This is a genomic window from Cupriavidus sp. WGlv3 (assembly GCF_023952475.1).
Classification (GTDB): Bacteria; Pseudomonadota; Gammaproteobacteria; order Burkholderiales; family Burkholderiaceae; genus Cupriavidus; species Cupriavidus phytorum.
Genome location: NZ_JALHRX010000023.1, coordinates 1 through 55,441, shown reverse-complemented (window position 1 = coordinate 55,441; position 55,441 = coordinate 1). Strand labels below are relative to the sequence as shown.

Below are 55,441 nucleotides of genomic sequence, written 5' to 3'. Positions count from 1 at the left end.
CCGGCTCGAAGGGCTCGGCCGCGCCGCCGGCTGGCTGCTGGCGACGCTGGTGTTGCAACTGGCCACCGGGCTGTCCAATATCGTGTTCGACTGGCCGCTGGTAGCGGCGGTCGCGCATAACGGCGGCGCCGCGGTGCTGCTGCTGCTGTTGGTCCGTCTCCACTACAATATCGGGCTGACGACCCGGGCCGCCGGCGCCCCCGCTGCCGTGCCGAACGCCGCCCGCGCCACATGAAAGACAAGACTCCTTCCGTGGTTACCGCTACCCATCCCCATTCCCTGGGCAAGTTGAGCCGCATGCGGCACCTGGCCCGGCAATATGCCGCCCTGACCAAGCCGCGCGTGACGCAGCTGGCCGTGTTCTGCGCCATCATCGGCATGTTCCTCGCCACCCCCGGCATGGTGCCGTGGCCAGTGCTGATCGGCGGCGCCGCCGGCATCTGGCTGCTGGCCGGCGCGGCCTTCGCCATCAATTGCCTGGTCGAGCAGAAGATCGATGCGCTGATGCGCCGCACCGCCTGGCGCCCGTCCGCCACCGGCGAGATCACCACGCGCCAGACGCTGGTGTTCTCCGCCATCCTGGGCGGCGCGGGCATGTGGCTGCTGCACGTCTACGCCAACGACCTGACCATGTGGCTGACCTTTGCCACCTTCCTGGGCTACGCGGTGGTCTACACCATCCTGCTCAAGCCGGCCACGCCGCAGAACATCGTCATCGGCGGCCTGTCCGGCGCGATGCCGCCAGCGCTCGGCTGGGCCGCGGTCGCGGGCGAGGTGCCGGCCGAGGCGTGGTTCCTGGTGCTGATCATCTTCACCTGGACCCCGCCGCACTTCTGGGCGCTGGCGCTGTACCGCCGCGCCGATTACGCCAAGTCCGGGCTGCCGATGCTGCCGGTCACGCACGGCGAGCGCTACACGCTGCTGCATATCCTGCTGTACACGCTGGTGATGATCGCGGCGACGCTGCTGCCCTTCGTCTACGGCATGAGCGGCTACATCTACCTGGCCGCCGCGCTGGCGCTGGGCGCGGGCTTCCTGGCCTATGCCTGGAAGCTGTACCGCAACTATTCGGACGAACTGGCGCAGCGCACCTTCCGCTTCTCGATCCTGTACCTGTCGCTGCTGTTTGCCGCGCTGCTGATCGACCACTACTTCAAGTTCGTGCCGCAGGTCTGACCTGCGCCGGGGCATGCCCCGGCCCCGGCTGCGGCATCTTGCCGCGCCGGCGCGAGCCCGGCAGCATGATCGGCGATACTGCATGCTGTTTCCTTCTCATCCCTGACCCGTCCCCCGCATGCCACGCCTCAGCTCCGCTTCCGGCCTGTTCGCCGCCTTCCGCCGCTTTTCCCTGCTGGCCGCGCTGGCCCTGGCCGTTGCCGCCTGCGGACAGCAGAAGGCGTCGTTCCGCAATGTCGATATCACCGGCGCCGCCGACTTCGGCAAGGACTTCTCGCTGACCGACCACACCGGCAAGGTGCGCACCCTGGCCGACTACAAGGGCAAGGCGGTGGTGATGTTCTTCGGCTACACCCACTGCCCGGACGTCTGCCCCACCACCATGGCCGAACTGAAGGCGGTCGTGGAGCAGCTGGGGCCGGATGCGGACCGCGTGCAGGTGCTGTTCGTCACGGTCGACCCGGAACGCGATACGCAGGCGCTGCTGGCGCAGTACGTGCCCGCCTTCGATTCGCGCTTCGTGGGGCTGCGCCCGGCCGACGAGGCCGCGCTGCAGAAGCTGGCCAAGGACTTCAAGGTGTTCTACGCCAAGGTGCCGGGCAGCTCACCCAACAACTACACCGTGGACCACTCGGCCGGCAGCTATGTGTTCGACCCGCAGGGCAAGCTGCGGCTGTTCATTCGCCACGGCCAGGGTCCGGAACCCATCGCCCACGACCTGAAACAGCTGTTGTCCTGACGCAAGCGGGGTCCAAGGGTGCGGCATAACGTCGCACCAACGCTGCGCGCAACAAAAAAAGGCCGGTCCATGGACCGGCCTTTTGCATGGTTGCGGTGGGATCAGGCAAAGGCCTGCAGCGCGCCCTTCATCTTCTTCATCGCCGCCGCCTCGATCTGGCGGATGCGCTCGGCCGACACGCCGAACTCGTCGGCCAGCTCATGCAGCGTGGCGCCGCCCGAGCCGTCGTCCTCGACGTTGAGCCAGCGCGCCTCGATGATGCGGCGGCTGCGTTCGTCGAGCTTGCCCAGCGCTTCTTCCAGCCCCTCGACCTGCATGCGGTCGTGGCGCTTGGCTTCCATCACGCGGGTCGGCTCGTTGTGGTTGTCGGCCAGGTAGGCGATGGGGGCGAATTCCTCTTCGCCGTCGTCGACCTGCCCTTCGAGCGCCAGGTCGCCGCCCGACAGGCGGGTTTCCATCTCCATCACTTCTTCCGGCTTGACGTTCAGCTCGCGCGCGACGGCCTCGACCTGTTCCGGCGTGAAGGTGTGGCCGCCCTGCTTGTGGCTGCGCAGGTTGAAGAACAGCTTGCGCTGGGCCTTGGTGGTGGCCACCTTGACCATGCGCCAGTTCTTCAGCACGTATTCATGGATTTCCGCCTTGATCCAGTGCATCGCGTACGACACCAGGCGCACGCCCTGGTCCGGGTCAAAACGCTTCACCGCCTTCATCAGGCCGATATTGCCCTCCTGGATCAGGTCGGCGTGGGGCAGGCCGTAGCCGAGGTACTGGCGGGCGATCGACACCACCAGCCGCAGGTGCGACATCACCAGGCGGCGCGCTGCGTCGACGGAATCGTGGTCGCGCAGTTCGCGCGCAAGGCGTTGCTCTTCCTCTGCGGTCAGCAGCGGAATCCGGTGGACAGCCTGGATATAGCTGTCGAGGTTGCCCACGGTCGCCGGAAAGGTCAGCGCAAAGCTGCCCGTGTTCCGGGGCACCGTCGGCAGACGGTTGTTCGTCAGGGTTTGGTCGGCAGACAAGACTGCGTTCACTCAATGGCTCCTTTCGCGTCCGGCGGTTCGGTTGCCGGTGCGCCGCGGCCCTTGGGGGATCGGCGGCACTGCAACACATCTTAGCACTCTGGCCGGGTGAGTGCTAATTGGAGTTCCGATGACCACGATAGTTCCCGGGTATCGCTTTGCCTGTTTGGATAGGCAGGAGGATGATAAAGAGACGGCAACGATACCGCTGCCATCGCGCACTGGTAGTTAGAGCCCAGCGGGGCAAAGGGGTTCTGCCCGGCGCTGCAATGCACTGTTCCAGCACCGGCTACACTCGACCGGCGGGCGGCGCACTGGCATGCTTGCGAGCCTCTCTTATCGATCGGAGGAGTTATGTCTGCTATCGAACACTTGCTTAAGCCGCATGTGCGCGACCTGGGCGATTTCACCGTGCGCCGGCTGCTGCCGGCCGCGGCAACCCAGACCGTCGGGCCGTTTATTTTCTTCGACCATATGGGGCCGGTGCAGCTGCCGCCGGGCCAGGGCGCCGATGTGCGTCCGCATCCCCATATCGGCCTGGCCACGGTCACCTATCTCTTCGAGGGCGAGATCATCCATCGCGACAGCCTGGGCAGCGACCAGGCGATCCGCCCCGGCGACGTCAACTGGATGACCGCCGGTCACGGCATCGTGCACTCGGAGCGTTCACCCGAGCATGTTCGCCCAGAGGGCGCACGCCTGCATGGCATCCAGACCTGGGTGGCGCTGCCGCAGCAGCATGAGGGCGCCGAGCCGTCGTTCTTCCACCATCCCGCCGCGACCCTGCCGCGCATCGAGCGGCCCGGCCTGCGCATGGTGGTGATTGCCGGCGATGGGTTCGGCCAGACCTCGCCGGTCAAGGTCTTCAGCCGTACCCTGTACGTCGCGATCGAACTGGACGCAGGGGCCAGCGTGGAGATTCCCGCCGACCACGCCGAGCGCGGCATCTATCCGGTCGACGGGGCGGTCTCGCTCGACGGCGAGCCGCTGCCGGCGGAGCACATGGTGGTGCTCACGCCGGGCCAGCCGGCGACGCTGACGGCCACGGCGCCGTCGCGGGTGATGCTGCTCGGCGGCGACCCGACCGACGGGCACCGCTTTATCTACTGGAACTTCGTCGCCAGCAGCAAGGTGGCGATCGAGGCCGCGGCCCAGCGCTGGGAGGACGACCAGTTCCCGCACGTGCCGGGCGAGACCGAGCGCATTCCGCTGCCCCCGCGCAAGCCGTGACGGTTGTCGCCGGGCCGCTCAGACCGGGCTGGCCCAGGTCACGCGCGTGCCCTGGCGCAGGCATTCGCGGATGGCCTCGATCTGGATGGTGATGGGCGCGGGCACCGGCACCGCGCCGTCCAGCACGCGCCGGATCCAGGCCACGGTCAGGCCGGCATCGCTGCCCGGCGGCAGTTCCGGCACGTCGCCGATCGAGCCTCCGGCCTGGCCCACCAGCGTCTGCTGATGGCCTTCATGCAGCCAGTCGATGCGGCCGGTGCGCCGGGCATCGGCCACCACCTCGCCCTCGGTGCCGCGCGCCAGCAGCACGTTGGCGGGTTCGTGCGAGAAGTAGTCGGTCAGCGTCTCGCGGTATTCGGGGTGGGTGTAGCTGTACAGCCGCAGGCCTTCGGCGGGCGTGTGCTCGCCCACCGGCTGCAGCATCTTGGCCACCGTATGCGACGAATTGCGCAGGCCGATCACGGTGCGCCGCTCCAGCAGGCGCGACAACCCGGGCGACAGCACATCCACCGGCAGCACCGCCAGCGGGCCATTGCCGTCGCCATCCCGCAGCTTTGCCGACGCTTCGTCGGTGCTCGCGCACAGGGGCACGCCCAGCGCCTCGAACAGCGCCATGCTGGTCACGCGGCCCTCGAACTCGCGCGTGCCGTGCACCAGGACGGGGATGCCTTCGCGGGCCAGCAGCAGTGCCAGCAGCGGCACCAGGTTGGGCTGCTTGCGCGCGCCGTTGTAGCTGGGAATCACCACCACCTGCCGGTCCGGCGGCGCCGGCAGCGGCTGGCAGTGCGCATGGGCGGCCTCCAGCATGCCGGCCAGCTCGTGCGGCGCCTCGCCCTTGATGCGATACGCCATCAGGATGGCGCCGAGTTCCAGGTCGGACACGCGCCCGGCCAGCATGGCGTCGAACAGGGCCTGCGCGTCCTCGCGCGGCAGCGCGCGCGCGCCGTTGACGCCGCGGCCGATCTCCTTGATATAGCGGGCGGCGGGAAATGGGGCGACGGTGGTGGTCATGGCGGCGTGGGGTAGTGTGTTCTGGGTTCATGATAGCGGAGCACGGCGGCCGCGCCCATGGCCGCCTGGCGCGCCGCTACACCGCTACGCCGCTTCCTGCAGCGCCGGATTGCGCTGCTTGCGGTAGAGGAAGTCCAGCACCGCGGTGCGGCAGCCGTGGTAGGCCGGATCGTCCGCCAGCGCCACGCGCTCGCGCGGGCGCGGCAGGTCCACCGCGAGGATTTCGCCGATGGTGGCGGCCGGGCCGTTGGTCATCATCACGATGCGGTCGGCCAGCAGCACGGCCTCGTCGACGTCGTGCGTCACCATCACCACCGTGCTGCGCGTGCGCGCCACGATCTTGATCAGCTCGTCCTGCAGGTGCGCCCGCGTGAGCGCATCGAGCGCGCCGAAGGGCTCGTCCATCAGCAGCACCTTGGGCGCCATCGCCAGCGCGCGGGCAATGCCGACGCGCTGCTTCATGCCGCCGGAAATCTCGTGCGGATATTTGCCTTCGGCGTGGCTCAGGCCCACCAGCGCCAGCGTGTCGTGCGTGCGCGCCCTGAGCTGCGCCTTGTCCTCGCTGGCCGCGAACACACGCTCGACGCCGAGGTAGACGTTCTCGAAACAGGTCAGCCACGGCAGCAGCGAATGGTTCTGGAATACCACCGCGCGCTCCGGTCCGGGCCCGGCGATTTCGCGCCCGGCGCAGATCAGCGCGCCCGTGGTGGGCGTGGCCAGTCCCGCCAGCAGGTTCAACAGCGTGGACTTGCCGCAGCCGGAGTGGCCGATCAGCGTGATGAACTCGCCCTCGGCGATGTGCAGGTCGATGTCGCGCAGCGCGACGAACGGGCCCTTGCGGGTCTTGAAGGTCTGGCCGACGTTTTCGATGCTGACGAACTTGTCCATGGCGTTTCTCCCGGTCGGATCAATGGGTGCCGTAGCTGAAGCGCCGGGCCAGCGCCAGCAGCGAATGTTCCAGCAGCAGGCCGATCAGGCCGATGACGAAGATGGCGATCACGATGTGCTCGACCTTCAGGTTGTTCCACTCGTCCCACAGCCAGAAGCCGATGCCGGTGCCGCCGGTGAGCATCTCGGCCGCGACGATCACCAGCCAGGCCGTGCCGATTGACAGCCGCACGCCGGTCAGCATGTAAGGCAGTACCGCTGGCAGCAGCACGCGCGTGAACACTTTCCACTCGGACAGGTCGAGCACGCGCGCCACGTTCAGGTAGTCCTGCGGCACGCGCGTGACGCCCACCGCGGTGTTGATCACCATCGGCCAGATCGAGCAGATGAAGATTGCCCAGATCGCGGCGGGGTTGGCGGCCTTGAACAGCAGCAGCCCGATCGGCAGCCATGCCAGCGGCGATACCGGGCGCAGCAGGCTTATCACCGGCGCGGTCATCGCGTTCAGGAAGGCGAAGCGCCCGATCACGAAGCCGGCCGGGATGCCGACCAGCGCGGCCAGGCCGAAGCCCGCCGCCACGCGCGCCAGCGACGCCAGCACATTCCAGCCGATGCCCTGGTCATTGGGCCCGTTGCGGTAGAACGGGTCGGCAAACAGCGGCACCGCGGCGTTCCATGTCGCGCCAGGGGTGGGAATGGCCGGGATCATGGTGGCGATGCCGTGCCAGGCCAGCACGAACAGGGCGAAGCCCAGCAGCGGCGGCACCGCCTTGAGCACCAGCGCGGCGGCGGCCTCGCGGCGTGCCGCGCGCCGTGCCTGCGCGGAGATTTCCTGTTCGCGCCGGCGTGTCCGTTCCTTGGTGTCGGGGTCGGCTGCGGCTGCGGCTTCGGGTGTGGTGTGGGCAATGGCATTCACGTCGGGCTCCTTTGGTCAGGGGCACTGCGGATCAGGCGGCAAGCGCGCTGCCGGCCTTGATCTTGAAACCGTCGGCGTAGGCTTTCGGGTCCTTGCCGTCCCAGACCACGCCGTCGATCAGCTTCGAGCTGCGCATGTCGCTCCTGGGCAGCGGCACCTGCGCGGCGGTGGCGGCCTGCTTGTAGATGTCGATGCGGTTGACCTGCCTGGCCACGGCGAGGTAATCCGGGTGGGCCTTGAGCAGGCCCCAGCGCTTGTGCTGCGTCAGGAACCACATGCCGTCGGACAGGAACGGGAAGTTCGCGTTGCCGTCCTGGTAGAACTTCATCGCGTCGGGATCATCCCAGGTCTTGCCGAGCCCGTTGGTGTAGCGGCCCAGCATGCGGTCGAGGATGATGTCCATGTCGGTGTTGACATAGGACTTGGCGGCGATGGTCTCGGCGGTCTTGCGGCGGTTGGAGGCCGATGCATCGATGAACTTCGACGCCTCCAGCACCGCGGCCACCATCGCGCGCGCCGTGTTGGGATACTTCTGCACGAACTCGGCCGTGGTGCCCAGCGTCTTTTCCGGATGGTTTTTCCAGATCGCCTGCGTGGTCTCGGCAGTAAAGCCGATCTTGTCGGCAATCGCGCGCGCGCCCCACGGCTCGCCCACGCAGAAGCCGTCCATATTGCCCACGCGCATGTTGGCCACCATCTGCGGCGGCGGCACCGTGATGGCCTTGGCGTCCTGCATCGGGTTGATGCCGTTGGCAGCCAGCCAGTAATACAGCCACATCGCGTGCGTGCCGGTCGGGAAGGTCTGGGCGAAGGTGTAGTCGCGCTTTTCCTTCATCATCAGCGCCTTCAGGCTGGCGCCGTCGCGGACGCCTTTCTCGGCCAGCTTGGACGACAGCGTGATGGCTTGGCCATTGTGGTTCAGGCTCATCAGCACGGCCATGTCTTTCTTCGGCCCGCCGATGCCGAGCTGCACGCCATAGACCAGGCCGTAGAGCACATGGGCCGCGTCCAGCTCGCCGTTGACCAGCTTGTCGCGCACGCCCGCCCACGAGGCTTCCTTGGTCGGCGTGATCTTGATGCCGTACTTCTTGTCGAGCCCCAGCGTGGCCGCCATCACCACCGAGGCGCAGTCGGTCAGCGGGATAAAGCCGATGCGCACCTCGGTCTTCTCCGGCGCGTCGGAGCCCGCGGCCCAGGCGCCGGCGCGCACCAGCGGATCGACCAGCGTCATCACGCTGGCACCGGCGATGGTGGCCAGCGCACGGCGCCGGCCGCTGCTGGCCGGTACCGCGTCGGCAGCGGCGTCGGAGTTCTGGACGGCTGCGTGCAGCGGCCTGGCATGGCTGAGGCGAGAGGGCATTGCATGGCTCCAAGAAAAAAACGTCCCCTGGCGCGGCCGGCTTCGCCAGAAGACCGGTGCGCTGCGGGGACGCCGTTGTCCGTGACGTGACGCGGCCTGCGTTGGCCGTGTCCGCCTGAATTGTCGATCGGCCGCCGTTGGCCGATGCCTGCATGACGCAAGGCGTATGCCAGCACTGTGCGGTGCAGCATTTCGGGGAGTGTTGTACCGGAACGGGGCGGAATGGACGAGGTCGGTGCGTACGTGACGCGGTCTGGACACGTTCACCGCAGTCCCGCGGCAATGGATCAGCGAAGCGGGAATGCGGCGTGGTGCCACGAACGTGCAGCGCACCAGCCGCGTGCGGCGTTGCACCGCAACGGCCGGCGCCGGGCGTTCAGCCCCGACGTGCAGCCCCCGACGTTCAGCCCATCACGTCGATCACGCGCTGGGCGGCATCGACCAGCTTCAGCCCGCGTTCCATCGCCATGCTGCGCAGGCGCTTGTAGGCGTCTTCCTCGCTGAGCCCGCGCGCCTGCATCAGCAGGCCCTTGGCGCGCTCCACCACCTTGCGCTCGGCCAGCTTCAGCCGCGTGGCGTCGAGTTCGGCGCGCAGCTGCTGGTCCAGCTCGAAGCGTGCATAGGCGACGTCGAGCACGGTCTTGACCCGGTCCGCGCGCAGGCCGTCGACGATATAGGCGGTAATGCCCGCGCTCAGCGCGGCCTTGATGCGCTGGCTGTCGTCGTTGTCGGTGAACAGCACGATCGGGCGCGGTGCATGCTGGGTCGAGACGCATACGTGCTCGATGGTGTCGCGCGCGGCGGACTCGGACGCGATGATCAGCATGTCGGGCTGGCTGGCGGTGATCACGTCGGGCAGCCGCAGGTCGGCGTCGACGATCTGGATCTCGGTGAAGCCCGCGTTCACCAGCCCGCTGCGGATGGTTTCGACGTTCAGGGGATCGGCGTCGAGCGGGTCGCGCACGAGCAGGATGCGCAGCACCCGGCTGGTGGGGGCCGCGGCTGCCGGGGTGGTCGTGGGGGGCGGATGGCGTCGTGTCATGGCTGGCTCTGTTGCAGTGCGCCATGCAAGATTCGCGCCGGCAGCGCCAGGGATGGCGCCCCAGTCCGGTGCGGCGGCGCTGCGAGCGTGCCTGGATTCATTGTATGCGGCCGTACGCAGGCCCCGGCCCGCGGTGTATCCTGTTGCCCTGCTGCGCCCGGCACCGGGCCCTGTCGCAGCCCCGATCAGAACTATCTGGAGAGATGCATGACCGAATTCGTGTTCGCCCCGCCCGCGCCCGTCGGCGTGCCTGTGCGCGGCAGCCACGCCAGCTTTCCGGTCCGGCGCGTGTACTGCGTCGGCCGCAACTATGCCGCCCATGCCCGGGAAATGGGTTCGGACCCCGACCGCGAGCCGCCGTTCTTCTTCTGCAAGCCGTCCGATGCGGTCAGCTACGTCGCCGACGGCGCCGAAGGCGCCTTCCCGTACCCGCCGGGCACCAGCAACTGCCACTATGAAGTGGAGCTGGTGGTGGCGATCGGCAAGGGCGGCCGCGACATCCCGGTCGAGCAGGCTGCCGGCCACGTGTTCGGCTATGCCGTGGGCCTGGACATGACCCGCCGCGACCTGCAGAACGAATCGAAGAAGACCGGGCGCCCGTGGGAGACCGGCAAGGCCTTCGACCGCTCCGCGCCGATCGGCCCGATCGTGCCGGTCGCGGCCATCGGCCATCCGGAGAAGGGCGAGGTCGCGCTGTCGGTCAACGGCGTCGAAAAGCAGCGCGGCGATCTCTCGGACCTGATCTGGTCGGTGCCGGAGATGGTGTCGTACCTGTCGAAACTGTTCGAGCTGCAGCCCGGCGACCTGATCTTCAGCGGCACGCCCGAGGGCGTGGGGCCGGTGGTCAAGGGCGATGTCATGCAGTGCCACGTCGGCGGCGTGGGCGATCTCACCATCAAGGTAGTCTGAACCGATGCTCAAGCTTTACAGCTATTTCCGCAGTTCGGCCTCGTTCCGCGTGCGTATCGCGCTGGAACTGAAGGGCCTGTCCTATGACTACGTGCCGGTGCACCTGCTCAAGGAAGGCGGCCAGCAGCTCAAGCCGGAGTTCCGCGCGGTGAACCCCGACGGCCTGGTGCCGGCGCTGGTCGATGGCGAGCACGTGCTGCAGCAATCGCTGGCCATCGTCGAGTACCTGGACGAGGTCCATCCCGAGCCGAAGCTGCTGCCCGGCACGGCGCTGGACCGCGCCTATGTGCGCGGCCTGGCGCAGGAGATCGCCTGCGAGATCCATCCGCTGAACAACCTGCGCGTGCTGAAGTACCTGAAGCACACGGTGGGCGTGACCGACGAGGTCAAGGATGCCTGGTACCGCCACTGGATCGAGCTCGGCTTCGCCTCGCTGCAAGCCAACCTGGAGCGCAGCGGCAAGGCCGGGCGTTTCTGCTTTGGCGACACGCCCACGCTGGCCGACCTGTGCCTGGTGCCGCAGGTGTTCAACGCGCAGCGCTTCCATATCGACGTGGCGCGCTATCCGTTGATCGCGAAGATCTATGAAGCGTGCATGGCGCTGCCGGCATTCCAGAAGGCGGAGCCGAAGTCGCAGCCCGACGCGGAATAGTATTTCGCGCCCTGCAAGCAAAAACGCCCCGGAACTGCCGGGGCGTTTTGTCTTGCAGGAGGCGGGATTTAACCCAGCAGTGCCTCGGCGAACTCCTCCGCCTTGAACGGCTGCAGGTCTTCCACCTTCTCGCCGACGCCGATGAAGTAGACCGGCACCGGGCGCTGGCGCGCGATCGCCGCCAGGATGCCGCCCTTGGCGGTGCCGTCGAGCTTGGTCACGATCAGCCCGGTAAGGCCCAGCGCGTCGTCGAAGGCGCGGGTTTGCTGCAGGGCGTTCTGGCCGGTATTGGCGTCGATCACCAGCAGCACCTCGTGCGGCGCGCTCGGCATGGCCTTGCTGATCACGCGCTTGACCTTCTTCAGCTCTTCCATCAGGTGCAGCTGCGTCGGCAGACGCCCGGCGGTGTCGGCCATGACGATGTCGATGCCGCGCGCCTTGGCGGCGTTGACGGCGTCGAAGATCACCGCCGCGGGGTCGCCGCTTTCCTGCGCCACCACGGTGACGTTGTTGCGTTCGCCCCAGATCGCCAGCTGCTCGCGCGCGGCGGCGCGGAAGGTGTCGCCGGCGGCCAGCAGCACCTTCTGGTCATAGCGCTGGAAGTGCTTGCACAGCTTGCCGATGCTGGTGGTCTTGCCGGCGCCGTTGACGCCCGCGATCATCATCACCAGCGGCTGCTCGCGGCCCAGCGCCATGGTCTTTTCGAGCGGGCGCAGCAGCTGCGTCAGCAGCTCGCGCAGCGCCGCCTTGACGCCCTCGGCGGTTTCGATGCGCTCGGACCTGACGCGCTTGCGCAGCTCGCCCAGCAGGTATTCGGTGGCCTCGACGCCGGCGTCGGCCATCAGCAGCGCGGTTTCCAGTTCCTCGAACAGGTCCTCGTCGACCTTGACGCCGACGAACAGCGTGCCGAGGTTGCGGCTGGTCTTGGACAGGCCGGTGCGCAGGCGCTGCATCCAGCCCTGCCTGGCTTCCGCGCTGGGGGCGGGCGGCGGCACCAGTTCCAGCGCCTCGGCTGCCACCGGCGCCGGCGCGGGCGGAGGCACTTGTGCCGGCACAGGGACGGGCACGGGAACCGGCACGGGCGCAGGGGCGGGCGAGGGCGTCGGCGTCGGGGACGGGGACGGGGACGGGGACGGTGCCGGGGCAGGCGCGGGCACCTCGGGCGCGGGGGCCGGGGCTGGCGCGGGCGCCTCGACGGGGGCCTCTACTGGCGCCTCCACTGGCGCCTCGACGGGCGCCGGCTCGGCCTTGCGCTTCTTCCAGAAACTAAACATTGGGGAACGGGGTCAATACCGGGGCCGAAACCCTGGCGGCAGCCACTGCCGCAAGCAACCGGTGATTAATCAATGGGTTACGCAGGCCTCGCGATGGCTGGGGAGAAACCGTTGTGGTCCCGGCCGGCGATTGCGTATAGTTCGCTACATGAGTTCACTACATGGCAGATTCGCGCGCAGCGTCGCGCACGCGAATCGATCGGCAAAATTTTAGCAGACGGGGTCGCATGAACCATTGCGCTGTCATGACCGCAACGGGCGCACCGGGCGCACCGGGCCGCAACGCCACCGCCCAAACGCGCAGCCAACGCCACGCACCGCCCTTGCAGGCGCCATCCGCCCGCGCCGCGCGACTGGCGCGGCGTGTCATTCCCACGCTGCTGCTGGCGCTGCTGCCGTGGTCGCTGCCCGCGGCGGCGCAGGGCGTGGTGGCCTCGCCGATGCCGGGTGCGCAGACCGCCCCCGCTGGCGCTACCGCCCACGGCACGACCGAATACCGCCTGTCCAACGGCCTGCGGCTGATCGTCAAGGAAGACCACCGCGCCCCGACGGTGGCGCACCAGGTCTGGTACCGCGTGGGCGGCATCGACGAGGTCAGCGGCACCACCGGCGTGGCCCACATGCTGGAACACATGATGTTCAAGGGCACGCCCAAGGTCGGCGTGGGCGAGTTCTCGAAGCAGGTGGCGGCCCTGGGCGGGCGCGAGAACGCCATGACCAACCGCGACTTCACCATGTACTACCAGCAGATCGGCAAGCAATACCTGCCGAAGATGATGGAGCTGGAAGCCGACCGCATGTCCAATCTCGTCATCACCAAGGACGAGTTCGAGCGCGAGATGAAGGTGGTGATGGAAGAACGCCGCCTGCGCACCGACGACTCCGCGCGCGGCACGGTCTATGAGCAGCTGCTGGCCACGGTCTACACCGCTGCCGCCTACCGCCACCCGGTGATCGGCTGGATGGACGACCTGGTCAACATGCGCGTCGACGACGTCAAGGACTGGTATCGCCACTGGTATGTGCCGAACAACGCCACGGTGATCGTCACCGGCGACGTCAGGGCCGACGAAGTGCGCGCGCTGGCCGAACGCTACTACGGCAAGCTCAAGCCGCGCGCGCTGCCGGCGCGCAAGGACCAGGAAGAGCCGGCGCAGAAGGGCATCAAGCGCATCTGGGTCAAGGCGCCCGCCGAGAACCAGTACATGGTGATGGCCTACAAGGTGCCGCGCCTGCGCGACGTCGAGAAAGACGTCGACCCCTATGCGCTCGAGGTGCTGGCGGCCGTGCTCAACGGCTACGACAACGCGCGCCTGACCCGCGAACTGGTGCGCGAGCAGCGCCTGGCCGACGACGTCAATGTCGGCTATGACAGCATCAACCGCGGCGAGTCGCTGTTCGTGCTCGACGGCACGCCGGCGGCGGGCCACAACACCGACGAGATCGAGCGCGCCCTGCGCACGGAGATCCAGCGCATCGCCCGCGAAGGCGTGTCGCCGGAAGAGCTCAAGCGCGTCAAGGCGCAGGTGGTGGCCGGCCAGATCTACAAGCGCGATTCGGTATTCGGGCAGGGCATGGAGATCGGCGTGTCCGAGATCTCGGAGATTTCCTGGCGCCAGATCGACCGCATGCTCGACAAGATCAAGGCTGTCACGCCGGCGCAGGTACAGGCTGTCGCCGCGAAGTATTTCAACGACGACAACCTGACCGTGGCCACCCTGGTGCCGCAGCCAATCGATCCTAACAAGCCCAAGTCCCAGGCCCCGTCGGGCCTGCGCCACTGAGAACAAGGCGATGACCCAGTCCGTCACTTCCGCGCCGCGCCCGCTGCGCAAACTGGCCGGCGCCGCGTTGGGCGCCGTGGTGCTGCTGGCCGCGCAGCTGGCGCAGGCGGCGATCCCGATCGAACACTGGACCGCGTCCACCGGCGCCCGCGTGTTCTTCGTGCACAGCCCGTCGATCCCGATGCTCGATATCAATATCGACTTCGATGCCGGCAGCCGCTATGACCCGCAAGGCAAGGCCGGGCTGGCCACGCTGACCGCGGCCCTGCTCGACAAGGGCGCCGCCGCGCAGGACGGCCAGCCGGCGCGCGACGAGGCCAGGATTGCCGATGCCTTTGCCGATACCGGGGCCGCCTTCGGCGGCGCGGCCGGCGGCGACCGCGGCGGCATCGGGCTGCGTACCCTGACCGCGCAGCCGGAGCTGGACCAGTCGGTCGCGCTGGCGGCGCAGCTGATCAAGGCGCCGACCTATCCCGATGCCGTGGTCGGGCGCGAGAAGCAGCGCCTGATCACCGCCATCCGCGAAGCCGACACCAAGCCGGGCGTGATCGCCGACAAGGCGCTGGCCCGGGCCATGTATCCCGACCATCCCTACGGCGTCGCCGCGACCCCCGAGAGCGTGGCGTCGATCACGCGCGACGACATCGTCGGTTTCTGGCGCGACAACTACGGCGCGCAGCGCGCGGTGGTGACGCTGATCGGCGCGGTCGACCGCAAGCAGGCCGAGGCCATCGCCGAGCAGTTGACGCGCGGGCTGCCGCCCGGCCGCGCCGCCCCGGCGCTGCCGCAGGTGAAACTGAAGATCGCGCCCAGCGAGCAGCGCCTGCCGCACCCGGCGCAGCAGTCCAGCGTGGCGCTGGGCCAGCCGGCGATCGCGCGCGGTGACCCTGACTATTTCGCGCTGCTGGTGGGCAACTACGTGCTCGGTGGCGGCGGCTTCAGCTCGCGCCTGACCGACGAAGTGCGCGAGAAGCGCGGCCTGACCTACGGCGTGGACAGCTATTTCGCGCCGTCCAAGCAGCCGGGGCCGTTCGGCATCAGCCTGCAGACCAAGAAGGCGCAGACCGACGAGGCGCTGGCGCTGGTGCGCCAGGTGCTGACGCGCTTTGTCGCCGAAGGCCCGAGCGAGAAGGAACTGCGCGCGGCCAAGGACAACCTGGTCAACGGCTTCCCGCTGCGCATCGACAACAACCGCAAGCTGCTGACCAACGTGGCCAATATCGGCTGGTACGGGCTGCCGCTCGATTACCTCGATACCTGGACCGCGCAGATCGGCAAGGTCACGCGCGAACAGGTACGGGCGGCGTTCCAGCGCCATGTGCACCCGGACAATATGGCCACGGTGATCGTTGGCGGGCCGGTGGGCGCCGCGCCCACGGCTTCGCGGCAGTGATGCTGGCGGTTACGGTGAGGGTGACGGCGGCATCGCCCGCGGCGGAGCCCGCCGCAGGCTCTACAATCACGGCATGAATTCGCGTTCCCGCTTGCCCTCGCCCGCGCCTCGCGGGCGATCTCCCGTCTCTCCCGTGCCGCGCCAGGCACCCGCGCAGGTCCGCATCATCGGCGGACGCTGGAAGCGCACGCTGCTGCCGGTGCCTGACGCCCAGGGCCTGCGGCCCACCCCCGACCGCGTGCGCGAGACCCTCTTCAACTGGCTGGGCCAGGACCTGTCCGGGCTGGAATGCCTGGACCTGTTCGCCGGCTCCGGCGCGCTCGGCTTCGAGGCCGCCTCGCGCGGCGCGGCCGTGGTGACGCTGATCGAGTCCAATGCGCGCGTGGCCAGGCAATTGCGCGACAACGTGACCCGGCTCGATGCCGGACAGGTGCGCGTGCTGCAAGGCGACGCCTTCGCCATTGCCGCGCAGCTGCCGGATGCCAGCTTCGACGTGGTGTTCCTGGATCCGCCGTTCGCGGAAGACTGGATCGGCCCGTCGCTGGCGCACGCGGCGCGGCTGTCGCGGCCGGGCGGGGCGGTCTATGTCGAGACCGACCACCCGCTGACCGGCGCCGATGCGCCGGTGCCGGCCTCGCTCGAGATCGTGCGGCATGCGCGCGCCGGAGCGGTGCATTTCCACCTGCTGCAGCACCGCGTGCCGGGCAACGGCGCCGGCTGATCCGCAGATCGGTGGCGCGGCGGTTCCGGAACGGGGAAGGGCCCCTTCCTGATTGCCGAACCGGTTCTTGGGTGCACTGCCGCAAAACGGTGCCTCCGGCGACTTCCAAGCGGGGCATTTAGGGTTACACTACGCCGCTGTCACAACGCTCGCGACGCAGCACCCACGCCGGCCCGGCCGGCGCAAGAGGCGGCCCTTCCACGGCCGGCAGCGGGCAGATCAAGGAGGAAGTATGGTCAGCGCGGTCTATCCCGGCACCTTCGATCCAATGACCCGGGGACACGAGGATCTAGTCCGCCGTGCGTCGAATATCTTCGACGAACTGGTGGTCGGCGTGGCGCACAGCCCCAACAAGCGCCCGTTCTTTTCGCTCGAAGAGCGCATCAGCATTGCCCGCGAAGTGCTCGGGCACTATCCCAACGTGCGGGTCGAGGGCTTTTCCGGACTGCTCAAGGATTTCGTGCGCAAGAACAATGCACGCGTGATCGTGCGTGGTCTGCGCGCGGTGTCCGACTTCGAGTACGAGTTCCAGATGGCCGGCATGAACCGCTACCTGCTGCCCGACGTGGAGACCATGTTCCTGACCCCGTCCGATCAGTACCAGTTCATCTCGGGCACCTTCGTGCGCGAGATCGCGGTGCTGGGCGGCGACGTCAGCAAGTTCGTGTTCCCGTCGGTGGAACGCTGGCTGCAAGAGAAAATCGCCAAACCGGAATAAAATACGGCTTCAGACACGTCAGACCGCGGCCAGTCGGGCGCGGGCGTGTCCGCAGGAAGGAAACACCATGGCGCTGATGATCACCGACGACTGCATCAACTGCGACGTTTGTGAACCCGAGTGCCCGAACGAAGCCATTTCGATGGGGCCCGAGATCTATGAAATCGACCCCAACAAGTGCACCGAGTGCGTCGGGCACTTCGACGAGCCGCAATGCCAGCAGGTCTGCCCCGTCGCATGCATTCCCAAGGACCCCAACCGCGTCGAGACCCATGAGGTCTTGCTGCAGCGGTACCGGCTGCTGACGGCGGCCCGGCACGCGGCCTGACACCGGCCAGGCCTGGCCAAAGCTCGTTATCCCGGCTTCTGCCGCGCAAAAAAAGCCCCCGACACCGCAAGGTGACGGGGGCTTAACCTTTCCCCAATTACTACGGTTACTGCCTACTGCACTGGTCAGGCACCGATCGGCTTGCCGTCGGCACGGCGCACCACGATGGTCGACGAGCGCGGCGGCTTGGCCGCGTCCGGCCACTTGCCATTCGGGTGCTGGATGTTGATGAAGCAGGTGGTCAGGTCCGGCGTGTAGGCGATGCCGGTGATCTCGCAACCGGTCGGGCCCGCCAGGAAGCGCTTCGACTGGCCCGTCGGCGAGATGTAGTACATGCTGTTGTTGCCGAAGGTGCCGGTGTAGGTGGCGCTGGTGCTCGAATCGGTCTGCACCCACAGGCGGCCCTTGGGATCGACGCGCAGGCCGTCCGGGCTGGAGAAGGTGTCGCCGTTGATGTTGCCCTTCAGGTTGTCCGTGGCCAGCGACGGGTCGCCGGCCTGCAGCAGGATGCTCCAGGTGAAGGTCGTGGCCAGCGGCGAATTGCCGGCTTCATTCCACTTGACGATATGGCCGTGCAGGTTGTTCTTGCGCGGGTTGGCGGCGTCGGTCTGCTGGCGGCCGCTGTTGTTCGTCAGCGTGCAGTAGAGCGTGTTGTCCAGTGCCGCGGTGATCCACTCGGGGCGGTCCATCAGCGTGCCGCCAGCCACGCGCGCGGCCGACTTGGTGTTGATCAGCACGTCTGCCTGGGTGGCGAAGTCGACCGTGGTCGGTGCCGGCGTTACCGCCGACTGGGTCCAGTTGCCCGGGTCCGAGGCACCGACGGTCAGGCCGTTCTTGCCCTGCGACAGTTCGATCCACTGGCCGCTGCCGTCGGCGTTAAACTTCGCCACGTACAGCGTGCCGGTGTCCAGCAGGTTGGCGTTGGCGGCGCGGTTGTTCGGATCGAACGCCTTGCTCGGCACGAACTTGTAGATGCAGCCCGGGGTGCCGTCGTCGCCCATGTAGAAGGCCACGTTGTTGTTGGCGTCGGTGATGTAGGCGACGTTCTCGTGGTCGAAGCGGCCCATCGCGGTGCGCTTGGCCGGCGCGCCCAGCGTGCCGTACGGGTCGATCTCCACCACCCAGCCGTAGCCGTTGTCGGCCTGGGTCGGGTCGATGTAGTTGTCGGTGCTTTCCTCGCAGGTCAGGTAGGTGCCCCACGGAGTGTGGCCGCTCGAGCAGTTGTTGAGCATGCCGACCACGGTTGCGCCGACCACCGGCGCGGCGGGGCCGCCGACGCGGTACAGCGTGTTGCCGGTGTAGCGCTTGTTGTAGATCGAGTCGCGCTTGACCTGCCACTTGCCGCTGGCGGCCAGTTCCACTTCGATCACGGAAATACCGACCGCCGACAGGGCGATGCGTTTCTGCTCCGGGCTCGCGGTGGCGGCATCGTAGGCGGTCGGGAACAGGATGCTGTAGTCCGGCAGCTCGTGGTTGATCGCCAGCAGGCCGCCCTTGAGCGGATCGACGCCCGGCAGCGCGAAGTAGTGCATGCCGTCGTGGTTGCCGCCGGCCTGGCGCTCGGTCTCGGCCGACGACTGGAAAGCGCCGGCATAGCCGGTGGCGCCGGCTTCGACCGGGTCGCCGGCGGAGAACAGCACGTCGACGCTGTAGCCGCTGGGCACCACCACGGTGTCGGCGGTGGACTTGGCGATCGGCTCGAAGGTGACCTCGTAGCTCGGCGTGGCCGGTGCCGGGGCCGGAGCGGGTGCCGGGGCAGGGGCCGGTGCGGGCGCCGGAGCCGGAGCGGGATCGTCATCGCCGCCGCAGGCGGCCAGCAGGCCGCTGCCGAATGCCGACACCAGCGACAGGCCCAGGCCGCCGCGCAGCACCCGGCGGCGGGCCGGGTTGGCGGCGACGATGTCCTCGAGCATCTGGCCGGGCACGTCAACGTCGGGCTTGGCGGCGCGGCTTGCGGCGCGCGCTTCGTCGGTCAGGTACGACATGGGCTTTCCTCCTGTGGGATGTCATGCGCATCGGCAACCATGCGATACCGACGCGATTGGAAACCCCGCAATGTAGGTGGTGCCCATGGCACTTTGATGACACTATGTCTGCAACTGCAGACCGGTGCGGCCAAACGACGACGGGCCGCGATTGGGGCCCGTTTTCATGCTGCTGTCGCAGAAATATGCTGGCTGGGGTGCGGCGCTCAGCGCGCGGTATGCAGCTGCGCCATGGCGCGCTCGGCATCGCCGCGCGCCAGCAGGCCGAGCGGCTCGATGCAGCGGTCGATCGCGCCATCGATGGCTTCCTGCTCCTCGCGCCGCGGTGGCTTGAGCACGAAGTTGACCACGTCCTCGCGGCCCGCGCCGGCACCGCCGGGCGCATTGCGCGGATGGCCCACGCCCAGGCGCAGGCGCCAGTAGTCCTGCGTGCCCAGATGGGCCGAGATGTCCTTCAGGCCGTTGTGGCCGCCCGCGCCGCCGCCGCGCTTGAGCTTGGCGGCACCGGCGGGCAGGTCCATCTCGTCATGCACGACCACGATCTCGCCGGGCAGGATCTTGTAGAAGCGCGCCAGCGACACCACCGCCAGGCCGGAGCGGTTCATGAAGGTCGACGGCTTGAGCAGCCAGACCTCCTGGTCCCAGAGCCGTGCGCGCGCGGCCAGCCCATGGAAGCGGCCCTCCACGCGCAGCGTGGCGCCGCCCATGCGGGCCAGCTGGTCCACCAGCCAGAAGCCGGCGTTGTGTCGGGTGGCCTCGTACTCCGCACCGGGATTGCCGAGGCCGACGATAAGCTTGATCATGCGTGTGACTGTGTCGTTGGCGCGCGGGACTGCGCCACAGGCGCCAAGGATACCGAAAAACCGGCAGTCCGCTGCCGGGCGAAAAAAAACCGCCGCAAGAGCGGCGGTTTCTTCGTGGCGCGGCCCGCGGGCCGCCACCGGTGCGGCAGCTCAGGCAGCCGCTCAGGCAGCCGGGGTTTCGCCAGCGGCTTCGCCGCCTTCGGCTGCTTCCGACACGGCACCAGCCGGTTGCGAGATGCTGGCAATGGCCGGGTTGTCGTCACCGTGGGTGATCACGGTCAAGCCCTTCGGCAGCTTCAGGTCGGACAGGTGCAGGGTCTGGCCCAGTTCCATCGCGCCGACGTCCACTTCGATGAACTCGGGCAGGTCGGCCGGCAGGCACGACACTTCCAGGTCGTTGACGATGTGGTTGACCAGGCCGTGGCCCAGCTTCACGCCAGGAGCGGTTTCCTGGTTCATGAAGTGCAGCGGCACCTTGACGTGGATCTTGTCGTTGGCCGACACGCGCTGGAAATCGACGTGCAGCACCAGCGGCTTGAACGGGTGCATCTGGAATGCGCGCAGCAGCGCCTTTTCCGACTTGCCAGCGACTTCCAGGTCGAGGATCGACGAGTGGAACGCTTCCTTCTTCAGGGCGTGCCACAGGGCGTTGTGATCCAGTTCGATCATCTTCGGCTCGGCGGCGCCGCCGTAGATGATGCCGGGGGTCTTGCCCGAATTGCGCAGGCGGCGGCTCGCACCCGTTCCCTGTACGCTACGCTCGAAAGCGACAACTTTCATGATGACTCCAAAAGTAAGAAGGCTGTCCGCGACCAGACAGCCTCGTTGCGGCGCAAAGGCAAAAATATGCGCCGATCAAATCACGTTGATCACCAGACAACGATGATCAACGCAGTAAAGCCTTAAATTCTATCAGGAACCCGCGAACAGCGACATGATCGAGTCGCCCTTGACGATGCGGGTGAAGGTCTCGGCCAGCAGCGGGGCGGTCGAGAGCTGACGGATCTTGGTGCACTTGGCCGCTTCTTCGGACAGCGGGATGGTGTCGCACACCACCACTTCGTCCAGCGCCGAATCCGCGATGCGGGCCGCCGCGCCGCCCGACAGCACGGGGTGCGTGCAGTAGGCGAAGACCTTCAGCGCGCCGCGCTCCTTCAGCACCTGGGCGGCCTTGCACAGCGTGCCGCCGGTGTCGATCATGTCGTCCATGATGACGCAGTTGCGCCCTTCGACTTCACCGATGATGTTCATCACCTCGGCCACGTTGGCCTTGGGACGACGCTTGTCGATGATGGCCAGGTCGCAGTTCAGTTCCTTGGCCAGCGCGCGGGCACGGACCACGCCGCCAACGTCCGGCGAGACCACCAGCAGGTCGCCGTAGTTCTTCTCGCGCAGGTCGCCCAGCAGTACCGGCGAAGCGTAGATGTTGTCGACCGGGATATCGAAGAAGCCCTGGATCTGGTCGGCGTGCAGGTCCATCGTCAGCACGCGCTCGACGCCGGCGACTTCCAGCATGTTGGCCACGACCTTGGCCGAGATGGCCACGCGCGCCGAACGCGGGCGGCGGTCCTGGCGGGCATAGCCGAAATAGGGCATGGCGGCGGTGATGCTGCGTGCCGAGGCGCGCTTGAGCGCGTCGACCATCACCATCAGTTCCATCAGGTTGTCGTTGGTCGGCGCGCAGGTGGACTGCAGCACGATGACGTGCTTGCCGCGAACGTTTTCCTGGATCTCGACCTGGACTTCACCGTCGGAGAAACGGCCAACCTGGGCCTTGCCCAGCGGAATGCCGAGGTGCTGTACGACAGCCTCCGCGAGTTTGGGGTTGGCGTTGCCGGTAAATACCATCAAGCCTTCGCTGCTCATTCGGGGCACCTGTCTTGCTGCTGGGGGAGCTTGGTGTCACCGGCGAAGCCGGTGACTTGGAGATATCGTGTTCCGTTAGGACACTATAGGAAGTAATGGCAGGGGAAGAAGGATTCGAACCTTCGAATGCCGGAATCAAAATCCGGTGCCTTGACCAACTTGGCGACTCCCCTACACAACCGGGCCGTTCTCGTGGTACCAACCTGCCGTACCGCGCCGAACGAAAACTTGCTATGCGAACGTCGCGAGCGGGTGATGTGCCAGACTTCTCACACACCTGCCATCCCATTCGGGTGGCAACCGTTCCAACACCTGCTGTGCTGTCGTCGCGTCGGGAAAACGCGCAAACACGCAGGCTCCGGAGCCGGTCATCCGGGCATGCTGATTGTGTTGCTTCAGCCATGCCAGGGCTCGGGCGACTTCGCCGAACTTCGCTGTTGCTATCGGCTCCAGGTCGTTGCGACCGAAATCGAATTTGTTTGTGCGAGCAGCGAAGACCGCAATTATGGAGATCGGTGTATTCCTTGTCAAGCACGCGTCCGAAAAAATTTCAGCGGTGGGCACGTGCTGCTTGGGGTGGATGATGACGAACCAGCTGTCGGGCAATTCGACCGGCGTGAGCTCCTCGCCGATGCCCTGCGCAAAGGCGTTTTGCCCGAGCACGAACACCGGCACATCGGCGCCCAGCGTCAACCCGATCCGCATCAGCTCGGCGCGCGTCAGTCCCAGGCCCCACAGGTGGTTCAGCGCCAGCAGCGTGGTGGCGGCGTCGGAAGAGCCGCCGCCGATGCCGCCGCCCATCGGCAGCACCTTGTCGATGGCGATGTCGGCGCCGAAGGGGGTGCCGGTGGCGGCCTGGAGCGCGCGCGCGGCGCGCACCACCAGGTCGGTATCGGCCGGCACGCCGGGCACCTCGGTGACGCGCGCGACCACGCCGTCGTCGCGGCGGCGGAAATGCAGCGTGTCGCACCAGTCGACCAGCTGGAACACGGTCTGCAGCATGTGGTAGCCGTCGTCGCGGCGGCCGGTCACGTGCAGGAACAGGTTCAGCTTGGCCGGCGCGGGGCAGTCGCGCAGTTCGGGCGGGGGCAGGGGATGGCTGCGTGGCATGGTGCGGTGAAGGGGGCCGTGGTTGCGGCGGTTATGGCGTCCGTTATGGCGTCCGTTATGGTGTCTGGGGATCGATCACGAGCCGCACCGAGAGCGGATTGCTGTCGGTGTCGCGGGCCAGGTCGATGCGACGTGGCACCTGGGTGGCGGCGGTTCCGGCGGCGGGCGTCTCCTGCCAGGCGACATAGCGCACGGTCCAGCCGTTCTGCGCCAGCGTCGCCAGCCGGCCCTGCTCGTCGCGCGTGGCGCGCGCCGGGGTGCCCCGGGAGGGACGCCCGTGCAGCCAGTCGCGCATGCCGGCCACCGGCAGCGCGAAGCCCAGCGCCTCCTCCATCAGGGTATCGACCTCGGGTGCGTTGCGCGGCGGCTGGTTGGGCAGGTCGAGCGTGGCGCCCGACGGCGTGGCGGTGACCACGGCCAGGGTCTGGCCCAGCGGCGAGACCAGGTCGAGCCGTACGTTGCGGCCCTGCTCCTCCCAGCGGAAGCTGCCCTGCACGCCCTCGTCGCGGCCATAGCGCACGTAGTTGGCGGAAAAGCGGCCGGTGTACTGCTGGCTGGCGACGTCCTGGTCGACATCAAAGCTGCGCGACGGCGCCACGCTGGCGCACGCCTGCAGCAGCAGGGGCGCGCCAAGCCAAAGCAGCGCCAGGCGTCGGGATCGGTTCATGGGCATGGTCGTGAGGACGGCGGCGCGGCAGCCGCCGGGCTGACGGGAATCCGTCGCCGCGGACCGGCGTGCCGGCCACGGCGCGCGGGCTTACCTGGACGGCTGCACGTCGACCTTGTAGCGGCGCAGCGTGTCGATCAGGGTCTCGTTCTCGGGGTCGATGCGCACGGCCTCGGTCCACGTCTTGCGGGCTTCGTCGTGCTCGCCGAGCTGCCACAGCACCTCGCCGAGGTGCGCGCCGATTTCCGCCTCGGGGGCCTTGGCATACGCGTTGCGCAGCAGCGCGGCCGCGGGTTGCAGGTCGCCCATGCGGAATTTGACCCAGGCCAGGCTGTCCATGATGTACGGATCGTCCGGCCCCAGCTCGGAGGCACGCTCCAGCAGCTTGAGCGCCTCGGGCAGGCGCTCGTTGCGGTCCGCCAGCGAATAGCCGAGGGCGTTGTAGCCCTGCTTCTGCTGCGGCTGCAGCGCAATCACGCGGCGCAGGCCGGTTTCCATGCTGGCGTAGCGCTTCTGGCGCTCGTCGAGCATGGCCAGCTCGTAGATCCAGTCGGCGTTGTCGGGCTCCGCCGCGATGCGGTCGTTCAGCGCCTTGCGGGCACGGTCGTAGGCCTTGCTCTCCATCAGCGTGGCCACTTCGGCCTGGCGGATGGCGGTCACGCGCTGCGAGCGCTGGCCGGGGTCGGGGATGTCCTCGGCGTCGCTGAGCATCTCGCCGAACAGCGCCTGGGCGTCGTCGAGCTTGCCCATGCGCGCCAGCAGCTGGGCGCGCTTGGCAGTGGCCGCCGGTGCCAGGCGGATGTCCTCGATGCGATCGAGCCAGCGGATCGCGCCCGCGTAGTCCTTGCGTTCCTCGGCGATCTGCGCCAGGTACTGGTAGGCGATATCGGGATTCGCGCTGGGCTGTTTTTCGACCAGTTGCAGGTATTCCTGCAGGTACTGCTCGGCCTCGCCGAAGTTCTTCGCCTGCAGGCTGGTCAGGCCCAGCGCCAGCGGCACGCGCGGGTCGGCGGGAGCCACCTTGCGCAGCGTCTCGAATTCCTGTCGGGCCGCCGGCATGTCGTTCTTCAGCAGGTACAGCCGCGCCAGCGTGATATGGCCGTTGACCGATTCGGGCGATTTTTCCAGGAAGCGCTTGAGCACCGCCACGGCTTCGTCGGGCTGCTTCTCGGCGCGCAGCTCGGCCGACATCAGCGCGGCCGCTTCATAGTTGGGCCGCAGCCGCAGGGCCTGGTCGAGCGCGGCCAGTGCGCCCGGCTCGTCGCCGGCGACTTCGCGCGCGCGCGCCAGCGCCAGCTGGGTTTCGGGCAGCTTGGTTTCGTTGCGGGTCAGCTCCTGCAGCAGCGTGGCCGCGCCGGCCGGATCGCTGGTGCGCGACAGCTGCTGCTGCAGCTGCAGGATGGCATCGCCGCGCTGGCTGGCCGGCACCGCAGCCAGTTGCTGCTGCAGCAGCGGGCGGGCGTCGTCCCAGCGGCCGTTGAGCACCAGCAGCGTCGACAGCACTTGGCTGGCCGCGGGCGAGGTCGGGGTGATTTCCTTCCACAGGCGCGCGGCGTCAAGCGCCTGCTGCGGGATGCGCGCGTTGAAGGCGATCTCGGTGGCGCGCTGGGCGAAGCGCGGGTCGCGGGTCTGGCGCGCCAGTTCCACGTAGGTGCGGTAGGCCGGGCCCACCAGGCCGCGCTGGATGGAAATCTCGGCGGCCAGCACCATATAGACGATATCGTCGGTCAGCTCCAGCGACGGCAGTGCCGGCCGCGCCGGCCTGGCCGCCGCCGGGGCATCCGCCGCGGCCAGTTGCAGCATGGGCAGGGAACCTGCGCCGACCGGCGGCGCGGCGTGACTGGCGCCCGCCGCCGCTGCCAGCAGCGCGCTGGCGGCCAGTGCGCGCACATGGCGCCGCGGCGCCTGCCACCAGCGGGCCAGGGTGCCGGCACGGCGCGCCGTGCGCGAGCTGAGGCCCGGTGATGTGGTCAGGCCGCCGCCCGCGGTGGCTTGCAACGTGGAGTCCGGCATCAGGTCCGGCATCAGGTCCGACATGTATTGAGTACTCCGGCGCGCGCTGGCGAAGGATGGGGGAGATTGCGCATTGATAAGGGCATTGTAGCCTGCCGCTACAATGCGCTGCTTGGTGCCGCAGGCCGGCGCCAGCAGGCGTTGCAGGAGTTTTGAGCGGTAACCAACGGAGAGGTTCGATGCCTGAATTGCCCGAGGTCGAGGTGACCCGGCGCGGCTTGCTGCCGCATGTGGTGGGGCGGCGCATCGCCGCGGTCACGGTGCGCCACCGGGGCCTGCGCTGGCCGGTCGACCCCGAACTCGAGGCGCGCCTGGCCCAGCGCCTGGTGCGCCGCATCGAGCGCCGCGGCAAATACCTGATGCTGGAATGCGTCAGCGCTGACGCGGCGCAACCGGTTGGCTGGCTGCTGGTGCATCTCGGCATGACGGGCACGCTGAGGGTGCTGCCCGAGGCACCGCCGCCGGGCGTGCACGACCACTTCGACCTGGTGCTCGACGCCGGGCCCGGCGCAGTGTCGGCAGCAACTCCAGGCCAGCAGCCAAGCACCATCGTGCTGCGCTTCCGCGATCCGCGCCGCTTCGGCGCCATCCTCTGGACCACGCTGCCGGAGGCCGAACTGCCGTCGCATCCGTTGCTGAGCACCCTCGGCATCGAGCCGTTCGATCCCGCCTTCGATGGCGCCTGGCTGCACCGCCATACGCGCGGTCGCAGTGCCGCGATCAAGACCGTGCTGCTGTCCGGCGCGATCGTGGTCGGGGTGGGCAACATCTACGCGTCCGAGAGCCTGTTCCGTGCCGGCATCCACCCGACTACCCCGGCAGGGCGCCTGAGCCGCGCGCGTTGCGACCGGCTGGCGCAGGCGGTGCGGGACACCCTGGCGCAGGCGATCGAGCGCGGTGGCAGCACGCTGCGCGACTTCGTCGGCAGCGACGGCGCCAGCGGCTACTTCCAGCTCGATTGCTTTGTCTACGACCGCGCCGGCCTGCCATGCAAGGTGTGCGCCAAGCCGGTGCGCCAGATCGTGCAGGGCCAGCGTTCCACGTTCTATTGCACCAACTGCCAGCACTGACCGCCCGGCGGAGTGCTCAAGGGACCGCCCGCTGCCCGCGGGTCGATGGTTCGGCGCAACACTGGCGGGGTCACCGCGATCCAAGGGACGCGAATTCCACAAAAGCGCCGTGGAAACCTGTATCGTGTGCGCAGTCATAAAAAGTTACAAAATGGCCGGCCGCGTGTGAACGGCAGGGGTGCGGACCGGCATTGCGTGAACACGGGCATGCCGCGCACAGGGTGGCGGGCCCCGAGGCAAAACCAAGTCAGCGCAACAGGTTCATGACAACGCTCGCCCACCAATTCGAACAATACGGCGCCTGGAGAACCGGGGTCCTCCAGTCACTGGCCGAATTCCAGTCCTGGCTGCAGCAGCACGACCTGTACGATGCGCAGGCCGACGACCGCGTGCAGCGCATCCAGAGCGTGCTGCGCAGCGACCGCCTCAAGGTCGCCTTCATCGCCGAGTTCTCCCGCGGCAAGAGCGAGCTGATCAACGCCATCTTCTTTGCGGACTACGGGCGCCGCATCCTGCCGTCGTCGGCGGGGCGCACCACCATGTGCCCGACCGAGCTGCGCTACGACGAGGCCGAGCCGCCCAGCATCCGCCTGCTGCCGATCGAAACGCGCCTGCAGGACGCCTCCACCGCCGACTTTATCGAGGCCGGCACTTCGGCATCGCACTGGCATTCGGTGCCGCTGGACCCGTCGTCACCCGACGGCATGCTGGAGGCGTTCCAGCACGTGGTGCAGACCATGCGCGTGCCGCCCGAGCAGGCCGAGGCGCTGGGGCTGTACCACGAGAACGACCCCGATGCCGCCTATGCGGTCGATGCCGAGGGCATGGTCGAGATCTCGCGCTGGCGCCACGCCGTCATCAATTTCCCGCATCCGCTGCTGCGCCAGGGCCTGGTGATCCTCGACACGCCGGGCCTGAACGCGATCGGCACCGAGCCCGAGCTGACGCTGCGGCTGATCCCGGATGCGCACGTGGTGGTGTTCGTACTGGCCGCCGACGCAGGCGTGACCAAGAGCGACCTCGAGCTGTGGCGCAGCCATGTCGGCGCCGGGCACCGGCGCGGCTGCCTGGCGGTGCTCAACAAGATCGACGGGCTGTGGGATCCGCTGCGCCAGCCCGGCGAGATCGCGCAGGAAATCGCGCGGCAGGTGTCGACCACCGCGCAGGTGCTTGGCATCGAGCAATCGCGCGTGTATCCGGTGTCGGCGCAGAAGGGGCTGGTGGCCAAGGTCACGCACGACGACACCCTGCTGGCGCGCAGCGGCCTGCCGGAGTTCGAGCACGTGCTGTCGGACCAGTTGATTCCGCGCCGGCGCGAGATCGTCTCGGACCAGGTCTACCGGCTGGTGCAGGACATGGCGCGCGCCGCGCAGCAGCTGCTGCAGAGCCGCCGCCGCGATATCGTCGAGCAGCTGTTCGAGCTGCGCGGCCTGCGCGGCAAGAACCATGCGATGGTCAAGCACATGCTGATGCGGGTGCAAGGCGAGAAGGAAGAGTTCGAGCAGAGCATCAGCAAGTTCCAGGCGTTGCGCCTGGTCTTCGGCCGGCACAGCGCCGACATCATCAAGAGCCTGCAATTGCGCGACGTGCGCCGCACCATGCGCAGCGCGCGCGAGCAGATGAAGGAGCGCTACTTCTCGCGCGGCCTGCGCGAGGACATGGACGCATTGTTCGCGCAGCTGAGCGGACTGGTCAGCGATGCCGACAACAAGATCGGCCAGTTGCACCAGCTGATCGAAAGCATGTACCGGCGCTTCAACGCCGAGCACGGCTTCACGCTGCCCGCGCCGATGCAGTTCACCGCCGAGCGCTACCTGGCCGAGCTGCAGGAAACGCTGCGGCTGGTGCAGGCGCATTTCGGCACGGTCAACATGCTGACGCGGTCGCGCCCGCAACTGGTGCAAAGCGCGTTCAACACCATGGCCAGCCGCGTGCTGGACAATTTCCGCGGCCTCAACCGCGATATCGAGGTCTGGCTCAAGTCGGTGATGACGCCGCTGGAAGCGCAGGTGCGCGAACATCAGAAGCAGCTGCGCCGGCGTGTCGATTCGATCGAGCGCATCCATGAGGCCACCGACACGCTGGAAAGCCGCATCGCGCAGCTGGAGGAAGTGCTGAACGGGCTGGACGAACGCAGCGGACGGATCGAAGGGTTTGCCCAGCGGCTGATGCGGCCGGCGGCGGATGCGGACAGTGCCAGCCTTGCGGTAGCGTAGCCGGGCCGCTCTTGCCGACCGGTATATCATGTGGCGCCGCGCCTTGCGGCGCCTTTTTCTTTGGCGCGCCGACACGCCGTATCCGCGCGCCACGCCGTTGCCACACCGATGCCCCGCAAACCAGCCCCCCGCACCGCTTCCGCCCTGCCCGACGACCTCTGTGTGCCGCCCGACTTCGGCGCGCGCGTGGTCGACTGGCAGCGCCGGCACGGCCGGCACGACCTGCCGTGGCAGAACACCCGCGATCCGTACCGGATCTGGCTGTCCGAGATCATGCTGCAGCAGACCCAGGTCAGCGCGGTGATCGACTATTTCCAGCGCTTCGTGGCGCAGTTGCCCACCGTGCAGGACCTGGCGGCTGCGCCTGCCGACCAGGTGATGGCGCTGTGGGCCGGCCTGGGCTATTACTCGCGCGCGCGCAACCTGCACCGCTGCGCCATGCAAGTGGTCAGCGAGCACGGCGGGCGCTTCCCCACCGACCCCGCGGTGCTGGTCACATTGCCGGGCATCGGCCGCTCCACCGCGGCGGCCATTGCCGCGTTCAGCGCGGGCGTGCGTTCGCCGATCCTGGACGGCAACGTCAAGCGTGTGTTTGCGCGCTGCTTCGGCATCCATGGCCATCCGGGCGAGCGCGCGGTGGAAACGCGCATGTGGCAACTGGCGGAACTGGCCTTGCCGGCGCCCGGCCCGCGCCAGGCCGACGACATGGTGGCCTATACCCAAGGGCTGATGGACCTGGGCGCGACCGTGTGCTCGCGCGGCAAACCCGCCTGCCTGGCCGATGGAGGAGCGTGTCCGCTGTCCGCCGATTGCGTCGCGCGCCGCGACGGCCTGACCGCCGTGCTGCCCGCGCCCAAGCCGCGCGCGGCGATCCCCGAGCGCAGCACGGTGATGCTGCTGCTGCGGCGCGAACGTGAGGTGCTGCTGCGCCTGCGCCCGGACAGCGGCATATGGGGCGGCCTGTGGAGCCTGCCGGAGATGCCGGTCGACACCGTGCCCTTCGACGCGGAAGACGCCGAGGCCCGCGCGCTCGACTACGCGCGCGCTTTCGGCACCCCCGCGCGCGCCGTGCTGGCCGGCGAGCTGACCCATGTGTTCACGCACTTCCGCCTGCTGATCCGCGCCATCCGGGTCGACCTCGGTGTGGATGCGAACCTGCTGCGGCAGGACAGCGAGGCGCCGGCCGGGCAGCGCTGGCTTTCGCTCGACGATCTCGATGCGCTGGGCACGCCTGCGCCGGTGCGCAGGCTGCTGGAGGATCAGGCGCGGGTGGGCTTGTTCTGAAGCTGGGGCAGGGCCGGAGGGCGGGGCGAACGAGCGCCTACAACATGTGGTTCTGCCGCATGTAGCGGTGCACGATTTCGATGCGCATGCCTGCGTCGGGCAAGGCCATCAGCATCTGCTTGGCCTTCAGCGGCACCGGCAGCAGTTCGCATAGCCGGTTGGCCACCCAGCTTGGGTCGTCCCACAGGTAGGGCTCGTCGAACGGCATGCGGTCGGGCTGCTCGGCGTGCAAGCGCGTGACGATGCGGCGCAGCGCGTCCAGGCATTCGCCCAGCAGTTCCAGCTTGCAGTCGATGATGTCGGGAGGGAGCACCTCGGCGCGCGCCACCAGCAGGCCATCGTCGCGGGTTTCGTGGCTGATGATATGGAAGCGCTCGCGGCCGCGCGTGCGGATCAGCAGCACGCCCAGCTGCTCCATATTGCAGTCGACGATTTCCGCCAGGCAGCCGACCAGTTCGGGCACGGTGGGCTGGTTGGGCCGGGCCACCTCCTCGCCGCTGGAGATCAGGCAGACGCCGAACGGCGTGCTATCGCGCAGGCAGTTGCGCACCATGTCGACATAGCGCGCCTCGAACACGCGCAAAGGCAGCCGTCCACCGGGAAACAGCACCGTGTGCAACGGGAACAGCGGCAGGTTGTCGAGCGTCCGTGGCGGGTCTTCGGATCCTGTGGGACGGTAGAGGTCGGTCGAGGACATGCGGTGCAGGCTTGGGTCGCGCAGCATTGGGCCGCCAGGCCGACGCCGCGCTCAGAGGCCCCGTGCAGCCCGGGGAGGCCATGCCGCATGCGTCAGCCCGCCGGTGCGAGCTCTCGGTGTCTGACCAGCACATTACCATGTGCCCGGAAATAGTTGGCGAGCCTTTCGGCAATATAGACCGAGCGATGCTGGCCGCCGGTGCAGCCGATCGCCACGGTCAGGTAGCTGCGGTTGTCTGCAATGAAGCTTGGCAGCCACTTTTCCACGTAGGCGCGGATATCCTCGGCCATCGCCAGCACCATCGGCTGCGCCTGCAGGAAGTCGATTACCGGCGTGTCGCGGCCGGTCAGCGGCCGCAGCGCCAGGTCGTAGTACGGGTTGGGCAGCGAGCGCACGTCGAACACCATATCGGCATCGCTGGGCACGCCATGCTTGAAGCCGAACGACTCGAACAGCAGCGTCAGGCGCTGGCTGTCGTCGCGGATCAGCTCCTTGATCCAGCTGCGCAGCGTATTGGTGCGCACATTGCTGGTGTCGATCCGGTGCGCGGCCTCGGCTAGCGGGCTCAGCAGCGCGCGCTCCATCTCGATCGCTTCCATCAGCGCCGTGTCGTTGAAGGCGCCGCCGTCGCCGGCTGCGCCGTCGGTGCGGGCCGACAGCGGATGGCGGCGCCGCGTCTCGGAGTAGCGCTGCACCAGGGCATCGGTGCTGGCGGTCAGGAAAATAACCTCGACCTGGTGCTCGGCGGCCAGCGCGCGCACGGTGTCGGGCAACTGGTCGAGCGACTCGCGGCTGCGGATGTCGGTAGCCACGCCCAGGTGCGTGTAGCCCTGAGCGTCGAGGTAACGGGTCAGTTCAGGGATGAACTGCGCCGGCAGGTTGTCCACGCAGTAATAGCCTGCATCTTCGAGGACGTTCAGTGCGACGGACTTGCCGGAACCGGATATGCCGGTGATGAGGATGATGCGCATAGCAACTGAAGCATAGCATCAGGTGCCGGCTGCGTCATGACAGCGCGTTGACACCAGCAAAAATGGCGAACCTCACGGTTCGCCATCTTGTTCGCCATTGCGCCAGTGGTGGCGCTCAGGCTGCCTTCGACAGGCATTCCTTCATGTAGGCCTTGTATTCGTCGCCCTTCTTGCCTTTGCCCGACTTGCTGCAGGCAGCCATCTTGTCCTGCTGGGTCTTGGGCGCGCCGGACTTCGACAGGCACTCCTTCATGAACGCCTTGCGTTCGTCGCCTTTCTTGCCGGAGGCCCGCGCGTTGCAGGCCTTCATCTTGTCCTGCTGGGTGTTGGCCGCGGGCTTGTCCGGATTGGCGGGGGTAGCAGGCGTGGCCGGCACGGCGGGAGTTGCGGGAGCCGCGGCCGACGGCTTGGCCGGCGTAGCAGGGGTGGCCGGCGTGGCCGGCGTGGCGGTCTGCGCAAAGGCGCTGGCTGCGAACAGCGGAGTCACCAGCGCGCACACTGCAATCAGGGTCTTCATGCTTGCTCTCCTCGGGGGTGGACAACCTTGTCGCCGCGCGCCGGGGTCGGCGTTGCAGCTTCCGTAACGGGCGTGATGCCCATTACAGCACAAAACGGAGCATGCCTGAGAAACGTTGACGAGCGGTTGTCACGTCGTTGTAAGCAATTGAAAACCGCAGCGGACGGGGGCTTACAGCAGCCGCCCCTGCCCGCGCGAGACGGCATCGGCCTGCATCGCGGCGCGCTGGCGGTCCATGAAGTCACGCAGCGTGTCGATGCCGCGCAGGCGCAGGATGGTGTTGCGCACGGCGGCCTCGACCAGCACGGCCAGGTTGCGGCCGGCCGCCACCTGGATCTTGACCATGTGGATGGGAAGCCCGAGCACGTCCAGGTACTGCGAATCCAGCGGCAGCCGCTCGAATTCGCCGTCGTTGCGCCGCACCAGCTGCACCACCAGCTTGATCTTCATCTTCCGCCGCACCGCGGTCTCGCCGAAGATGGTCTTGATGTCGAGCAGCCCCAGGCCGCGCACTTCGAGCAGGTTCTGCAGCAGCGGCGGGCAGCGGCCCTCGATGAAGTCCGGCCCCAGCCGGACGAAATCGACAGCGTCGTCGGCCACCAGCCCGTGGCCACGCGAAATCAGTTCCAGGCCCAGTTCGCTCTTGCCCAGGCCCGATTCGCCCATGATCAGCACGCCCATTCCCAGGATGTCGAGGAACACGCCATGCATGGTCACGCGCGGCGCCGAGATGCGCGACAGGTACAGGCGCAGATGGTCGATCACCGCGGCGGACGACACCGGCGTGGTGAACAGCGGCGTCGACGAGCGCGTGCAGCGCAGTTCAAGGTCCGGCGGCGGCTCCATGCCGTCGGCGATCACCAGGAACGGCGGCTCCAGCAAGATCAGCTCGCCCATCTGGCGCTTGCGGGTCTCGTCGTCGAGCCGCTGGTAGTACGTGATTTCGGGCTTGCCGAGGACCTGGATCCGGTTCGGGTGGATCAGGTTGAGGTGGCCCACCAGGTCTGCGGCGGAGGTCGCTTCGCGGGCGAATTCCACGTCAAAGGCGCGGTCCGCACCCTCCAGGCCCGCGATCCACGAGAGTTTGAGGTCGGCTGCGTTGTCGTCGAAGATCGACTGGGAGGTGACGCCGGTGAGTTCCATGCGGTATGGCTGGTAAGGCGGTGTTCGAAGCGCGTGGCGCCTGCCCGGTCTGGTGCCGGCCCGCTGCGGGGGAATCAGTGGATCAGGGATGCCATGCGATCAGCAGTTCGTGCACGGCATCGGGCGTGGGCAGCGTCGCCAGGCCCTCGCGCATGTCGCGATCCGACAGCAGTTGCGCGATCTCGGACAGAATTTCCAGGTGCTGCTGCGTGGCCTGTTCCGGCACCAGCAGGAAGATCAGCAGCGACACCGGCTTGCCGTCCGGTGATTCGAACGGGATCGGCTCGGCCAGGCGCATGAACGCGGCCAGGGGTTGCTTCAGGCCCTTGATGCGCCCGTGCGGAATCGCCACGCCGGCGCCCAGTCCGGTCGAGCCCAGCGACTCGCGCGCGAACAGGTTGTCGGTGACGATGGCGCGCGCCACGCCATGGTTGTTCTCGAAGAGGAGCCCGGCCTGCTCGAACACACGCTTCTTGCTGGTGACGCTGACGTCGAGGGTGATGTTGCCGGGTGGCAGCAATTTGGCCAAACGATTCATGGGCGATGCGCAGGATGTCAGTTAGCGGGCGGATCGTTCCGCCGGGCAGCGGCTGGCTCCCCGGACCGCTGCCGGCGCGGGGAAGACGTCCGGCCCATTATAGAGCAGCGGCTACCCTTGCATTGTGCGGTGCAGCGCGAGCAGGCGCGGCCACGATTTCTCTCTCTTTGTATGGCGCAGCATACACCTTGGCGCTGCGCTTGCGAACACTTCGGTCTTCCATGCGTGGCAAGGTTTGCTCCGCTGCCACAGCCGGCACGGCGCCAGGGCGCAAAAAAGCCGCGCTTCGCGGCGCGGCTTGCCTGTGGAATCCTGGTTCAGCAGCCCTCTGCGGGGCTGCCGGGCACGGGTTTATTGCTGCATTTGCGCTGCGGCCATCTGGTACTTGACCGCTTCGCGGTCGTGGCCTTGCACGCGATCCTTGTAGCGAATCACCTGACGGTCCAGCTTGTCGACGAGTGCGTCGATCGCCGCATACAGGTCTTCGTGATGCGCCTCGACAAAGATGTCCTTGCCCTTTAGATGCAGATTGATTTCCGCGTACTGACGCCGGTCCTTTTCCTTGTGATTGTCGACAGAGAGCAGCACGCTAACGCCAATGACTTGATCGAAATGCCTGACGATTCGCTCCAGCTTCGTTTCCACGTACTCACGCAGAGGGGGCGTGATGTCCAGGTGGTGTCCACTGATCTTGAAGTTCATAGCGCTTCTCCTTCTGAAAGAGCCTCACCAGGCAGGCGGTGGGCTCGGCTACAAAGACTTGCGGAGATTGACTGCGGGGATTTTCAAGGCTTCACGATACTTGGCGACGGTTCGGCGTGCGACAACGAAGCCCTGTTCGCCCAGCAGTTCGGCGATGCGACTGTCGGAAAGGGGATTCCTCGGGTCTTCGGCTCCTATCAGTTGCTTGATCAAGGCGCGGATGGCCGTTGATGAAGCCGCGCCACCGGTTTCGGTGGACACGTGGCTACCGAAGAAGTACTTCAGTTCGAAAGTACCCATCGGCGTAGCCATGTATTTATTGGTCGTCACCCGGGAGATGGTTGACTCGTGTAAACCCAGTGTATCGGCAATCTCACGCAAAACCAAGGGGCGCATGGCGATTTCACCGTGGGTGAAAAAGTTCTTTTGACGCTCGACAATGGCCTGCGAGACACGCAGGATCGTGTCGAACCTTTGCTGGATATTCTTGATCAGCCAGCGTGCCTCCTGCAGCTTCTGCTGCAGCCCGGCGGTACCGGTCTCGCCCTTGGCGCCACGCAGGATCTGTGCATACATATCGTTGATGCGCAGCCTCGGCATCACATCCGGATTGAGCTGCGCGGTCCAGCCGCCGCCGCTCTTGCGTACGAACACGTCGGGCACGACGAAATCGGCTTCGGGGCGGCTGTACGCGTGGCCCGGGTAGGGGGCGAGCGAGCGGATCAGGTCATGCGCGGCCTTCAGCGCGACTTCATCAACCTGCAGGGCTTTCTTCAGCCGCGTGTAGTCGCGTACCGCCAGCAGTTCCAGGTGATGGGTGACGATAGTCAGCGCCAGTTCGCGCTGCGGGTGCGTCAGCCGGCGCAATTGCAGCGCCAGGCATTCGGCGGCATTGCGCGCGCCCACGCCGGGCGGGTCGAAGCTCTGTAGCAGCGTCAGGATGGCGTGGACTTCGTCGGGGTCGAACTCGAGTTCTTCGGGCAGTTCCGCGCAGATCTCTTCGAGCGAGGCGCTCAGGTAGCCATCGTCATCGAGCGATTCGATCAGGAAGATGGCGAGACCCTTGTCGCGCGCCGAGATCTTCAGCGGCGTCAGCTGCTCCATCAGGTATTCGCGCAGCGTGGGCTCGGCATCGCGCAGCTGCATCGGCGTCTTCTCGTCCTCGTCGCCTTGCGGGCGGCGGGCGAAGTCGTCCAGGCTCCAGTCGCCGTTGCCGTAGTCGTCGCCGCTGCTGTTGTCGCTGTAGTTGTCATCGGCGGCGCCCTCGGCGCGCGCGTCGCCATTGCCCTGGGGCTCGGCGGGGGCGGGCGCGGGCGCGCTCTGTACGTTGACCGAGCCATCGGCAGCCACGCGCAGCGGGCTTTCGATCCAGTCGTTCTCCCGCTCGAGTAGCGGGTTTTCCGTCAGCGCCTGTTCGACTTCCTGCTGCAATTCCAGCGTGGAAAGCTGCAGCAGCCGGATCGACTGTTGCAGCTGCGGGGTCAGTGCCAGGTGCTGGGAGAGGCGGAGCTGTAGCGACGGTTTCATGCGACCTATTTTATGCGCATCTTTCCGATGTTGGAACGGAAATTGCTATCGCTTATGCGCCGTGATCGCCGCTGGCTCTCCCCGCCGCGCGGCCATGGCGGCCCGCGCCGGGCAGCCGTCTTGTCACATGCGGAAGTTCTCGCCGAGGTAGACGCGCCGCACGGCGTCATTGGCGATGATGTCTTCGGGCTGGCCGGCAGCCAGCACCGTGCCTTCGCTGATGATGTAGGCGTGGTCGCAGATGCCGAGCGTCTCGCGCACGTTGTGGTCGGTGATCAGCACGCCGATATTGCGCGCCTTCAGGAAGCTGACGATGCGCTGGATCTCGCCCACGGCGATCGGGTCCACCCCGGCGAAGGGCTCGTCGAGCAGGATGAAGCGGGGCGATGACGCCAGTGCGCGCGCGATCTCCACGCGGCGGCGCTCGCCGCCGGACAGCGACAGCGCCGGATTGTTGCGCAGGTGCGCGATCTGCAGGTCGTCGAGCAGGGCATCGAGGCGGCGCTCGATCTCTGCCTTGGCCAGCGGCTTGCCCTTGTCGAGCTGCAGCTCAAGCACCGCGCGGATGTTTTCCTCGACGTTGAGCTTGCGGAACACCGAGGCTTCCTGTGGCAGGTACGACAGCCCCATGCGCGCGCGCTCGTGGATCGGCAGGCCGCTGATGTGGTCGCCATCGAGCACGATGTCGCCTTCGTCCAGCGCCACCAGGCCGACGATCATATAGAACGACGTGGTCTTGCCCGCGCCGTTGGGGCCGAGCAGCCCGACCACCTCGCCGCTCTTGACGTCGAGCGAGACGTCCTTGACCACCGTGCGCGAGCCATAGCGCTTCTTCAGGTGGCGCACGACCAGCGTGCTGCCGCCGGGCAGGACGGCGTTGACTTCGACGACAGGCTTGTCGGCAATGGTGGCGGTATCGGTCATGGGTACGGTCAGGGTTTGTTGGCGGGCGCGGGCGCCGACTTCAGGTCCAGCGGCGAGCCGCCTGCGGTGCCGGACTTCTGGTCCTGGCGCGGCGACAGCACCGCGCGCACGCGGCCGGACGGGTTGGCGGCGGCGGCATCGCCGCTGCCGCCGCCCGCCGCGGTATAGAGTTCCTTGCGGCTGTCGTAGGTCAGCACCGCGCCGCGGATCTCGTCGACCAGCTTGGCGCCCTGCAGCCGCGCCATGCGGGCATTGCCGATCAGCTTGGAGAATTCCTGCTTGCCGTCGTACTCGATGCGGTCGCCCCAGCCGTCGATGTATTCGTCGACACCCTCGCGCTTCTGGCGGATATAGGCCTGCCTGCCCGGCTTCGAGGTGGCCACGGCGAACTGGTAGCCCTCGGGATCGGTGCGCAGTTCGGCGGCGTCGGACTTCAGGATCATGGTGCCCTTGGTCAGCACCACGTTGCCGGTCAGTGTATAGATCTGCTTGACGTCGTCATAGCTGGCGTTATCCGCCTCGAGCACCATCGGCTTGTCGCGGTCCGCGCGCTCGGCAAGGGCGGGCTGGGCCAGCAGGCCGAAGGCCAGGGCCAGCGCGAGCAGGGCCGGGGCGGTGCGTCGACGGGACGATGTCGTCAGGGAAGCAGTCATGTTGGCAGGGTTGCTTGAGGGCGTCTGGATGCGTGGTGGTGCGGTTTGCGCGGACTTTGGCACGCGCGGCGCGCGCGGTGCGGGGCCGTGCCGGCCGGCACCGCGTGCGCGGCTGCGCCGGACCGGGAGTCAGGACCCTGGCGCACGACCCGGGGACGGCCCGGTGATGATGGTGCCGCGTACATTGCCGAGCAATTGTACTTCGCGGGTGACGTTGTTGAAGATCAGTCCGTTGGCGGTCATGACCGAGGGGCCGCGCGTCAGCTTGACGGGCTTGTCGGTCTTGACGATGTCGTCATTGACCAGCAGCTGGAAGTAGCTCGATGCCGCGGTCAGCTGCGGATCCTTCGACGGATCCTTGCCCTGCTGGCGCAGCACGTAGCCATTGCCGTACAGGTCGATCACCGTGCCTTCGGCGTTCATGCGGCCGATGTCGGCGCGCGCGGTCACCGGCGGGCGGTCCGGCTCGTAGGCGCGCATCGCGGGGCGCGTGACCTCGTAGGTCTGGTCGTCCTCGAAATGGACCATGCGCTCGCCGGTGAAGCGGATCTTGGTGCTGCCGTCGGGCGCCAGCTCGGTGGCCGAGAAGCGGTCCATGAAGTAGTCGGGCTCGTGCTTCTTGGCGGTCTGCGCGGCCTGGTCTTCCTTGGGGGAGTTGATCTGGACCAGCCAGAACGTGCTGCCCGCCACGATGGCCATCAGCAGCAGCGGCAGCAGCCGCATGACGATGCCGCTGAGGGAGGCGAGAAGTGCCTGCATGGTGTCCTTGGCGTTGTGCTGCTGGTGCCGTCGGTGGCGCGCCGGCTCAGATGACCTTGGCGCGGGTCAGGTCGTGGATATGCAGTGCGCCGGTCAGGCGCCCGTCGTCGTCCACCACCAGCAGCTGGTTGATGCGGTTGGCTTCCATCACCTGCACGGCTTCCACCGCCAGCTGGTCCTGGTTGACCACGTGCGGGTTGCGGTGCATGACCTCGCCGATCGGCACGGTCTTCCAGTCGCGCGGGGTTTCCAGCAGGCGGCGCAGGTCGCCGTCGGTGAACACGCCGATGGCGCGCCCGTCGGTATCCACCACCGCGGTCATGGCCATGCCCTTGCGCGTGATTTCCATCAGCGCCTGGGCCAGCGGCGTGCTCTCGCGCACCTCGGGCACGGCGTTGCCGGTGCGCATCACGTCGCGCACGTGGGTCAGCAGCTTGCGCCCGAGCGCGCCGCCGGGGTGCGAGCGGGCAAAGTCTTCCTCGCCGAAGCCGCGCGCATCGAGCACCGCCACCGCGAGCGCGTCGCCCAGCGCCAGCGCGGCGGTGGTGCTGGCGGTCGGGGCCAGGTTCAGCGGGCAGGCTTCCTTCTCGACCGCCGCGTCCAGGTGGACGTCGGCGAGCTTGGCGAGGTTGGAGTCCGGATTGCCGGTGACCGAGATCAGGCGTGCGCCGATGCGCTTGACGATCGGGATGATCGACAGCAGCTCGCCGGTCTCGCCGGAATTGGAGAAGGCGATCAGCACGTCGTCGCGCGTGACCATGCCGAGGTCGCCGTGGCTGGCTTCGGCGGGGTGCACGAAGAACGCGGGAGTGCCGGTCGAGGCCAGCGTGGCCGCGACCTTGCGGCCGATATGGCCCGACTTGCCGATGCCGGAAACGACCACGCGCCCGGTGCATTGCAGGATCAGCTGCACGGCATGGGCAAAGTCGCCGTTCAAGCGGCCGGAAAGTGCGGAAACCGCATCGGCTTCGGTCTGGAGCGTGTCGCGGGCGAGCCTGAGTGCTCGATCCGCATCGAAATTAGCTATCATGGCGACGAAGTATACCAACGAATGCGACCGCACCTTGGCCGACCCACGGCGCGCGTCGCGCTCGCCCGTGCTCGCCGTATTTCCGCCGGCAGGGTGCCCGTGCCGGGTCGGCCGCGCGCCTTGCCGGTCACCCTGACCGTCTGATGCATTCTCCGCTGGAACTGACCCTGGTGCTACTGGCCGCCGCCGTGTTCGGCGTGGTCGCGTTCCGCATGCTGCAGCTGCCGCCGATGCTGGGCTACCTCGCCGTCGGCATCCTGATCGGGCCGCATGCGCTGGGGCTGGCCAGCGACACCGCGCAGACCAAGTACCTGGCCGAATTCGGCGTGGTCTTCCTGATGTTCTCGATCGGGCTGGAATTCAGCCTGGCCAAGCTGCGCGCGATGAAGCGGCTGGTGTTCGGCCTGGGCGGCTCGCAGGTGGTGCTGTCGATGCTGGCGGTGGTGCCGGCCAGCTGGGCCTTCAACTGGCTGTTCCCGTTGTCGTGGCAGGCCTCGGTGGCGCTGGGCGGGGCCCTGGCCATGTCTTCCACCGCGATCGTGTCCAAGATGCTGTCCGAGCGCATGGAGCTGGAGAGCGAGCACGGGCGCAACATCATCAGCATCCTGCTGTTCCAGGACCTGGCAGTGGTGCCGCTGCTGATCGTGATCCCGGCGCTGTCGCGCGATCCGGGCGACCTGGTGATGGCGCTCGGCCTGGCCACGCTCAAGATCGTGGTGGCGCTGGGCGCGATCTTCTTCCTGGGGCAGCGCCTGATGAGCCGCTGGTTCCATGTGGTTGCCGCGCGCCGCTCGCAGGAACTGTTCATGCTGAACCTGCTGCTGGTCACGCTGGGCATGGCGGCGCTGACCGAGCGGCTGGGCCTGTCGATGGCGCTGGGCGCCTTCATGGCGGGCATGCTGATCTCCGAGACGCCCTACCGCCACCAGGTGGAGGAAGACATCAAGCCGTTCCGCGACGTGCTGCTGGGGCTGTTCTTCGTCACCATCGGCATGCTGCTCAATATCCGCGTGGTGCTCGACCATATCTGGCTGGTGCTGGCGCTGCTGGTGGTGCCGGTGCTGTTCAAGCTGGTGCTGATCGCGGCGCTGGCACGCGTGTTCGGCTCGCGCCAGGGCGTGGCCATCCGCACCGGGCTGGGGCTGGCGCAGGCGGGCGAGTTCGGCTTCGTGCTGCTGAACCAGATCGACGGCCTGAACCTGGTCGACCCGGTGCTGATCCAGGTGATCCTGGCGTCGATGCTGCTGTCGATGCTGGCGGCACCGTTCCTGATCCAGTACAGCGACGCCATCGTGCTGCGCTTTGCCGCCAACGAATGGCTGATGCAGTCGCTCAACATGACCCGCATCGCCGCGCAGAGCCTGCAGACCGAGAAGCACGCCATCATCTGCGGCTTCGGCCGCAGCGGGCAGAACCTGGCGCACATGCTGGAGCGCGAGGGCATCAACTACGTGGCGCTCGACCTGGACCCCGACCGCGTGCGCGAGGCCGCGGCCGCTGGCGATACCGTGGTCTACGGCGACGCGGGCCGGCGCGAGGCGCTGATCGCCGCGGGCCTGCACCGCGCCGCCGCGGTGATCGTGACCTATGCCAACACGCCGTCGGCGCTGAAGGTGCTGCACCATGTGCAGGAGCTGGCGCCGGCGCTGCCGGTGATCGTGCGCACGGTCGACGATTCCGAGCTCGACACGCTGCAGAAGGCCGGCGCCACCGAAGTGGTGCCCGAGATCATCGAAGGCAGCCTGATGCTGGCGTCGCACGCACTGGTGCTGCTGGGCGTGCCGATGCGCCGGGTGGTGCGCGGCGTGCAGCAGGCGCGCGACGCGCGCTACAGCCTGCTGCGCGGCTATTTCCACGGGCGCGACGACGAAGAGGACATGGTCGAGCGCGACTCGGTGCGGCTGCATTCGGTGTCGCTCGGCCCGCAATCCACCGCGGTGGGCAGGCGCCTGGGCGTGCTGGGGCTGGAGCGCATCGGGGTCGAGGTGACCGCGGTGCGCCGGCGCGGCATCCGCGCCTTCGATCCGCAGCCCGAAACCGTGCTGGAGCCCGGCGATATCGTCGTGCTGCGCGGCCCGCCCGAGGCGCTCGAGGCCGCCGAGACGCGCATCCTGAACGGCTGAGCACCCGGATCTGGCGCCGCAGCAAGCCTTAGTGCGGGCGCGGCTCGACCCAGGACTCCGGCAGGTTGTCGAGCACCGCGCGCGGGTCCAGCGAGCGGATCGGCACCTCGCGATCGGCCGGGATGCGCCCCTCGCCCTGCAGCATCAGGTAGCGCAGGCAGCACACCCGCAGGAAGGACGAGAAGTTGCCCGCCACCGCCTCGCTGCCGCGGTGTTCGGTCAGTTCGTCGTGCAGGCGCGTGATCAGCTGGTTGACGGTCATGCCGTCGCGCTGCGCCAGTTCTTCCAGCACTTCCCAGAACAGGCTTTCCAGGCGGATGCTGGTGGCCGCGCCGTGCAGGCGCAGCGAGCGCGACTGGCTCTGGTAAGACGCCGGATTGGCGCGGATAAAGATTTCACACATCAAGGGCTCCCTGGCGGGCGGCGCGGCCGGCAGGCTGTGCATGGCCGGCCTCGGCAAGCCATGCATCACGCGTGGGGGCGCCGCGTGCGGAAAGCACTAATGTACGATCCGCGTGCCCAGCACCGCAAGAAACTGCGCCAGCCAGGCCGGATGCGCCGGCCAGGCCGGGGCAGTGACGAGGTTGCCGTCGGTGTGGGCCTGGTCGACCGCGATCTCGGCATAGGTGCCGCCGGCCAGCTTCACTTCCGGCGCGCAGGCCGGGTAGGCGGAGCAGGTCTTGCCCTCCAGCACGCCCGCGGCAGCCAGCAGCTGGGCGCCATGGCACACCGCGGCAATCGGCTTGCCGGCCTGGGCGAAGTGCCGCACGATCTCCAGCACGCGCGCGTTCAGGCGCAGGTATTCGGGGGCGCGCCCGCCCGGGATGACCAGCGCGTCGTAGCCGGCCAGGTCGATCTCGGCAAAGGTGGCATTGAGGGTGAAGTTGTGGCCGCGCTTCTCGCTGTAGGTCTGGTCGCCCTCGAAATCATGGATCGCGGTGGCGCACGCGTCGCCCGCCCGCTTGTCGGGACACACGGCATCGACGTTGTGGCCCACCATCTGCAGCGCCTGGAACGGCACCATGGTTTCGTAGTCCTCGGCGTAGTCGCCCACCAGCATCAGAATCTTTTTTGCCATCGTGGTCTCCTGTATGGTTACGGGTGTCCGGCGGGTGCCGGACGCGGCAAGCCGGCGCGGGCAGCCCGTCCGGCCGGCAGGACCATTGTGCTGGGCGCCCCGGCGGCGCGGGTGGTAATGGGTTACCACGGGTTACCACGCCGGCTTGCCGCGCCGTCCGCATGTCGCCGCCACCGCTTTCTGACCGGCGCGCCGCGCGCCCATCTTCCCGATCCCTATGGCAGATTCCCTCATCCAGTCCCCCGACCTCGGCGACGTCACCGGCTACCTGCGCGACCGCATCCGGACCGTGCCGGACTGGCCCCAGCCTGGCGTGATGTTCCGCGACATCACGCCGCTGCTGCAGGATCCCAAGACCCTGCGTGTGCTGATCGACGTCTTCGTGCACCGCTATATGGACGCGCAGCTGGACCTGGTCGCGGGCATCGATGCGCGCGGCTTTATCCTGGGCGCGATCGTCGCTTACGAGCTGAACCTCGGCTTCGTGCCGATCCGCAAGAAGGGCAAGCTGCCGTTCCAGACCGTGGCCGAGGAATACGAACTGGAATACGGCAGCGCCACGGTCGAGATCCACGCCGACGCCTGCAAGGCCGGCGACCGCGTGCTGCTGGTCGACGACCTGATCGCCACCGGCGGCACCATGATGGCGGGGCGCAAGCTGCTCGAGCGCCTGGGCGCGACCGTGGTCGAAGGCGCCGCCATCGTCGACCTGCCCGAGCTGGGCGGATCGAAGCTGCTGCACGGTGCCGGGCTGCCGCTGTTCACCGTGTGCAAGTTCGAGGGGCACTGAGCGATGCGCGCCCGCGTAAAGATCCACGCAAGGAGTCTTCATGCCTGACCTGCTGCTGTTCCTGCTGACCTCCGTCGCCGTGACCGTGGCCCCGGGGCCGGACAACCTGCAGGTGCTGGCGCGCGGCATGGCGCAGGGGCGCCGCGCCGGGCTGGTGGCGGCGCTCGGCTTTTCGGTCGGCTGCCTGTTCCATACCGTGATCGCCGCGGTAGGGCTGGCCGCGGTGCTGCGTTCTTCGCCGCTGGCCTTCCAGCTGATCAAGTACGCCGGCGCCGCCTACCTGATCTGGATCGGTATCCAGGCGCTGCGCGCGAAGGGCGGGCTGGCGCAAGGTGGCGAGGTCGATGCCGTGCCGCTCGCGCGCGTGTTCCGCCAGAGCGTGCTGGGCAACATGCTGAACCCCAAGGTGACGCTGTTCTTCCTGGTGTTCCTGCCGCAGTTCGTGCGCGCCGATGCCGCGCATCCCGGCCTGCAGTTCCTGCTGCTGGGCGTGGTCTTCATGCTGCAGACCGCGGTGGTGTTCTCGCTGTTCGGGCTGTGCGCGGGCTGGCTGGGCGCCTGGCTGCGCCGCCGGCCGGCCACCGGGCGCTGGCTGGACCGCGCTGCCGGGGCTATCTTCGTCGGGCTCGGCATCAAGGTCGCGCTGCCCTGAGCCGGACCCTGGCAGCGCCGCCGGCGCTGCGCTGCCGCATCGTCATGGCGGCAGCCGATGGCGGTGTTGCCATGTTGCCCGCGCCCCGCAGCGCGGGCCCATGCCGTTGCCGGTGCCCGGGGGCCGGGCGCATAATGAGCCCTTGACAACGACACGATGACCGGGCGGAGCCTCCGGCAGTATTCGGCACCGGTCACACAAAGGCGCACCATGGGCGTTCTCCTTCACCTGTTATCGGGCGTGGCCCTGCTCGTCTGGGGCACCAACATCGTCAAGGTCGGCATCCTGCGCGTCTACGGCGCCAATTTGCGCCATGTGCTGTCGACCAGCGTCTCCAACCGCTTCGCCGCCTTCCTTGCCGGCCTGGGCGTCACCGGGCTGGTCCAGAGCAGCAACGCCACCGCGGTCATCGTCAGTTCCTTCGTCGGCCAGGGCCTGATCGCCGTGGCGCCGGCGCTGGCGATCATGCTGGGCGCCAACGTCGGCACCGCGCTGATGGTGCAGGTGTTCTCGCTCGACCTGTCGTGGCTGTCGCCGCTGCTGATCTTCGTCGGCGTGATCTGCCACCTGACCTGGAAGGGCAGCAAGCCCGGCCACGTCGGCCGCGTGCTGATCGGCCTGGGCCTGATCACGCTGGCGCTGGAACTGATCTCGATCGCGACCCGGCCGGTGGTGCAGGCCGCCGGCGTCAAGGTGCTGTTCGCCTCCCTGACCGGTGATGCGGGCCTCGACATGCTGGTCGGCGCGTTCCTGACCATCCTGTGCTATTCCAGCCTGGCGGTGGTGCTGTTCTGCGGCGCGCTGGCCTCGGCCGGGGTGGTGTCGATCCACGTGGCGCTGGCGCTGGTGCTGGGCGCCAACCTGGGCTCGGGCGTGTCGGCGCTGCTGACCACCTCGGGCAACAACCAGCCGGGCAAGCGCGTGACGCTGGGCAATCTGCTGTCGCGCCTGCTGGGCTGCCTGATCGCGCTGCCGCTGCTGGGCCAGGCCGAGGAACTGCTGGCGCTGGTCGATCATGAGCCGCAACGGCTGATTGTCAATTTCCACCTGCTGTTCAACGTCGCGCTGGCGGTGCTGCTGCTCGGCGCCACCGCGCCCCTGGCGCGCCTGTGCGAAAAGGTGCTGCCGGGACGCAATACCGGCGACAGCCAGGTCACACCGCGCCATCTCGATACCGCCGCGCTGTCGACGCCCACGCTGGCACTTTCCAACGCCGCGCGCGAAGTGCTGCGCATCGGCGACCGCATCGAGCAGATGCTCGACAACATGCTGCGCGTGCTGCGCACCAACGACGCCAAGCTGGCCACCGCCACCTGCCGCATCGATAACGAGGTCGACGACCTCTACACCGCGATCAAGCTTTACCTGACCCGCATCAGCCTGGAGGCTCTGGACGAGCGCGACGGCCAGCGCTGGACCGAGATCATCTCGCTCACCATCAACCTCGAACACGCGGGCGATATCATCGAGCGCATCCTGCTCGATACCAAGGACAAGAAGATTGCCCACAACCTGATGTTCTCCGAGGCCGGCATGCAGGAGATTGCCGAGATGCACGCGCGCCTGGTCGCCAACCTGCGGCTGGGGCTGTCGGTGTTTCTCAATGGCGATCTCAAGAGCGCGCAGGCGCTGATGGCGGAGAAGGCCAACTTCCGCGAACTGGAGCGCAAGTACGCACGCACCCATTTGCAGCGCGTGGCGGTGCAGACCGCGGAGAGCATCGAGACCAGCTCGCTGCACCTGGACGTGATCAGCGAACTGAAGCGGCTGAACTCGCTGTTCTGCGCCACCGCCTATCCGGTGCTGGAGCAGGCCGGCGTGCTCAACCGCAGCCGCATGAAGGAAGACGATGTGACGCCGGTCTCGCGCGTGCAGGCGGCGCGGCCCTGAGCGGCACGGCTACAGCTTGTACCCGAACTTGCGCAGCAACGCCTTGCGCTCCGCCACATCGGCCTCGGTCTCGATTCCCAGTGGCGAGGCGCCGTCTATCACCCCCACCACGCCGCGTCCGGCATCGGTCTGGGCGATGATCACCTGCGTCGGGTTCGCGGTGGCGCAGTAGATCCGGCACACCTCCGGCACGGCGCGCACCGCGCCCAGCACGTTCACCGGGAAGAAGCCGTCGCCGAGGAAGATCAGAAAGCTGTGCCCAGCGCCGATGGCGCGCGCGTTCTCGCAAGCCATGTCGATCAGGTGCTCGTCGGTGCCCGACCAGCGCACCAGCCGCTTGCCCGAGGCCTCGCAGAACGCCAGCCCGAAGCGGATGCCGGGGACCGTGCCAACCAGCGCCTCGTGCAGGTCTTCCACGGTCTTGATGAAGTGCGACTGGCCGAAGATGAAGTTGGTGGCTTCCGGCTTGGTGACCGGTACGACCGTCAGTTCCATGGCGTGGCTCCTGTGCGATGGGTGTCGCCGTCCGTCTCATGGTAGGGCGCGAGGTAGCGAAAGCAAGCCGGCGCCTGCTATACCGAAAGGGTTGGCCCAACACCGGAGCCGCCGATGCCTGCCTTTTGCAGCTGGCTTGCCGTGCTTGCCATGGTCCCGACGCTTGCCGCCGCACAGGTCGCTCCGGCATCACAGCGCGAGATTGAGGTAAGGGAGTTGCAGCGCGCCAATGTCGTGGTGGTGCTGCGTCATGCCAGCGCGCCCGGCGTTGGCGACCCGCCCGGCTTCCGGCTGGCCGATTGCGCCACCCAGCGCAATCTCGACGCGCGCGGCCGCGAGCAGGCGGCGCGGCTGGGAGAGAGCTGGAAAGCGGCCGGCTTCCGGCCGACGCAGGTGTGGAGCAGCGCCTGGTGCCGCTGCCAGGACACGGCGCGGCTGATCGGTTTGGGACCGGTGCAGGTGCAGCCGCTGCTCAATTCATTCTTCGGCGCCGATGCGCAGCGCCGCCAGACGCAGGTCGCGCAACTGTCGCGGCTGATCGACGGTCTCGACCCGCGCGGCGGTCCCTACCTGATGGTCACGCACCAGGTGGTGATCACCGCGCTGACCGGGCACGGTGCCGACAGCGGCGGCGGCGTGGTGATCGAGTTGCCGCAGGGCGGCGCGGCGCGGCGCACGCGGGTGTTGCCGGCTGGCGGGCTGGATTGAATGTGGGTTGTGGAGGGTCCTGGCGCTGGCCTGCAGTACGGCAAGACTATTCAACGACAAAAGACCCTTCACCGCGTGCGCAAATGAATCCCACACACGCTTCGATATTGGTTCCAACCACTGCTTGAAACGATGGTGCCATGCAGGCGGTAAAGCCGTCGACCTGGTGCGGATTCCATTGGATCAGGCCCTCCCAACGCCATTGGCATCCCAATAATGGAATCCTCGATACGACGCGTGCTTTGGGGCTGCCTGTGAAATCATAAAAGATTGCATAGGAAGCGGGATAGAAGAGGGTGTCTCTCTTAGTGACATAGCCGTTGTTGGGGTAGACGCTGATGGTCGGAATTGAGCCGATGAATTGGGAGCCAACCGACCGTCCAGCTCAGGCGATATCCGCGGGGGCTGCGGAATGATGAAGGGCGCCTTCTCCATCTCGGTGTCGGGAGCGATAGCATTCTGGTCGGGACTCTTGGGGATATAGGCGCCGGAGAATCCCGGCACTGAAGGATCGAGCCGCCGGCAGACGACTGCATCCAGCGTCTTCGGACCAAGGGTCACGTCGCCGTCATTGGTGATGTCCACCCCGCCGTGGAGCTGGCACCAGCGCGCGTGGCGCTCATTGGCGTCGGGCAATTGTTGCGACCGCAGGATGGTGCGAGTTCCATCGGCATTGCGTATCGCATTGTCAGGCGCATTTTGCGCAAGGACAGGGCTTATGCTTGCCGCAGCCCCGAGCGCGGTAATCTTGAGCGCATTCAGAATTCGACTTCGCATCTGCGTCTCCTCGTTACCCAGTAAAGTATGGACGTGATGGGACACGTCCATATCTTCACGTTAGGAGATGGGTCGAGCGCCTAAGCCATCAATGTCGCTGCATTTTGATGCAAGGCAACTAACTCAACCGCTGGTGCGAGCGACTCTGAAGATTCTTCCCCGCGCCGCACCGAAAAGTCCGAAGACCCTACCGCGCCAACAACGGCTTCAGATACTTCCCCGTAAAACTCGCCTTGCTCTTCGCCACCGCCTCCGGCGTGCCGCGCGCGATCACCTGGCCGCCGCCGGCGCCGCCTTCGGGCCCCATGTCGATCAGCCAGTCGGCGGTCTTGATGACGTCCAGGTTGTGCTCGATGATGACGACGGTATTGCCCTGGTCGCGCAGCTTGTGGATGACCTTGAGCAGCAGTTCGATATCGTGGAAATGCAGGCCCGTGGTGGGCTCGTCCAGGATGTAGAGCGTGCGCCCGGTATCGCGCTTGGACAGCTCCAGCGACAGTTTCACGCGCTGCGCCTCGCCGCCCGACAGTGTGGTTGCCGACTGTCCGAGTCGAATGTAGCCCAGGCCCACGTCGAGCAGCGTCTGCAGCTTGCGCCGCACCACCGGCACCGCGCTGAAGAATTCGTGCGCCTGCTCGACGGTCAGGTCGAGCACCTCGGAGATGTTCTTGCCCTTGTACAGCACCTCCAGCGTCTCGCGGTTGTAGCGCTTGCCGTGGCAGACGTCGCAGGGCACGTACACATCGGGCAGGAAGTGCATCTCGACCTTGAGCACGCCGTCGCCCTGGCATGATTCGCAGCGCCCGCCCTTGACGTTGAACGAGAAGCGGCCCGGGTCGTAGCCGCGTTCCTTGGCCGACGGCACGCCGGCGAACAGTTCGCGGATCGGCGTGAACAGGCCGGTGTAGGTGGCCGGGTTGGAGCGCGGGGTGCGGCCGATCGGGCTCTGGTCGACGTTGATGACCTTGTCGAAGTGCTCCAGCCCCTCGATGCGGTCGTGCGCCGCCGGCTCCGGCGTCGAGCCGTACAGGTGGCGCGCCACCGCGTGGTAGAGCGTGTCGTTGATCAGCGTCGACTTGCCCGAGCCGGACACGCCGGTGATGCAGGTCAGCAGGCCCACCGGCACTTCGGCGGTGACGTTGCGCAGATTGTTGCCGCTGGCGTTGACGATGCGCAGCAGCCGCTCTTCATCCGGCTCGGCACGCTGCTTCGGCACTTCGATGCGGCGCTGGCCGGACAGGTATTGCCCGGTCAGCGAAGCCGGCGACGCCTCGATCTGCCGCGGCGTGCCCTCGGCCACGATCATGCCGCCGTGCACGCCGGCGCCGGGGCCGATATCGACCACGTAGTCGCAGGCGCGGATCATGTCCTCGTCATGCTCGACCACCAGCACCGAGTTGCCGATGTCGCGCAGGTGCTTGAGCGTGCCGATCAGGCGATCGTTGTCGCGCTGGTGCAGGCCGATCGAGGGCTCGTCCAGCACGTACATCACGCCGGTCAGGCCCGAGCCGATCTGCGATGCCAGCCGGATGCGCTGGGCCTCGCCGCCCGACAGCGTATCGGCGCTGCGCTCCAGCGACAGATAGTCCAGCCCGACGTTGTTGAGGAAGTTCAGCCGCGCGGTGATCTCCTTGACGATCTTGTCGGCGATCTCGCGCTTGGCGCCGTGCATGTCCAGCGTCAGGAAGTAGGTCAGCGCATCGCGCAGCGGCCAGCCGTTGATCTCGAAGATCGCGCGCGCCTGCTCGCCATCGCCGAGCTTGACGTGGCGCGCCTCGGTACGCAGCCGGGTGCCGTGGCAGGCCGGGCAGGGCTGGTTGTTCTGGTACTTGGCCAGTTCCTCGCGCACGGCGACGGAATCGGTCTCGCGGTAGCGACGCTCCAGGTTGGGGATGATCCCCTCGAACACATGCTCGCGCACCGTGGTGCGGCCGCGTTCGTTGATATAGGTGAACGGGATTTCCTGCTCGCCCGAGCCGTGCAGCACCACTTGCTGCACATTTTCCGGCAGCTCCTCGAACGCGGTGTCGGTGTCGAAGTCGTAGTACGCCGCCAGGCTTTGCAGCATCTGGAAGTAGAACTGGTTGCGCCGGTCCCAGCCCTTGATCGCGCCAGAGGCCAGCGACAGATTGGGGAAGGCCACCACCCGCTTGGGGTCGAAGAACGTGATCTGCCCGAGACCGTCGCAGCTCGGGCACGCGCCCATCGGGTTGTTGAACGAGAACAGCCGCGGCTCCAGTTCCTGCAGCGAATACGAGCAGATCGGGCAGGCAAAGCGCGAGCTGAAGGTATGCTCCTTGCCGCTGTCCATCTCCAGCGCCAGTGCGCGGCCGTCGGCCAGTCGCAGCGCGGTCTCGAACGATTCGGCCAGGCGCTGCTTGATGTCGGCGCGGACCTTGACGCGGTCGACCACCACGTCGATGCTGTGCTTCTCGGTCTTCTTCAGCTTGGGCAGCGCGTCGACCTCATAGACCCGGGCCTGCGCTTCGTGCGCGGTGCCGCCGCCCGAGCGAATGCGAAAGCGCACGAAGCCCTGCGCCTGCATGCTGTCGAACAGGTCCGAGTGCTCGCCCTTGCGGTCGACCACCACCGGCGCCAGGATCATCAGCTTGGTGTCTTCCGGCAGCGCCAGCGCCGCGTCGACCATCTGCGACACGCTCTGCGCCTGCAGCGGCAGGTTGTGGTCGGGGCAGTAGGGGGTGCCGGCGCGCGCGTACAGCAGGCGCAGGTAGTCGTGGATCTCGGTGACGGTGCCCACCGTCGAGCGCGGGTTGTGGCTGGTGGCCTTCTGCTCGATCGAAATCGCCGGCGACAGCCCCTCGATCAGGTCGACATCGGGCTTCTCCATCAGCTGCAGGAACTGGCGCGCGTAGGCGGACAGCGATTCCACGTAGCGGCGCTGGCCCTCGGCATAGAGCGTGTCGAAGGCCAGCGAGGACTTGCCCGATCCGGACAGACCGGTGATCACGATCAGCCGGTTGCGCGGCAGGTCGAGATTGATGTTCTTCAGGTTGTGGGTACGCGCCCCACGGATCTTGATTTCTTCCATATGCCGAAAAGTCGTCGCCAGGCGGGCCGCCCCGGCCGGAATGCGCGCCCGGGCGCACCTCTCGGGGGCAGCCGGCATGGCCAGGTGACCCGGGAAGCGCGAAGGAGCAAACCTGTTAATATACCCAACTTCGGTTTCCGGGGTTGTCCGGCCACCAGCGGACCCGACCATTGCCGCCCAACGGCAATCAGCCCGACCCCGAATCCACACGATCCCACGATCGCAATGCCGTCGATCCCTTCTTCTTCCCCGGAAACTTCCCCGGAAACGGGTGCCGCCGACGCATCCCAGGCCCCCGCGCGCGAACGCATGACGCGCGCCGAAGTGCGCGCCGCGGTGTCGCTGGCCAGCATCTTTGCGCTGCGCATGCTGGGCCTGTTCCTGATACTGCCGGTCTTTGCCGAATACGCGCGGGCCCTGCCTGACGGGCAGGACGCCCAGCGCGTCGGCCTCGCCATGGGCATCTACGGCCTGATGCAGGCGTTCCTGCACATCCCGCTGGGCTGGCTGTCCGACCGCGTCGGGCGCAAGCCGGTGATGGTAGGTGGCCTGCTGCTGTTTATCGCCGGCGGCCTGGTGGCGGCGTTCTCCGACACGCTGTCCGGCATCATCGCCGGGCGCGCGCTGCAGGGCATGGGCGCGATCTCCGCCGCCATCACCGCCTGCATCGCCGACCTGACCCGCGAGCGCCATCGCACCAAGGCCATGGCGATGGTGGGCGGCAGCATCGGGCTGACCTTTGCGCTGTCGCTGGTGATTGCCTCGCCGCTGCTGCACAGCATCGGCATGTCCGGCATCTTCGGCCTGATGTCGGTGCTGGGCCTGGTCGCCATCGTTGTGACCGTGTTCCTGGTGCCGACCCCGCCGCCGCCGCACCCGGTGCGGCTGCCGTTCCGCAAGGTGCTGCTCAACGGCGACCTGGCGCGGCTCAACGTCGGCGTGCTGGCGCTGCACGCGTCGCAGGTGGCGATGTTCATGGTGGTGCCGGCGATGCTGGCCGATGCCGGCATGCCGCTGGACCAGCACTGGAAGGTCTACCTGCCGGTGGTGCTGGTGTCGTTCGTGCTGATGCTGGGCCCGATGATGGCGGCCGAGCGCTATGGCCGCGTGCGCCCGGTGCTGCTGGGCGCGGTCGCGCTGATGACCGCGGTGCAGCTGCTGTTTGCCGCCGTCCACGGGCTGTGGGCGATCGTCGGGGTCTTGCTGCTGTTCTTCGTCGCCTTTAACGTGCTGGAGGCAATGCAGCCGTCGCTGGTGTCGCGCTACGCCGCGGCCGCGCGCGGCGCGGCGCTCGGCGTCTACAACACCACCCAGGCGCTGGGGCTGTTCCTGGGCGGTGCCGCCGGCGGCTGGCTGCTCAAGCACGAGGGCCGCAGTGCCGTGTTCGTCGGCTGCGCGGCGGTGCTGTTGCTGTGGCTTATAATCGCCTGGAGCATGAAGGCGCCGCCGGCGCGCGGGCAGGAAGCCGCACCGGCGACCGCGGCCTGAGCCGGCGCCTGGTTTCGCATCATTTCGTAAAGCATTTGGGCCGGAAAGAGGCCTAGCATCATCGCGCCACCCGGCATTCTGGCGGGGGCGCGATGTTCGTTTACGTCGTGGCACGATCGCGTCAAACTACAACCCGCTTTCACCGTCATCGTATTGCCACGCTTTTCAACACCGCGCGTGGCTTTTGGAGAACATTTACATGGCATCGGTCAACAAAGTCATTCTCGTCGGCAACCTCGGCGCAGACCCCGAAACGCGCTACATGCCCAGCGGCGACGCCGTCACCAACCTGCGCCTGGCCACCACCGACCGCTACAAGGACAAGCAGTCGGGCGAGATGAAGGAAGCCACCGAATGGCACCGCGTGGCGATGTTCGGCAAGCTGGCCGAGATCGCCGCCCAGTACCTGCGCAAGGGCTCGTCGGTCTATATCGAAGGCCGCATCCGCACCCGCAAGTGGCAGGACCAGTCCGGCCAGGACAAGTACTCCACCGAGATCGTTGCCGACCAGATGCAGATGCTGGGTTCGCGCCAGGGCGGTGGTGGCGGTGGCGGCGATGAAGGCGGCTACGGTGGTGGCGGCGGTGGCGGCGGTTATAGCCGCGAAGCGTCGGGCGGCGGCTACAGCGGCGGCCGTGGTGCCCAGGGGGGCGGCGGCCAGCAGGGTGGTGCGGCACGCCGTCCGCAGCAGCCGGCCTCGAATGGCTTCGAGGACATGGACGACGATATTCCGTTCTGATCCCACGCAGTCAATACCTGTAGAGATCGCCCCGCCACCGAGCGGGGCGTTCTTTTTGGCATCCCCGATTCACATCTGCGATTCACACCAGCGCCGGCAAACCGGCCTCCCGCTCCCACTCGACGCAGTTGCGTCCGTTGTTCTTGGCCGCGTACAGCACGTTGTCGGCGCGCATCAGCAGCGCTTCCAGGTCTTCGCCGGGCCGCAGCGTGGCCACGCCAAAGCTGGCGGTCACGTTGCGCATGCCTGGCAGGGCCTCGATGCTGGTCTGCTCCAGCGTCTCGCGCAGCCGCTCGGCCAGTTGCAGCGCCGCTTCATGCGGGGTGTCGGGCAACAGCACGACGAATTCCTCGCCGCCCAGGCGCGCGGCGATATCGCGGCGGCGGATGCCCGCGGCGATGACGCGGCCGACTTGCGCCAGCACCGCATCGCCGGCGCCGTGGCCGTAGTTGTCGTTGATGAACTTGAAGAAGTCCAGGTCGCACAGCAGCACGCTCAGCGCCTCGCCCGGGCGCGGCGGGATCTGGCGCGCCGCTAATGTCTCGAGGCTGCGGCGCGTGTGCAGCTGGGTCAGCGGATCGGTATCGCGTTCATGGCGCAGGTCGTCGATCACGTCCTGCGCGGTCGCCGCCAGCAGGGCCAGCCCGAGCGCCAGCAGCAGCAAGGCCAGCGTGGCTTGCAGCCATAGCCAGTAGGCGGTGGCCGGCGGCACGGCGCCATCGTGCACGCCGGCCGGCGCCAGCGCCAGCAGCGTGCGCGGAAGGAACTGGAGCGCGAACACCAGGTACATCCAGAACAGCACCCGGTCGACGGTGCGGCCGGTGCGCAGCCGGGCCAGCGGCGCGACCCCCGGCAGCAGGATCAGCGCCACGCCGACATTCAGGACGTAGATGCGCGCGACCAGGCTGGCGTACACCAGGTCGAACCACGCCACCATGCCGAACAGCGCGAGCGGCAGCGCCACCGCCGCGCAGCGGTCGGGGCGCGCGCCGATGCGGGCCAGCATGCCGCGCAGCAGCTGCACGGCGCTGCCCAGGTAGAGCGCGCCGGTGACGGTGGCGGTCCCGCCGCCAGCGCGCGGCGGCCACAGGACCTGCAGGCCAATGGCCGCGGCGGCCAGCAGATAGCAGGCGCCCATCTGCAGCAGGTGGGGCCGCGTGCGTTCGTGGTGCCACGCAAACAGGAAGCAAAGGGCAAGCAGCAAGGCAATGGCGGGATTGACCAGTGCCAGGAATAGACCGGCATCGTGCAACACGGAGAGTCCCCTGTCTTGGTGTTCTCTGGCAGGGTATGAAGCCCGCGGTGCGAGGCGCGTCCAAGCGCGCAAGCCAGGGAACATGGAAGCGGCATGCGCCCGCGCGGGCGCGGTGTCGCGCCGTCGGCGGGGCCTGCAGTGCGGCCCGCGGCAATAAACTGGGCGGCGACTGCTGGTAACAAATTGTTTCTGTGCGAGCATTCTAGACACGGGTGGCGCCGGAGGCGCCCCCCCGAATGGGGGCCTGACCGGCAAACAATTGTGAACACGCGCGCCCGCGCTTGCCCATTGCGCCGCAGCCGCCGGGTGCCCGCTTGGCGGCATTTGTGACTAATCTGGTAGATGCTGTCGGATCCTCCGGCAGTTCGGTTTTCCCGTACGCAAGGAGATCACGATGAAGACCAAGAAAGCGATGCCAGTGTTGTTGCTGGCGGCAAGCGTGCTGGCGGCGCCGTTCGCGATGGCGCAGGGCGGTGCCAGGTCCAGGCCGATGACCGAACCCATGGCCGCGTCCGCGCCGATGGCGCAGAGCTCGCCCTATATGCAGGTGCAGCAGTGGAAGAAGGGCGACCGGCTGCCCACCGAGTTCCGGGACCGCCAGTATGTGATCGATGACTACAAGCAGTACAACCTGCCCGCGCCGCGCAAGGGTACGCGCTGGGTCGGGATCGGCGCCGAGTATTACCTGGTGGCGCCCAACGGCGTGATCCAGCAGGTGGGGTCAGGCTCCTGAGGCCAGAAAATTGAAAAACCGCCACGCCC

54 protein-coding genes and 1 tRNA gene (1 of these 55 cut by a window edge) are annotated in these 55,441 nt (G+C 67.6%); 23 read left to right on the top strand and 32 right to left on the bottom strand.

The annotated features are described in order from the left end of the window. The 3 genes from MKD38_RS26560 to MKD38_RS26550 form a co-directional block, all read left to right on the top strand. Positions 1–235 carry the 3' portion of a COX15/CtaA family protein gene (locus MKD38_RS26560; RefSeq protein ID WP_252681750.1) on the top strand. 869 nt of this gene lie to the left of the window's left edge, so only the last 235 of its 1,104 coding nucleotides appear in the window; its start codon lies beyond the left edge, outside the window; it ends in the stop codon at positions 233–235. Next, positions 232–1,176: a heme o synthase gene (cyoE, locus tag MKD38_RS26555; RefSeq protein WP_092307488.1), complete on the top strand. Its 945-nt coding sequence runs from the start codon at positions 232–234 to the stop codon at positions 1,174–1,176. The genes MKD38_RS26560 and cyoE overlap by 4 nt, the downstream gene beginning before the upstream one ends. Before the next feature lie 118 nt (positions 1,177–1,294). Continuing rightward, positions 1,295–1,915, top strand: a complete 621-nt coding sequence (locus MKD38_RS26550) for an SCO family protein (RefSeq protein WP_252681748.1) — start codon at positions 1,295–1,297, stop codon at positions 1,913–1,915. Positions 1,916–2,016: 101 nt separating this feature from the next. Here the strand turns inward: MKD38_RS26550 and rpoH are convergent, their stop codons facing one another. After that, positions 2,017–2,946: an RNA polymerase sigma factor RpoH gene (gene rpoH, locus MKD38_RS26545; RefSeq protein ID WP_092307491.1), complete on the bottom strand. Its 930-nt coding sequence runs from the start codon at positions 2,944–2,946 to the stop codon at positions 2,017–2,019. Positions 2,947–3,288: 342 nt separating this feature from the next. Between rpoH and MKD38_RS26540 the strand changes: the two genes are divergently transcribed. Beyond that, the gene (locus MKD38_RS26540) at positions 3,289–4,164 is read left to right on the top strand and encodes a pirin family protein (RefSeq protein ID WP_252681746.1); all 876 of its coding nucleotides are present in this window, start codon (positions 3,289–3,291) and stop codon (positions 4,162–4,164) included. 18 nt (positions 4,165–4,182) lie between these two features. On the opposite strand, the gene ybiB is transcribed toward MKD38_RS26540, so the two are convergent. From ybiB to MKD38_RS26515, 5 genes are all read right to left on the bottom strand, one after another. Then, complete coding sequence (gene ybiB / locus MKD38_RS26535; RefSeq protein WP_252681744.1) at positions 4,183–5,175, bottom strand: DNA-binding protein YbiB; 993 nt, start codon at positions 5,173–5,175, stop codon at positions 4,183–4,185. Between the two features lie 84 nt (positions 5,176–5,259). Further along, positions 5,260–6,063 (bottom strand): ABC transporter ATP-binding protein, encoded by an 804-nt coding sequence (locus tag MKD38_RS26530; protein WP_252681743.1) that lies wholly within the window; start codon positions 6,061–6,063, stop codon positions 5,260–5,262. Between the two features lie 19 nt (positions 6,064–6,082). Next, entirely contained in the window at positions 6,083–6,979 is an 897-nt protein-coding gene (gene ntrB, locus MKD38_RS26525; protein ID WP_252681741.1) for a nitrate ABC transporter permease, read from the bottom strand. A 31-nt stretch (positions 6,980–7,010) separates the two neighbouring features. Next, on the bottom strand, positions 7,011–8,339 hold the full coding sequence (locus MKD38_RS26520; RefSeq protein WP_252681739.1) for a CmpA/NrtA family ABC transporter substrate-binding protein: 1,329 nt from the start codon (positions 8,337–8,339) through the stop codon (positions 7,011–7,013). Positions 8,340–8,742: 403 nt separating this feature from the next. After that, the gene (locus tag MKD38_RS26515; RefSeq protein ID WP_252681737.1) at positions 8,743–9,381 is read right to left on the bottom strand and encodes an ANTAR domain-containing response regulator; all 639 of its coding nucleotides are present in this window, start codon (positions 9,379–9,381) and stop codon (positions 8,743–8,745) included. A gap of 207 nt (positions 9,382–9,588) precedes the next feature. Here MKD38_RS26515 and MKD38_RS26510 point away from each other — a divergent pair, with 207 nt between their 5' ends. Both MKD38_RS26510 and maiA read left to right on the top strand, forming a co-directional pair. Beyond that, on the top strand, positions 9,589–10,290 hold the full coding sequence (locus tag MKD38_RS26510; RefSeq protein ID WP_252681734.1) for a fumarylacetoacetate hydrolase family protein: 702 nt from the start codon (positions 9,589–9,591) through the stop codon (positions 10,288–10,290). 4 nt (positions 10,291–10,294) lie between these two features. Beyond that, complete coding sequence (gene maiA / locus MKD38_RS26505; protein ID WP_252681731.1) at positions 10,295–10,942, top strand: maleylacetoacetate isomerase; 648 nt, start codon at positions 10,295–10,297, stop codon at positions 10,940–10,942. 68 nt (positions 10,943–11,010) lie between these two features. Here maiA and ftsY read toward each other — a convergent pair whose 3' ends face one another. Beyond that, complete coding sequence (ftsY, locus tag MKD38_RS26500) at positions 11,011–12,216, bottom strand: signal recognition particle-docking protein FtsY (protein ID WP_252681728.1); 1,206 nt, start codon at positions 12,214–12,216, stop codon at positions 11,011–11,013. 227 nt (positions 12,217–12,443) lie between these two features. Between ftsY and MKD38_RS26495 the strand changes: the two genes are divergently transcribed. From MKD38_RS26495 to MKD38_RS26475, 5 genes are all read left to right on the top strand, one after another. After that, positions 12,444–14,000: a M16 family metallopeptidase gene (locus tag MKD38_RS26495; protein WP_252681725.1), complete on the top strand. Its 1,557-nt coding sequence runs from the start codon at positions 12,444–12,446 to the stop codon at positions 13,998–14,000. Positions 14,001–14,010: 10 nt separating this feature from the next. Beyond that, positions 14,011–15,393, top strand: coding sequence for a M16 family metallopeptidase (locus MKD38_RS26490; RefSeq protein WP_252681722.1), 1,383 nt, complete (start codon positions 14,011–14,013; stop codon positions 15,391–15,393). A gap of 73 nt (positions 15,394–15,466) precedes the next feature. Next, positions 15,467–16,114: a 16S rRNA (guanine(966)-N(2))-methyltransferase RsmD gene (gene rsmD / locus MKD38_RS26485; protein WP_252681718.1), complete on the top strand. Its 648-nt coding sequence runs from the start codon at positions 15,467–15,469 to the stop codon at positions 16,112–16,114. Between the two features lie 232 nt (positions 16,115–16,346). Next, on the top strand, positions 16,347–16,832 hold the full coding sequence (gene coaD, locus MKD38_RS26480; protein ID WP_012351649.1) for a pantetheine-phosphate adenylyltransferase: 486 nt from the start codon (positions 16,347–16,349) through the stop codon (positions 16,830–16,832). A gap of 67 nt (positions 16,833–16,899) precedes the next feature. Next, entirely contained in the window at positions 16,900–17,160 is a 261-nt protein-coding gene (locus MKD38_RS26475) for a YfhL family 4Fe-4S dicluster ferredoxin (RefSeq protein ID WP_115705728.1), read from the top strand. Between the two features lie 125 nt (positions 17,161–17,285). Here MKD38_RS26475 and MKD38_RS26470 read toward each other — a convergent pair whose 3' ends face one another. From MKD38_RS26470 to MKD38_RS26435, 8 genes are all read right to left on the bottom strand, one after another. Further along, positions 17,286–19,145 carry a PhoX family protein gene (locus MKD38_RS26470; protein ID WP_252681715.1) on the bottom strand — a complete coding sequence of 620 codons (1,860 nt, stop codon included), beginning with the start codon at positions 19,143–19,145 and terminating at the stop codon, positions 17,286–17,288. A 206-nt stretch (positions 19,146–19,351) separates the two neighbouring features. Next, positions 19,352–19,948, bottom strand: a complete 597-nt coding sequence (pth, locus tag MKD38_RS26465) for an aminoacyl-tRNA hydrolase (RefSeq protein ID WP_252681712.1) — start codon at positions 19,946–19,948, stop codon at positions 19,352–19,354. 162 nt (positions 19,949–20,110) lie between these two features. Continuing rightward, positions 20,111–20,728, bottom strand: a complete 618-nt coding sequence (locus MKD38_RS26460) for a 50S ribosomal protein L25/general stress protein Ctc (protein WP_115705734.1) — start codon at positions 20,726–20,728, stop codon at positions 20,111–20,113. A 132-nt stretch (positions 20,729–20,860) separates the two neighbouring features. Next, the gene (locus tag MKD38_RS26455) at positions 20,861–21,814 is read right to left on the bottom strand and encodes a ribose-phosphate pyrophosphokinase (protein WP_062796633.1); all 954 of its coding nucleotides are present in this window, start codon (positions 21,812–21,814) and stop codon (positions 20,861–20,863) included. 96 nt (positions 21,815–21,910) lie between these two features. Next, positions 21,911–21,987: transfer RNA gene (locus MKD38_RS26450), tRNA-Gln, on the bottom strand. 58 nt (positions 21,988–22,045) lie between these two features. After that, positions 22,046–22,924, bottom strand: coding sequence for a 4-(cytidine 5'-diphospho)-2-C-methyl-D-erythritol kinase (gene ispE / locus MKD38_RS26445; RefSeq protein ID WP_252681709.1), 879 nt, complete (start codon positions 22,922–22,924; stop codon positions 22,046–22,048). 55 nt (positions 22,925–22,979) lie between these two features. After that, complete coding sequence (gene lolB, locus MKD38_RS26440) at positions 22,980–23,591, bottom strand: lipoprotein insertase outer membrane protein LolB (RefSeq protein WP_252681707.1); 612 nt, start codon at positions 23,589–23,591, stop codon at positions 22,980–22,982. Positions 23,592–23,681: 90 nt separating this feature from the next. Further along, on the bottom strand, positions 23,682–25,628 hold the full coding sequence (locus MKD38_RS26435; protein ID WP_252681705.1) for a tetratricopeptide repeat protein: 1,947 nt from the start codon (positions 25,626–25,628) through the stop codon (positions 23,682–23,684). A gap of 155 nt (positions 25,629–25,783) precedes the next feature. On the opposite strand from MKD38_RS26435, the gene mutM reads away from it, so the two are divergent. The 3 genes from mutM to mutY all read left to right on the top strand — a co-directional run bounded on the left by mutM (position 25,784) and on the right by mutY (position 30,174). Beyond that, positions 25,784–26,674, top strand: a complete 891-nt coding sequence (gene mutM / locus MKD38_RS26430) for a bifunctional DNA-formamidopyrimidine glycosylase/DNA-(apurinic or apyrimidinic site) lyase (protein ID WP_252681703.1) — start codon at positions 25,784–25,786, stop codon at positions 26,672–26,674. Positions 26,675–26,937: 263 nt separating this feature from the next. Further along, positions 26,938–28,890 (top strand): dynamin family protein, encoded by a 1,953-nt coding sequence (locus MKD38_RS26425; RefSeq protein WP_252681701.1) that lies wholly within the window; start codon positions 26,938–26,940, stop codon positions 28,888–28,890. Between the two features lie 108 nt (positions 28,891–28,998). Further along, positions 28,999–30,174: an A/G-specific adenine glycosylase gene (gene mutY / locus MKD38_RS26420; protein ID WP_252681699.1), complete on the top strand. Its 1,176-nt coding sequence runs from the start codon at positions 28,999–29,001 to the stop codon at positions 30,172–30,174. Positions 30,175–30,211: 37 nt separating this feature from the next. Here mutY and MKD38_RS26415 read toward each other — a convergent pair whose 3' ends face one another. The 11 genes from MKD38_RS26415 to MKD38_RS26365 form a co-directional block, all read right to left on the bottom strand. Continuing rightward, entirely contained in the window at positions 30,212–30,871 is a 660-nt protein-coding gene (locus tag MKD38_RS26415) for an LON peptidase substrate-binding domain-containing protein (protein ID WP_252681788.1), read from the bottom strand. 92 nt (positions 30,872–30,963) lie between these two features. Beyond that, the gene (rapZ, locus tag MKD38_RS26410) at positions 30,964–31,842 is read right to left on the bottom strand and encodes an RNase adapter RapZ (protein WP_252681697.1); all 879 of its coding nucleotides are present in this window, start codon (positions 31,840–31,842) and stop codon (positions 30,964–30,966) included. A 115-nt stretch (positions 31,843–31,957) separates the two neighbouring features. After that, complete coding sequence (locus MKD38_RS26405) at positions 31,958–32,359, bottom strand: PsiF family protein (RefSeq protein WP_252681695.1); 402 nt, start codon at positions 32,357–32,359, stop codon at positions 31,958–31,960. A gap of 171 nt (positions 32,360–32,530) precedes the next feature. After that, positions 32,531–33,502, bottom strand: coding sequence for an HPr(Ser) kinase/phosphatase (gene hprK, locus MKD38_RS26400; protein ID WP_115705752.1), 972 nt, complete (start codon positions 33,500–33,502; stop codon positions 32,531–32,533). Between the two features lie 82 nt (positions 33,503–33,584). Continuing rightward, positions 33,585–34,040 (bottom strand): PTS sugar transporter subunit IIA, encoded by a 456-nt coding sequence (locus MKD38_RS26395; protein ID WP_018008706.1) that lies wholly within the window; start codon positions 34,038–34,040, stop codon positions 33,585–33,587. A 351-nt stretch (positions 34,041–34,391) separates the two neighbouring features. Next, positions 34,392–34,742: a ribosome hibernation-promoting factor, HPF/YfiA family gene (gene hpf / locus MKD38_RS26390; RefSeq protein ID WP_010814386.1), complete on the bottom strand. Its 351-nt coding sequence runs from the start codon at positions 34,740–34,742 to the stop codon at positions 34,392–34,394. Positions 34,743–34,790: 48 nt separating this feature from the next. After that, a complete protein-coding gene (locus tag MKD38_RS26385) occupies positions 34,791–36,269 on the bottom strand; it encodes an RNA polymerase factor sigma-54 (protein ID WP_252681692.1) in 1,479 nt (492 codons plus the stop codon). Between the two features lie 123 nt (positions 36,270–36,392). Then, positions 36,393–37,193 (bottom strand): LPS export ABC transporter ATP-binding protein, encoded by an 801-nt coding sequence (gene lptB, locus MKD38_RS26380; RefSeq protein ID WP_252681689.1) that lies wholly within the window; start codon positions 37,191–37,193, stop codon positions 36,393–36,395. Positions 37,194–37,201: 8 nt separating this feature from the next. After that, complete coding sequence (lptA, locus tag MKD38_RS26375; RefSeq protein ID WP_116312114.1) at positions 37,202–37,846, bottom strand: lipopolysaccharide transport periplasmic protein LptA; 645 nt, start codon at positions 37,844–37,846, stop codon at positions 37,202–37,204. Between the two features lie 129 nt (positions 37,847–37,975). After that, positions 37,976–38,605: an LPS export ABC transporter periplasmic protein LptC gene (gene lptC, locus MKD38_RS26370; protein ID WP_111518221.1), complete on the bottom strand. Its 630-nt coding sequence runs from the start codon at positions 38,603–38,605 to the stop codon at positions 37,976–37,978. 46 nt (positions 38,606–38,651) lie between these two features. Further along, positions 38,652–39,635: a KpsF/GutQ family sugar-phosphate isomerase gene (locus MKD38_RS26365; RefSeq protein ID WP_115706200.1), complete on the bottom strand. Its 984-nt coding sequence runs from the start codon at positions 39,633–39,635 to the stop codon at positions 38,652–38,654. Between MKD38_RS26365 and MKD38_RS26360 the strand changes: the two genes are divergently transcribed. After that, complete coding sequence (locus tag MKD38_RS26360) at positions 39,522–39,779, top strand: hypothetical protein (RefSeq protein WP_252681794.1); 258 nt, start codon at positions 39,522–39,524, stop codon at positions 39,777–39,779. The genes MKD38_RS26365 and MKD38_RS26360 overlap by 114 nt on opposite strands. After that, positions 39,779–41,758: a monovalent cation:proton antiporter family protein gene (locus MKD38_RS26355; RefSeq protein ID WP_111518223.1), complete on the top strand. Its 1,980-nt coding sequence runs from the start codon at positions 39,779–39,781 to the stop codon at positions 41,756–41,758. Before MKD38_RS26360 ends, MKD38_RS26355 begins: the two co-directional genes overlap by 1 nt. A 28-nt stretch (positions 41,759–41,786) precedes the next feature. On the opposite strand, the gene MKD38_RS26350 is transcribed toward MKD38_RS26355, so the two are convergent. Together MKD38_RS26350 and MKD38_RS26345 are read right to left on the bottom strand one after the other, a co-directional pair. Continuing rightward, a complete protein-coding gene (locus tag MKD38_RS26350) occupies positions 41,787–42,161 on the bottom strand; it encodes a ribbon-helix-helix domain-containing protein (protein ID WP_252681687.1) in 375 nt (124 codons plus the stop codon). A gap of 96 nt (positions 42,162–42,257) precedes the next feature. Then, positions 42,258–42,836 (bottom strand): DJ-1/PfpI family protein, encoded by a 579-nt coding sequence (locus tag MKD38_RS26345; protein ID WP_252681685.1) that lies wholly within the window; start codon positions 42,834–42,836, stop codon positions 42,258–42,260. A gap of 217 nt (positions 42,837–43,053) precedes the next feature. On the opposite strand from MKD38_RS26345, the gene MKD38_RS26340 reads away from it, so the two are divergent. The 3 genes from MKD38_RS26340 to MKD38_RS26330 all read left to right on the top strand — a co-directional run bounded on the left by MKD38_RS26340 (position 43,054) and on the right by MKD38_RS26330 (position 46,168). Then, positions 43,054–43,626 (top strand): adenine phosphoribosyltransferase, encoded by a 573-nt coding sequence (locus MKD38_RS26340; protein WP_252681683.1) that lies wholly within the window; start codon positions 43,054–43,056, stop codon positions 43,624–43,626. Positions 43,627–43,666: 40 nt separating this feature from the next. Continuing rightward, complete coding sequence (locus MKD38_RS26335; RefSeq protein ID WP_252681681.1) at positions 43,667–44,278, top strand: LysE family translocator; 612 nt, start codon at positions 43,667–43,669, stop codon at positions 44,276–44,278. A gap of 210 nt (positions 44,279–44,488) precedes the next feature. Continuing rightward, entirely contained in the window at positions 44,489–46,168 is a 1,680-nt protein-coding gene (locus tag MKD38_RS26330) for a Na/Pi cotransporter family protein (RefSeq protein ID WP_252681679.1), read from the top strand. A 9-nt stretch (positions 46,169–46,177) separates the two neighbouring features. On the opposite strand, the gene MKD38_RS26325 is transcribed toward MKD38_RS26330, so the two are convergent. Beyond that, complete coding sequence (locus MKD38_RS26325) at positions 46,178–46,663, bottom strand: adenosine-specific kinase (protein ID WP_116355544.1); 486 nt, start codon at positions 46,661–46,663, stop codon at positions 46,178–46,180. Positions 46,664–46,777: 114 nt separating this feature from the next. On the opposite strand from MKD38_RS26325, the gene MKD38_RS26320 reads away from it, so the two are divergent. Next, entirely contained in the window at positions 46,778–47,371 is a 594-nt protein-coding gene (locus MKD38_RS26320) for a histidine phosphatase family protein (protein WP_252681677.1), read from the top strand. 183 nt (positions 47,372–47,554) lie between these two features. Here MKD38_RS26320 and MKD38_RS26315 read toward each other — a convergent pair whose 3' ends face one another. After that, the gene (locus MKD38_RS26315; RefSeq protein WP_252681675.1) at positions 47,555–48,148 is read right to left on the bottom strand and encodes a hypothetical protein; all 594 of its coding nucleotides are present in this window, start codon (positions 48,146–48,148) and stop codon (positions 47,555–47,557) included. Positions 48,149–48,335: 187 nt separating this feature from the next. Next, positions 48,336–51,197: an excinuclease ABC subunit UvrA gene (gene uvrA, locus MKD38_RS26310; RefSeq protein ID WP_252681672.1), complete on the bottom strand. Its 2,862-nt coding sequence runs from the start codon at positions 51,195–51,197 to the stop codon at positions 48,336–48,338. Between the two features lie 225 nt (positions 51,198–51,422). Between uvrA and MKD38_RS26305 the strand changes: the two genes are divergently transcribed. After that, positions 51,423–52,685, top strand: a complete 1,263-nt coding sequence (locus MKD38_RS26305; RefSeq protein ID WP_252681669.1) for an MFS transporter — start codon at positions 51,423–51,425, stop codon at positions 52,683–52,685. A gap of 199 nt (positions 52,686–52,884) precedes the next feature. Continuing rightward, positions 52,885–53,424 (top strand): single-stranded DNA-binding protein, encoded by a 540-nt coding sequence (locus MKD38_RS26300; protein WP_252681666.1) that lies wholly within the window; start codon positions 52,885–52,887, stop codon positions 53,422–53,424. Positions 53,425–53,506: 82 nt separating this feature from the next. Here the strand turns inward: MKD38_RS26300 and MKD38_RS26295 are convergent, their stop codons facing one another. After that, positions 53,507–54,679: a GGDEF domain-containing protein gene (locus MKD38_RS26295; protein ID WP_252681664.1), complete on the bottom strand. Its 1,173-nt coding sequence runs from the start codon at positions 54,677–54,679 to the stop codon at positions 53,507–53,509. 394 nt (positions 54,680–55,073) lie between these two features. Here MKD38_RS26295 and MKD38_RS26290 point away from each other — a divergent pair, with 394 nt between their 5' ends. Further along, on the top strand, positions 55,074–55,412 hold the full coding sequence (locus MKD38_RS26290; RefSeq protein ID WP_111518251.1) for an RcnB family protein: 339 nt from the start codon (positions 55,074–55,076) through the stop codon (positions 55,410–55,412). Positions 55,413–55,441: the final 29 nt, after the last annotated feature.

Coding starts and splice junctions, on each gene's coding strand:
- MKD38_RS26325 (WP_116355544.1), bottom strand. CDS start 46,663: ATGGAACTGACGGTCGTACCGGTCACCAAGCCGGAAGCCACCAACTTC.
- MKD38_RS26515 (WP_252681737.1), bottom strand. CDS start 9,381: ATGACACGACGCCATCCGCCCCCCACGACCACCCCGGCAGCCGCGGCC.
- MKD38_RS26520 (WP_252681739.1), bottom strand. CDS start 8,339: ATGCCCTCTCGCCTCAGCCATGCCAGGCCGCTGCACGCAGCCGTCCAG.
- uvrA (WP_252681672.1), bottom strand. CDS start 51,197: ATGGAAGAAATCAAGATCCGTGGGGCGCGTACCCACAACCTGAAGAAC.
- ispE (WP_252681709.1), bottom strand. CDS start 22,924: ATGCCACGCAGCCATCCCCTGCCCCCGCCCGAACTGCGCGACTGCCCC.
- MKD38_RS26540 (WP_252681746.1), top strand. CDS start 3,289: ATGTCTGCTATCGAACACTTGCTTAAGCCGCATGTGCGCGACCTGGGC.
- MKD38_RS26355 (WP_111518223.1), top strand. CDS start 39,779: ATGCATTCTCCGCTGGAACTGACCCTGGTGCTACTGGCCGCCGCCGTG.
- MKD38_RS26385 (WP_252681692.1), bottom strand. CDS start 36,269: ATGAAACCGTCGCTACAGCTCCGCCTCTCCCAGCACCTGGCACTGACC.
- MKD38_RS26315 (WP_252681675.1), bottom strand. CDS start 48,148: ATGCGAAGTCGAATTCTGAATGCGCTCAAGATTACCGCGCTCGGGGCT.
- hpf (WP_010814386.1), bottom strand. CDS start 34,742: ATGAACTTCAAGATCAGTGGACACCACCTGGACATCACGCCCCCTCTG.
- MKD38_RS26335 (WP_252681681.1), top strand. CDS start 43,667: ATGCCTGACCTGCTGCTGTTCCTGCTGACCTCCGTCGCCGTGACCGTG.
- MKD38_RS26305 (WP_252681669.1), top strand. CDS start 51,423: ATGCCGTCGATCCCTTCTTCTTCCCCGGAAACTTCCCCGGAAACGGGT.
- MKD38_RS26290 (WP_111518251.1), top strand. CDS start 55,074: ATGAAGACCAAGAAAGCGATGCCAGTGTTGTTGCTGGCGGCAAGCGTG.
- MKD38_RS26350 (WP_252681687.1), bottom strand. CDS start 42,161: ATGTGTGAAATCTTTATCCGCGCCAATCCGGCGTCTTACCAGAGCCAG.
- MKD38_RS26300 (WP_252681666.1), top strand. CDS start 52,885: ATGGCATCGGTCAACAAAGTCATTCTCGTCGGCAACCTCGGCGCAGAC.
- lolB (WP_252681707.1), bottom strand. CDS start 23,591: ATGAACCGATCCCGACGCCTGGCGCTGCTTTGGCTTGGCGCGCCCCTG.
- MKD38_RS26475 (WP_115705728.1), top strand. CDS start 16,900: ATGGCGCTGATGATCACCGACGACTGCATCAACTGCGACGTTTGTGAA.
- MKD38_RS26320 (WP_252681677.1), top strand. CDS start 46,778: ATGCCTGCCTTTTGCAGCTGGCTTGCCGTGCTTGCCATGGTCCCGACG.
- ybiB (WP_252681744.1), bottom strand. CDS start 5,175: ATGACCACCACCGTCGCCCCATTTCCCGCCGCCCGCTATATCAAGGAG.
- MKD38_RS26345 (WP_252681685.1), bottom strand. CDS start 42,836: ATGGCAAAAAAGATTCTGATGCTGGTGGGCGACTACGCCGAGGACTAC.
- MKD38_RS26490 (WP_252681722.1), top strand. CDS start 14,011: ATGACCCAGTCCGTCACTTCCGCGCCGCGCCCGCTGCGCAAACTGGCC.
- MKD38_RS26530 (WP_252681743.1), bottom strand. CDS start 6,063: ATGGACAAGTTCGTCAGCATCGAAAACGTCGGCCAGACCTTCAAGACC.
- MKD38_RS26395 (WP_018008706.1), bottom strand. CDS start 34,040: ATGAATCGTTTGGCCAAATTGCTGCCACCCGGCAACATCACCCTCGAC.
- MKD38_RS26495 (WP_252681725.1), top strand. CDS start 12,444: ATGAACCATTGCGCTGTCATGACCGCAACGGGCGCACCGGGCGCACCG.
- MKD38_RS26435 (WP_252681705.1), bottom strand. CDS start 25,628: ATGTCGGACCTGATGCCGGACCTGATGCCGGACTCCACGTTGCAAGCC.
- MKD38_RS26425 (WP_252681701.1), top strand. CDS start 26,938: ATGACAACGCTCGCCCACCAATTCGAACAATACGGCGCCTGGAGAACC.
- MKD38_RS26340 (WP_252681683.1), top strand. CDS start 43,054: ATGGCAGATTCCCTCATCCAGTCCCCCGACCTCGGCGACGTCACCGGC.
- cyoE (WP_092307488.1), top strand. CDS start 232: ATGAAAGACAAGACTCCTTCCGTGGTTACCGCTACCCATCCCCATTCC.
- pth (WP_252681712.1), bottom strand. CDS start 19,948: ATGATCAAGCTTATCGTCGGCCTCGGCAATCCCGGTGCGGAGTACGAG.
- MKD38_RS26415 (WP_252681788.1), bottom strand. CDS start 30,871: ATGTCCTCGACCGACCTCTACCGTCCCACAGGATCCGAAGACCCGCCA.
- ftsY (WP_252681728.1), bottom strand. CDS start 12,216: ATGTTTAGTTTCTGGAAGAAGCGCAAGGCCGAGCCGGCGCCCGTCGAG.
- mutM (WP_252681703.1), top strand. CDS start 25,784: ATGCCTGAATTGCCCGAGGTCGAGGTGACCCGGCGCGGCTTGCTGCCG.
- MKD38_RS26405 (WP_252681695.1), bottom strand. CDS start 32,359: ATGAAGACCCTGATTGCAGTGTGCGCGCTGGTGACTCCGCTGTTCGCA.
- MKD38_RS26365 (WP_115706200.1), bottom strand. CDS start 39,635: ATGATAGCTAATTTCGATGCGGATCGAGCACTCAGGCTCGCCCGCGAC.
- mutY (WP_252681699.1), top strand. CDS start 28,999: ATGCCCCGCAAACCAGCCCCCCGCACCGCTTCCGCCCTGCCCGACGAC.
- MKD38_RS26550 (WP_252681748.1), top strand. CDS start 1,295: ATGCCACGCCTCAGCTCCGCTTCCGGCCTGTTCGCCGCCTTCCGCCGC.
- MKD38_RS26470 (WP_252681715.1), bottom strand. CDS start 19,145: ATGTCGTACCTGACCGACGAAGCGCGCGCCGCAAGCCGCGCCGCCAAG.
- lptC (WP_111518221.1), bottom strand. CDS start 38,605: ATGCAGGCACTTCTCGCCTCCCTCAGCGGCATCGTCATGCGGCTGCTG.
- hprK (WP_115705752.1), bottom strand. CDS start 33,502: ATGGAACTCACCGGCGTCACCTCCCAGTCGATCTTCGACGACAACGCA.
- rsmD (WP_252681718.1), top strand. CDS start 15,467: ATGAATTCGCGTTCCCGCTTGCCCTCGCCCGCGCCTCGCGGGCGATCT.
- lptA (WP_116312114.1), bottom strand. CDS start 37,846: ATGACTGCTTCCCTGACGACATCGTCCCGTCGACGCACCGCCCCGGCC.
- MKD38_RS26460 (WP_115705734.1), bottom strand. CDS start 20,728: ATGAAAGTTGTCGCTTTCGAGCGTAGCGTACAGGGAACGGGTGCGAGC.
- MKD38_RS26360 (WP_252681794.1), top strand. CDS start 39,522: ATGGGCAAAGTCGCCGTTCAAGCGGCCGGAAAGTGCGGAAACCGCATC.
- MKD38_RS26455 (WP_062796633.1), bottom strand. CDS start 21,814: ATGAGCAGCGAAGGCTTGATGGTATTTACCGGCAACGCCAACCCCAAA.
- coaD (WP_012351649.1), top strand. CDS start 16,347: ATGGTCAGCGCGGTCTATCCCGGCACCTTCGATCCAATGACCCGGGGA.
- MKD38_RS26330 (WP_252681679.1), top strand. CDS start 44,489: ATGGGCGTTCTCCTTCACCTGTTATCGGGCGTGGCCCTGCTCGTCTGG.
- rapZ (WP_252681697.1), bottom strand. CDS start 31,842: ATGCGCATCATCCTCATCACCGGCATATCCGGTTCCGGCAAGTCCGTC.
- maiA (WP_252681731.1), top strand. CDS start 10,295: ATGCTCAAGCTTTACAGCTATTTCCGCAGTTCGGCCTCGTTCCGCGTG.
- MKD38_RS26510 (WP_252681734.1), top strand. CDS start 9,589: ATGACCGAATTCGTGTTCGCCCCGCCCGCGCCCGTCGGCGTGCCTGTG.
- lptB (WP_252681689.1), bottom strand. CDS start 37,193: ATGACCGATACCGCCACCATTGCCGACAAGCCTGTCGTCGAAGTCAAC.